This window comes from Bradyrhizobium sp. RT6a (assembly GCF_040547675.1).
Classification (GTDB): domain Bacteria; phylum Pseudomonadota; class Alphaproteobacteria; order Rhizobiales; family Xanthobacteraceae; genus Bradyrhizobium.
Genome location: NZ_JBEPQC010000013.1, coordinates 1 through 57,671, shown reverse-complemented (window position 1 = coordinate 57,671; position 57,671 = coordinate 1). Strand labels below are relative to the sequence as shown.

The window sequence follows — 57,671 nt, the reverse complement described above, 5'->3', positions numbered from 1 at the left end:
GCTGAGGAACCTTGAGACACGCGTTCGCCGCCATCCACTCTCAGGCCATGCCGGGATTGGGCACACGCGCTGGGCTACCCATGGCAAGCCGACCGAGCATAATGCTCATCCCCATGCAACGGACAATGTTGCAGTCGTCCACAACGGCATTATCGAGAATTTCCGCGAACTGCGCGCGGAGCTGAAACAGCATGGCGCCTATTTCGCCTCTGAAACAGACACCGAGGTGGTGGCGCATCTTATCGATTCATATCTGAAAAATGGCTGCTCGCCGCAGGACGCAGTAAAAGCGTCGCTGCCGCGGCTAGTGGGGGCGTTTGCGCTTGCAATCCTGTTCAAGGGACAACACGACCTCATGATCGGCGCGCGGAAGGGCTCACCGCTTGCGATCGGCCATGGCGAAGGCGAAATGTATCTCGGATCGGATGCTATCGCGCTCGCGCACCTTACCGACTTGATCACCTACCTTGAGGACGGCGATTGGGCTGTGCTCAACCGCAACTTCGCCGTGGTTTACGACGCACAAGGCACAGTCGCCCGCCGGGAGGTGGTGAAATCTGCCACGTCGTCGGTTCTCGTCGACAAAGCAGACTACCGCCACTTCATGGCGAAGGAAATCCACGAACAGCCAGAGGTGATCGGGCAGACGCTAGCGCACTACGTGGATATCGCGAACGAGAGCGTCGCACTGCCGCAGGAGCTTCCGTTCGATTTCAATGCGATCGGACATATCTCGATCACGGCTTGCGGTACGGCAGGATATGCTGGCCATATCGCCAAATACTGGTTCGAGCGGCTGGCTCGTATTCCGGTCGAGCTCGATGTCGCGTCCGAGTTTCGCTATCGCGAGGCACCGATGCGCCGGGGAGATCTTGCTATCTTCATCTCGCAGTCCGGCGAGACGGCCGATACGCTGGCTGCCCTCCGCTACGCCAAGTCTCAAGGCCTGCATACGCTCTCGATCGTGAACGTTCTGGGTTCTACCATTGCGCGCGAAAGCGGGACAGTGTTGCAGACACTCGCCGGACCTGAAATCGGCGTTGCCTCGACCAAGGCGTTCACATGCCAGCTTGTCGTCCTGGCGGCGCTTGCGGTCGCTGCGGGCAAGGCGCGGGGTGAATTGTCGGAGAGCGACGAGGTCGATCTCGTGCGAGCGCTGATCGCAATTCCCCGGCTGGTTACAGGGGCGCTTGCCAGCGAGCCGCAGATCGAGAAGCTCGCACGCGACATCGCCAAATCGCGTGACGTGCTATATCTTGGTCGCGGCACGTCGTTTCCACTGGCGCTGGAAGGGGCCCTGAAGCTGAAGGAAATCTCCTATATTCACGCCGCGGGCTATGCGGCCGGAGAGCTAAAGCACGGCCCCATCGCCTTGGTCGACGAGAGCGTTCCCGTAATCGTCATCGCTCCTTGCGACCGGCTCTTCGAAAAGACCATCTCGAACATGCAGGAGGTCGCCGCACGCGGCGGCAAGATTATCTTGATAACGGACGCTAGCGGAGCCGCGGAGGTGTCCATGGATACACTCGCGACGATCGTGCTGCCGGAGATGGGGACGACATTTACGCCCATTGTCTATGCGATTCCGGTGCAGCTCCTGGCCTATCACACGGCCAACTTGATGGGCACAGACGTCGACCAACCGCGAAATCTTGCGAAATCGGTTACCGTCGAATAAGCTAAGGTGACGCCAACTGGAATCGGCCTGGGTCAGATGCGATGCCGAAGGCGCGCAAAGCCCCGGCATATCTCATCATGATGTGCCGCCTAGCTCCAGGCCCGACGCCCTCGCCGCGTATTCGGTTGTGCCGGTCCATGGTCGGGAAGCCTGGGACTCATGCGCAAAAGGCTAATCAGGTTCGGGGCTGGCGCGTCTTCCCGCAAACAAGGCGTCGGATCCGTCAGGCGCTTACGGGTGGGCCGATAGTGCCTGATGGCAGATTCGCGGCCATGAAACTGCACTCGGCTGGCGTGAGATTTTCTGATTTTCTCGGAACCGGCCAATTCAAACCGAGAGGAACCTGGTCCTGTCTCCAGCGTCCATTGCGCACCGGTCAAATGCCAAATCGCACATTGGCGCGATCTTACGTGCGAGGAGCGGCAACTTTTTCGGGCACTTCGACTTCTTCTTGTTCGGGTTCTACGCGAGTGCCATCGAAAACGCGTTCTTTTCCATCAGGAAGCGAAACGGCTTCACTGCTTAACACCTTCGGTGTGTTCTGGCTCGGTGCCTTGATGCGATCTGTTGGCGCGATTGACCAGATTGGCCTTCGGCAAGGCCTGATCATTACGCCTTCGATCATGGCGATTGGCACCATCATCATCGCCTTTTCCCGCTATGCGACGCTCGGCATTGCCGCACCCGTGATGGCGCCGTTCGGACAGCTGTTGCAGCGCTTTTCTGCCGGCGTGGAGGCTGGCGGCGTTTCCGTCTACCTCTCCGAGATTGCCACAACGGGAAGCCGCGGTTTTGACACTCGTTTCAGTCCTCGAGCGAGCAGGTTGCTTCTTTGACCGCGGCTCTCATCGGATATTTTTTTGAGCGAAGCACTTCCGGCCGAAATGGTTTCTGCCTGGGGCTGGCGGATCCCGCTCTTCCTTTGGCTATTTAATCGTTCCACTATTTTCATCCTGCACAGGAAGCTGGAGGAAACACCGGAGTTTCTGGTCATGAAGCACCACCCAACGGCCCGCGAGGTCTTCGCCTCCACAGTTGCGAGCTGCCGCACAGTCATTCTCGGCATGATGATCGCGATGCTGACGAGCACGACCTTCTATTTCGTCAAAGTGCACACGCCTACGCTCGGCAAGCACGTATTGCAGCTGTCCTCGCAGAACACGCTCTTAGTGACGCTTTTGCTCGTCGCGACGAACTTTATCTGGAACTCAATTGGCGGCGCGATTTCAGACAAAATCGGCCGTAAACCGGCCCTGCTGACGATTGCCGGCCTCGTCTTGGTGACCGAATATCCCGCGTTGCCTCGGCTTGTGACCGAACCAAGCTTTGGCAAGATGCTGGCAGTGGAGATGATGTTCTCATTCTACTTCGGCACCTATAGCGGCGCCATGTTGGCGCTCTGGTCGAAATCGTGCCAAAGCACGTTCGCACAACCTGCTTTTCTTTAGCCTTCGCACTGCCGCAGCTCTCTTAGACACGTTTACGCCGCTCGCATCGACGTGGCTGATCGAGTGGACCGATGATGAGGCGTCCCCCGGTTTCTGGTTGATGTTTGCAGCTTTGCTCGGCATCATCGCCGCACTGACGATCTATCCAGGAAACACCAAGAGAGTTGCGAATCCGTCGCGACGCGAGCGGTCTAACACGGCCCTAACCGCGCAATTTTTCACGTTTTAACATGCGCGCCCACCGGGACGTTGACGGCCCAAAACCGAATTGAACTTGGTGGTGACGGTCCTTGATGATCTTACGGTGGTGCGCGGGCTACTCTGCCGGTCACGGTTCTTCCTATGCGATCTGGGGCCGTATCGGGACGAGCTGGCGATGATGTTGACCGGGAATGGCTGAGCATTATCAGCTAACCTCGATTCCGTCCTGTGGTCGAACCGCGACGATAATGCCCGCACGTTGCAGTCACGTGAAATGCGGCGGATCTCGCGCGAGGGGATAGATCCCTCGCGCGAGCTCCACGCGGTGAATTCAGCGGGCGCTCTATGCGGCTGCCACACAAACTGAACGGGCGCGTCTTCAGGCTCCATGAATTCTCCAGTGAATTTGTGTATCGCAGGTCGCCAAACGTGAGCGTAACCAGACGTCTGGCATGTTGATCCGATACCTGCCTCTCGGCGCTGAGATACGCAAGTTGAATGCTCACCCTTCTTATCGTATTTGGCGCGGAGCGGCCGACAAGATCGATGCGGCCTCGTGCAACCGAGCGACGGGCCCATGCATGACCACGATCCGGCCATCGCCGGCTCCGCTCAATCAGCCGCCACTTCACGCACCGCTAGCTTGCGCAGGTGAGGTACCGCGCGCGAGCTGTGCGAGCTCCGTTTCGAGCATGGGGTTACGATTGAACATGGCGTCGATCAATGCTTGGGCCGGCTGCTCGGCCGCCTCCACCCACGTCGCCTTCTCCGCTCGCGGGGAGGGCGCGAAAACACGTTTGACGACGGTCGGCGACCCCCTCAGACCGCATTTGGCCATGTCATCCACGCCGGCATTTTGGGCGCTCCATTTTACGATTGTGGCACGGGCGGCACGCAACGCATCTATCATTGCACCGCGGCGAATTTGATTGGTTGCCTCTAACATGCTGACGAGACACGGCAGCTTGGAACGCAGCACCTGGACGCCGCCTTCGCAGCGCCGCTCCGCCTCGATCGTGCGTACTTTGAAGTTCAATGCTTTGATTGTGGAAACATAAGTAAGCTGCTGGACTCCGAGCCTCTTTGCAATGCCAGGCCCCACCTGCGCCGTATCGCCGTCGATCGTCTGCTTGCCAGTGAATATGACGTCCGGCGGGGCATATTCCCTTCCGATATTGCGAATCGCGCACGCCAGCGCGTAACTCGTCGCCAGCGTATCGGAGCCCGCGAAGCTACGATCGGTGAGCAGGACCGCGCGATCGGCACCAAATGTCAGTGCCTTTCGGAGAGATTCTTCGGCCGACGGCGGTCCCATTGTGAGGACGGTAATTTCGCCGCCGAACCTATCTCGTAGCTCGAGTGCAGCTTCCAATGCGAAGAGATCATATGGGTTGATGATTGTCGGCACGCCCTGGCGCATGATCGTATTCGTAACAGGGTGCACGCGGATCTGCGCGGAGTCGGGGACCTGTTTGATGCAGACGATGCTGTGCATGTACTTCTCCTAAGATGCTGAGCCGGCTCCCGACGAGCAGCAAATGTCATACCATCCCAGGCATTTCGCCGATGAGGAAGGCATGCAAAGACTGACGGCTGACGGCGAGCCGGTTGTCGCGACTGCGACTGCCTGAGCATGGGCGTGATCTTTAGCTGATCTGAGTTACGGGCAGCAACGGAGCCGCAGCGATCACGCGCCGGTTCCACGCCAAGCCAGTTTTCAGGGCGAATACGTTGCAAACAGACGATGACAAGACCAGCCGACGCGAAGACGCCCTACTCTTCACCGGCGAGCGTATCCCAACCAAGGCATAAGCCTAGCATCCGCATCATGCATCATGCATCAGAGCTGGCAACCGCCTCTTGCCACGCTCTCCTATCCCTGTCGGACGAGCGCGAGAGAGGAGCGAGCCCGACGCTTTGTTCAGAAGCGCTTGATCTCGATACCGTGTCTTCGCAAGGCATAGCCAATCTGGCGCGGGGTTAGTCCAAGCAGGCGCGCCGCCTTCGCCTGTACCCACCCGGATCTTTCCATGGCTTCGATGACGCGCTCGCGATCGGTGAGTTTCGCAGCACCCACTGCGGGTCGCCCGGGTGGCCCTAGCGGTGTCAGCTCGCTACCGACCGGCTGAACGGCTGTTATAGCCTCTGGCGACGGCATGCTCAGCCTCGCGGGCAGTGAGAAATTCGGGCTCGGCTGTCGCGCCATTTCCCCCGGTCCACACTTCCATAACTTGGCCGACAGGCATTGGCCGTGGCAGCATGCAAAATCATGTCTTACGATCGACGATCCTTGCGCGAGGGTCGCGGTCCGCTGCACGCAGTTCTCGAGCTCGCGGACATTACCGGGAAATTCGCAACTCATGAGGAACTCAATCGCACTTGAATCGAACACCAGAGCACGGCCGTTTTCATTGTTGAAGTTCTTCAAGAAGCGAGCGGCGAGAAGCGGAATATCAGTGCGTCTTTCGCGCAGGGGCGGCAGTAGGAGAGGAACCACGTTGATTCGGTAATAGAGATCGGCACGAAACTCCTTCCTTGCCACCGCCTCTTCAAGATCCTTGTTCGTGGCTGCAATCACGCGGACGTCGACTTTGATCGTTTGATTGCCGCCCACCCGCTCGAATTCCTGCTCCTGAAGCACGCGCAGGAGCTTCGCCTGGAACGACGCCGAGATCTCGCCGATCTCATCTAGGAACAACGTTCCCTTGTCGGCGAGCTCAAAGCGACCCTTGCGCGCGTTGAATGCGCCCGTAAACGCCCCCTTCTCGTGACCGAACAATTCGGATTCCAGCACCGTCTCAGTCAGGGCTGCGCAATTCAGCTTGATATAGGGGCGTTTGGTGCGCGCTGAATGCTCGTGAATAGCCTTCGCAACCATCTCTTTGCCGGTACCCGTTTCGCCACGCAACAGGACCGTGCTGTTCGTCTTTGCGATCACCTCGATCTTCTCAAGCAGCGCGCGCAGCGCAGGGCTGTCGCCGATGATTCCGTCCACTTGAACCTTCTTATGCTCCCGCCCATGGGGCTTGATTTCGGAGAGCTGCTTCTGCAGCCGGAATTCCTCGTCCATAAGGCGCCCGCGATCGCCCGCAAAGAAGCAATGCAGCTTCGTCGTCCGGCCCAGAAGGCTAGCGACCATCGTTAGCAGACGGAGGTCGTCCTCGAACTGCGCACGCGTCCCGTTGTGTGCGATGCGGTCGATGCTCAGCGTGCCCACAACTTTCTCGTCGATATCTATGGGAACGCCGATGAACGCAACACGCGTATCACCGGCGGCATCTAGCATCTCGACGTCCGAAGGACTGAAGGCCGAATGCAGCGCTACATTCTCGACCATGAGGGGCTGCCCCGACGCCACGATTTGATCAATTGCTTTTTGCGGCAAGCTCACCTCGCAGCGCGCATCGTGCCCTTGGCTCCGGGCCTCGTCTACGACGATCTTCGGCCCCCCGTCATGACCGAACAAACACACGATGCCGCGCCGCATCTGCACGAGCGATGGCAGACGCTCGATGACGCTCGCCAGCTTGGATTCGAGCTGGCCTAGGCCGGTGAGCATCTGCGCTATTTCAAAAATCGTGCTTAGCGATTTCTCTTGCGACGGCACAATATAGCCGGAAGGGTCCGCGTCAGAGGTTGAGGTTGAGTTTGATTTTTCGCGCAGGGAAACGCTGTCCAGCACAACGACTTCTCCGTTCCTTTCTTGGTCCTCCCCATCACCTTGACCGGACTTGTTGGACTCGTGTTGCATGCCCCCCTCGATCTGACATCCAGCTTTCGTGGCGGGGCGAGAGATCACGCCTCTTCATGGCACGTCGGCAGCACTCACAGTGACTAGATTTGTCGCTTTGTTCTGTCCAACTCGCTACGCGGACTCGCCCCGGCCAACATGACTTCCTCGATCAAGCTCAGATTAGCCGAGATTCGTCAGGGGCGGATTCACTTATAAGTGTTGCCCGCCATTGATCGGGACTTCGGCGCCAGTGACATAACTTGCCGCATCTGAACATAGGAAGAAAATGACCTTGGCGACCTCTTCGGGTGTGCCCAATCGGCGAAGTGGGATCTTTGGCACAAGATGCGCTTCCGTTGCAGGCGACAAAATGTCCGTCTTGATTTCTCCGGGCGCGATCGCATTAACGCGAATGCCATGTGAGGCGTAATCATGCGCCATTTCGCGCGTGAGACAAGCAAGCGCAGCTTTCGAAGTCGCATATGCCGTGCCTGCAAACGGATGCACCCGCGAGCCGGCGATCGAAGTCACATTGACGATCGAGCCTGAGGCCGCTTTCAGCTCATCGAACAGACCCTGGGCGAGCAGGATCGGCGCCACCAGATTAAGGTGGAATACACTCATCCAGGTATCGACTGAGGTCGCCAGCGACGTCAGTCGGGCACCGTTCGGCGTCTTTGGCGAGTTGCCGGCATTGTTTACCAGCCCATGCAACGGTGCGCCGGCAAGGCGCTCCTTGATCTCGGCAATCACGCGCGGCAGCTTCCGATGGTCGCTCAGGTCGACTTTGATATAGTTGCCGTCCTCTGAGTCCCATGGGCAGCGGACCGCGTCGAATGGTTGGCGCGCGCAAGAAATGACGCGCCAACCGGCTTCCGAAAACAATTTTCCGGTGGCGCGACCAATACCGCGCGATGCTCCGGTCAATACCAGCGTCTTCCGCTCACGCAGCAGGCGGCGCGCTCGATCGGCGTGACTTGGACCGCCAGGGTCCGTTTCCGACGATTGAGCTGCGACCACTTTGTCATTTGGTAGACCTAGATTCACAAGCCGCTCCCTTCCGCTCCCCTCGGCTGTGCACCCGGTGCATGATCCGGGCCAGATCGATGCAGAGCACAACTGGCGCGGTTTGACGCCCCAAATGGCAGGTTCCGAACATCTCGCCTGTTCGCTTTTCGACAATAGCAACGCCCCGACAATGGTAGGACGATCGTCGTGTTTCCGTGCGCGTGCCAATGCGTGCGGGCTCGGTCTTCGAGTCGAGGCCGGCGTTAACACCGCGAGACCACTACATCGCTCTCCCCAGGTGGCCTGAGGCTCATTCGCCAAGGAAGATAGATCAGCTCCCTTTGGCGGAGATCATGACCGATGCTAGTTCGTGCAATTCCTTCTCGGCCGTTGTGTGCGCGCGCGCACATGCGGCTTGCGGCTACATCCAACAACGGTGCTAGTCACATGAAATCATCCTCGTACGAGTATCTGGGGGAACCTGGTGCGCTCTCGGTATCACTGCTCCCGTTCTCCTCGGCTTTGGAGAGATAGAGTTGAGGTTTGTCCGCACGCTGCCATTCACCGGCACTGTTCTTCGTCCACTTGTCGGGATGCTGCGCAGGGTCGAGTACCATCCTCCGTCAGACCGAAGTTGATGCTCAAGCAGAATATCGCCGGCGTTTTCGACAAGTGGATGAGCGACTTGAAAATCCACGATCGATGTAATGTCAGCCCGGCCAGGAAACTGGTGTCGCCAATCGTCCGATTCGAATTCAGTCATGCTGAACCCGCCTTCCGTTCTCATCAGTCCGGCGCTCTGGTTTCCTAATTGGTAGCTGAAATACCGCGCTTCGTCCGAAGCTCGCCTCACCGCGTATTGCTTAGCAACTTCCGCGGTGCGTCTCGCCCTCGAGGATACGAATTCCGAATACTCTCGTGGATTCTCGGCAATGTGCATGATATTATCGCCATGAAACTGCCTCGCTTGCCTCCTGAAAGACGTGATGTCCATCTCCATCACCGGAGGTCTGTCATTCAGGAAGTACGCTGGTGCTCCCGCTGAAGAAGAGCTTCCGCCAGAAGTCGATCCGTCTAAGCGCATCTGTGCAAACGTGTCAGCGAAGCTTTCGGTTCCTGCATCGGTTTGCCAGCTGGCGTCATGCGTGTAGGCGCTATCGGAGGATCCACCAATTCGACCATACATAACTGTTCGCTCTCCCATTTTTGCATTGGGTTCAGGCCGGCGAGGCGCGGCAGATACCCGTAAATTGCTTAGCTGACGACTAGCTGACGAAGGCGTTCTCCCGGACGCACAAACCAATCAGAATTGCATCAAGTCAAAGAAATTGGGTTGCGGCCCTGCTTGACGAACCCCGCATCTGTTCTGCGAGGTCCGCCGGACGAAAAGAAGGAAGGGGCCCTTTTCTGGCTCGAAGAGGCGGGGCCAGCTACTGCAGCTTCGGCTCCAAGTCGACGCGCTTCGCCGGGCTTGCCGCAATGATTGCTTCATGCCCCCGCGTACCAAACCTAAACGCCGCGACCAACCGCAAGATCGGCTGCGGCTCCGTGGCCGACCTGCCGTAAACAGCCCGACGTCGGCAAAGTCGGTGTGAGAAGCGATGACCAGAATAGCGCGCGCCGAGAGCAAGAGCCAATGCGCCCGCTGTTGAGATTTGGACTTGATCTGCACTCCACGGACAGCGGCTTCTGGAAATGCCAATATGAAGGTCTGACAGAAGACCGCACTCGATCACGTGCCGCAAAGATGTGTTTCGGGATGGAATAAGGGCTCTGACGCAATTTTGGTGCAGCTCTGATTATTCTGCGCCGATTAGTCTGGCTTGAAGCAAATCGATTTTCCCGCGACCGTACATTTGACGTTTAACGAGCTTGAGGCGCGTGATCTGACCCTCTGTCTGCCCGTTGGACCAGGGCGAGGTCATCGCCGCCCGCACAGCCCGCTCATCCCTGGCGACGCCGTTGGCGAAGGAAGCTACGAGACTGGCGCGGGCTCGCTCGATCCATGGGGTAAGTCCCGCCTCAACCTTGCGCCGGATCATCAGGTGGAATTCGGCGATGATCTCGCGTGCCTCGACCAGGGTTGGCACGCCAGCTTCAATTGCCGCGACCGTGACGGTCTCCGCTTTCGTGAGCAAGTCCCGGCCGACCGTCATCAGGCGCGCGATTTTCTGGCCGACGGAATCCTTCGAAGGTTTTGTGTGTCGGCCCTTTCCCCTCGTCGTCTGCGGGTCGCCCACTCGCTGATGACGCGGAGCGAGCCCCGGAAGCCACGCGCTTTCAAACGGCGCCAAAGTTCAGCCCCGTTGCGACAGCCAGACGCCCACTGATCGTCGAGCCACGGCAAATGTTGATCCAACGAACTTTGCCGGATCCGGAAGACGTCGGTGCGCTCGCCGCGGATCAACTGCCTTACCAGCTTCCTGCTGTGGCCAGTCTGGCGCACAATCTGCTTGATCGGTATGCCATTCGTCGACAGAGCCAGGATGGCCGCATTGGTCTCCTCGCGGCGGAGATAACCCTCATACTGGATCCGCTCTGCGGCCGTTAGCAGCTTAAGATCAATCGTGGTTGCGCCTATCACTGTGCGTACCTGGCGCATCGATTTGCGGACGGCGTCGAGGAAAGCCCGACTTGCATTCTCCATCAGATGCCACCGGTCGGCGACTTGTGCTGCGTGCGGCAAGGCCTTCGCCGCGGCTTCGCCATATCCGCCGCCACGGTCGCGGGCGACTATTGCGATCGTGGGATGAGCAGCGAGCCAGGCTTGGGCGGTCGTGGGTTCACGATCCGGTAGCAAGGTGACTATCCGGCGCGTTTCCAAGTTGCAGATGATGCTGGCGTACCGGTGATTACGCCGCCAAGCCCAATCGTCAATGCCAATGACCTTGAGAGGGTCAGCCGGCGGACGGCTGCGGCGCCGGACGACACGCAGGAGCGTGTCGTTGCTGACCGGCAGCATCAATCGTTTTGCAAAGCCTGCCGCCGGTCGACCACCAAGCGCCAAGCCAAGATGATGAACGATGGCGTCCAGCCTCGCCGTGCGGCGCGCCGATGGTGCCAGTACGCCTTCGGCGAACCGCTCAGTGAAGATCTGGCGCCCGCACAGAACCGCATCGCAGCGGAAGCGACGAGCGATCACCAGGAGCTGGACGATCCGACCTGAGAGAGGCAGATCGGTCACGCGGCGTCGATAGCGGCTATGGATCCGTCGGGATGCCGTTCCGCACGACGGACACAGGCCGACGCTCCCGGAAGCCCGAACCAGAACAGTCGCCTTATCACCTTCTTAGTAAGCACTCTCTACAACAAACCCACGCGGCACCAAACTGGAGCGGTGGAGTGGCTGCTGCATGGCGCTGATTCTCCTCCAATCAAAACGCCAGAGATCCCTCAGACTGCATCAAAAGTGATGGTGTGGAACGGCCCTTCGAACCGGCATCAAAAGTGCCTAACGTGGTCGCATAGAGAGGCGCCACAAAGGAAGGACCGTTCCATGGAGAAAATTATCACAGTGGGTTTGGATTTGGCTAAGTCGATCTTTCAAGTTCACGGCACCGCCGAAAACGGGAAAGTCTTGGTTCGTCGCACATTGCGGCGATCGCAGGTTCTACCCTTCTTTCGGAGCCTTCCAGCTTGCTTGGTAGGTATGGAGGCCTGTGCGAGTGCCCATCACTGGGCGCGCGAGATAGCGGCGCTGGGCCACTCTGTCCGCATGATGCCGCCAGCCTACGTGAAGCCTTACGTCAAACGTAACAAGACCGACGTGGCGGATGCTGACGCCATTTGTGAGGCGGTCACCCGCCCGACAATGCGGTTCGTACCGGTGAAGACTGCCGAACAACAAGCAGCCAGCATGATTTTGCGAACGCGAGAGATGCTAATGAGGCAGCGCAGCCAGACTGCAAATGCTCTGCGTGCTCATTTGGCCGAATTGGGCATTATCGCTGGCACAGGCATGGCAAGCATCGCAAAACGCTTGGTGCTTCTCCGGGACGAAAAAGACAACAGGATCCCCGGCGCCGCCCGCTTTGCCCTGATCCTATTCGCTGAACAGATTGAGCTGCTTACAACCCGCATAGAGAAGCTCGACAGAGAAATTTTGGTTGCCGTCAGAAAGGACACTGATGCAAGGCGCCTGATGAGCATTCCGGGTGTCGGTCCTCTCATCGCCGCTACCGTTCGGACATCGGTCTTGGATGCTCGCGATTTTGCGACTGCACGAGATTTTGCGGCTTGGACGGGGCTCACACCGAGGGCACGGTCGAGCTGCGGGAAAGAAAGGCTTGGCGCGATATCAAAGCGTGGAAATCGGCAACTACGGACGCTCTTGATCGTTGGTGCGACCTCTATCATCAAGCTTGCTAAACGAGGCTTGAAAGTCCCGCTCTGGATTCGGACCATGCTGCAAAGACGGCCGGTCAAGGTCGTATCGGTCGCGCTCGCTAATAAGATTGCGCGCACGATCTGGGCCTTGCTGGTCAGAGGAGGCATCTATCAGGCGCGGGCCGCAATGCTGAAATCCTAATCTCAAGAGCTCTCCGGCGGAAGAAGAAAGCTGCCGAGGAGGCAAGGTGCAAATCTGGATGAACCTCGAATGACTCATTCCCGACTGCGCTTCGAGCGCGAGAAATTGATTGGGCGATTGCTTCCGCGGATATCATCGTGGCCAGCGGCCAGGCGCCGCATTCACAGGCCGAACATATGACCGCACCGTCATCCCCTGTTCTACCAGAAAAAGATCTTGCAGCCCGGGCCGTTCCACATATGAGTCAGAGCCCCAGTCCAACGCCGATTGACGGCAAAGGGGCAGGCCTCTTGTTGAGAGGCAGCCACAGAGGGCACCAATGTCAATCGGCGTTGCAGTTGGTCTCAAAGGTGGATGCTGCTAACCCCAAAATGGCGTCCCCTTTTGGATGCCGATTGAGACTAACTGCAAGCAGACGCGGCAGTTCATGAAGCCGCAAAATGTTCGTATGGATTATCGATCATGGTCAAATGCTCCAGATTGCTCAGATCAAATTCGATAATGCGTGGCACGAGCAGACGAGCATAGCGCGTGAAGGCGCTGGTGGGAGGAAAGCGGATTACGGTAGCGCATCGCGCAAGAAGATACATGTCGACGAGAGCGGAAGCTCCACCTTCAATTCCCATTTCCGCACTATGCAAAGGCCCTGCCCGTTCGGCCTGGAAGCGTTTTGGTGCGGCGAAGACATCGGGAAACATACCGGATACGTGATCGAGCACCTGTGCACTGTCCGTGCACAGGAAGACCTTTACAGGCTTTGGATATGGCAAAGCCTTGGCTTTACGGATTGCCATGCAGACCTGACGAAGGGCGAGCTCCGAATCGGCCCAGTAGGGCGCATGCTCCATGATATCTTCGCCATTCCCGTGCCGAACATGAACGCCGATGATGCTATGGCCGCTAAAGTGTTCCTCACAGAACGCGTCGATCCGCGCTCGAATCTCAGGCCTGAGTTTGATGTTCCGAAAGATCTGTCGTTCGGCTTCCTCGCCACAACGCCACATCAGGCAAGCGTCACAGACAATGGTGTTGGCTTCGTTATCTTCTCTTGCCTGGAACAGCTCGGTCAGTTCGTCACGTTCTCGGAAGATCTGCTCATCCGGGCGATTGATGCAGTCGATCGATGGCCTATTCCACCACCGCGGGAAGAACGGTCCGGGAAACGAGAGCTGGTTGACCCGGTCATCGCAAATCACCGGCACTCCAGCGATGTCCTCAACCGGCTCGAAGAACACCGGAAAGGCGTTGCTGAACGGTTGTTCGACGTAACAGGAACCGCGCCAGTCGATGACGAGCGTCCGCCCGGTCCGCTGCGCGTACGACCAGGCTGACGCCAGCGACCAGAGGCAATCACCAAAGCCGGTACGCCTCCGAGAGATAACAAAGCGTTCCTTCGTCAAATTATCAAACCCTTCTCGTTGCGCAAGATCAGTTTGTGTGGCGTACCTACTCTTCTGCGATTCCGATACAGCTGGCCACCTGGACGCAAGGCGATCAACCCGCAAGCCTATCCTCCACGGCACCGCGATTGGCAGGTCATGCAGGAGGCTTCGGCTTCCACAGAGCCCTCTTCCGCGTTGCCACCTTTTACGACCGCGCAGGATGCAGCCGAATACGGCGCTGATCCCAGAGCCCGCGCAGTTCGTTCACGAGACCTTCGCGCCTAGTCCTGTCAGAGGTGACCCTTGCGAGAAGATCGGCAAGAACAGCTTCCTTCTCAATTTGCATCAGCATGTCGAACAGGTCATGCGAGACGCGCACGCTGTCATGGCTGGAGTGACCCATGCGGATCTCGCAAACTGTCTCCTGACGTTCTCGGCCCGCATGAGCGCGAACCCGGTAAAGAGATACATGGGGCGGAAGTGATACAGCGAGTGCGGTCCAGCTTTCGAGCGTTGTTGCCCGCTTCTTGACGAGGAATGACCCGACCACAAGACCATCCAGCTCGGTGGACAAAAACGCCGTAATCGCATCGGCAACGGAATCTATGATCGGTTCGGCATTGTTGTTGAATGACGTATTAAGTAAAATCGGGACGCCTGTCCGGCTCTTGAACGCGTTGATGAGTTCCCAATAGGCGGCATTGTTCGTGCGGGAAACGGTTTGCAGCCGAGCCGTACCATCGATATGCGTGATCGCCCCCAGCAAGGCACGCTTGGATTCGCGCACGCGAACGACGAAATTCATGAAAGGATATTCTGCGCGACCATCCGGCAACTCAAAGAACGCGCCCGCATCCTCCTCCAGAACCGATGGCGCGAATGGTCGATAACTCTCGCGCTTCTTGACCATCGCGTTAATCCGCTCCTTGTTTGCGACGGGCCTCGGGTCCGCAAGAATACTGCGGTTGCCGAGCGCACGAGGGCCGAACTCGGACCGGCCCTGGACCCACCCGATCACGGCGCCATCAGCGATCCACTCGGCTGCTCTAGTTGCGACGTCAGCGGTCCGCTCCATCTCCAGGTGTCCGGCCCATCGCTTCAGTTCCTGTTCGATGCTGTCGTCGCTACCGACATCTGGCCCCCAATAGACCGCCTGGAGTCGCTCGCGGGGCGCAGGCTGCCCGGCCTCGTTCGACACCATGAGTGCCGCGCCCAATGCGCAGCCGGCATCATGCGCAGCCGGCTGCACGAAGATGTCTTCGAAGAGGCCTGAATACAGGAGTTTTCCGTTGAGAGTGCAGTTGTGGGCCACCCCGCCAGCCAGGCACAACCGTTTCATTCCGGTCGACTCACGGTAATGCCGAAGAATGTGAAACACGATCCGCTCCAGCGCCTCCTGCAACGATGCGCTCACATCTTGATGCTGTTGCGTGAACGGCATTCCCTTTCGCCGGACCTCGATATTGCGCAGCAATGCCGGGCCGACCCGGTCGAGGTGAACGCGGTAGCCACCGTTTGCGGAGAGCTCATAGAATTGGGCAAAGAGCTCGCGATAGCGAGCGGGATCTCCGTAAGGAGCCAGTCCCATCACCTTATACTCGTCGAACAAGCCGTAGCCGAGATATCGGATCGTCTCCAGATAGAACAGTCCGAGAGAGTTATTCTCTGGAAACGTCATAAGCTCGGTCATTTCGGTACCCGACCCGACCGCCAAGAGACCCGAGAGGAAGTCGCCACAACCGTCGATCGCGAGAACCAGGCTTTCTTCAAAACCCGACATCGCCAGAGCGCTCACGGCATGGGCCTGATGGTGGCCTACGAATGACACCCGCGCGGGATCAATTTCGGTTCCGAACTCCGCCGCCAGAAGGTGCCGTAATAGCAAATTGGCATTTAGCGGAATTGAGATCTCAGGTTGTGAGATGAACAGCCGTTCGAGCATCGCGTTGCAATAGGGTTCGGTGGCGTAGAACGCAATGCGATCGACGTCGCGAAGCTCCACACCCGCAGCTGCAAGACAGTATTCAATCGCACTGCTCGGGAGCTTGTTTGAGTGTTTGATCCTGTTGAGGCGCTCCTCTTCAACGGCAGCGATGACGCGCCCGTCCTTGACAAGTACTGCGGCGCCGTCGTGCAGAAACGTGTTCGGTAGTTCAAGCGGATTTTCATAGACCCTATCGAGCCCGCCACTCAGTCCTAGACACAGCATCTTGTTCTCCGTTCATCCTGAGAGGCCTGTTGGCCTATTTCGTATCGCTCGCTCTGCGAGTAGACCGCACATCGCGGCGGGCAGATCCGGCATCGCTAGCGTAACGAGGCTCACATAAGCGTCCCCGATATCTAATCTCGCCCACGCGATGCTTCGCTTGAGGTCTTGTTCCTCTCACCGCATCAGCCGTTGCCGAAGCAGCGCGGCCGAGACGAGGAAGGGAAACGCTGCGTAGATGCAAAGTGCGGCCACATGCAAGCCGACGCTGTCGACCGGCCGACCGAGCATTGCTGGACGAATGAGATCGACCGAATGAGTCAGCGGCAAGAAGGCGGCTATGCGTTGAAATGACCCTGGCAACTGGCTCATTGGGAAGATCGTCCCGCTCAAATACATCATGGGCGTGAGAATGAGTGACTGGTAGAAGATGAAATAGTCGTGGCTCGGTGCAAGTGCTGAAACGACCATTGCGAGGCTCGCGAACGCAACGCCAGTGAGGGCGATGGCTGGTAACGCATAGGGGATGGATGACCACTCCGCATAGCCCAGTGCGACGGCAACAATCGTAATCGCCGTCCCAGCGAGCAAGGCCTTGCTCGCTGCCCATGCCACTTCACCGAGAACAATGTCGCCGAGCGAAAGGGGTGTACAGAGCACTGCCTCCCACGTGCAATTTGTCTGCATGCGAGCGTAGGCCGCATAGATCGTTTCGAAGGTTGCGGAGACCATCGCGCTTGTGGCGACCATGCCAGCCGCGAGAAACGAGATGTATGAGGTCCCCTCGACACCACCTATGATCATTCCAAGGCCAAAACCGAGACCGAACAGAGAGCTCATCGGCTCGGCCAGATTCCCAAGAATCGATGCCAGAGCGACTTTCCGCCAGACCAGAAAATTCCGGCGCCATACCGCGATCCAGTTCCATGGATTAGCAGGGAGCGCAGGCGAAAAACCTTGCCACATCGTTCAGTCCTTCATCTCTCGCCCGGTTAGCCTCAAGAAGACATCCTCCAGATTTGGAGGACGCTGCAGAAGGCGGAGATCCGTGCGGTTGGCAAGTCGGACGCGCACCTGCTCTGGATCCGTGACGTAGCAGAACAGCGTCTCTCCACTCACCTCAGCGCGCTGCACTTGGGGTCTGACCAGCGGCAACAGTTCATGCGGATTACCACCGTAAATCTCGATCACTTGGCAGCCGATCTGCTGCTCGATCAGCGCGTGAGGCCGTCCTTCGGCGATCTTACGGCCGTGCTCAAGCACGCACAGGCGGTCGCACAATCGCTCCGCCTCCTCCATGAAATGGGTGGTGAGAAGAATTGTTTTGCCCCGCCCTAATAGCGAGCGCAAGCGTTCCCAGATCAGGTGACGGCCGTGCGGATCGAGGCCGGTCGTCGGCTCGTCAAGCACCAAGAGCTGCGGGTCATTAATGAGGGCACGAGCCAGCGTCAGGCGCCGCTTCATGCCACCGGACAGTTGGCCCACCCGGGCATCCGCCTTGTTCTCCAGGCGGGCGAATTCGAGCAGTGACGGCGTGACCGCTTTGACCTCGGTCGCGCTCATGGCGAAGTAGCGACCGAAAACAAGCAAGTTCTCGCGCACCGTGAGCTGAAGATCCAGGTTGTCAAATTGTGGGACAACCCCGATGCCCCGGCGCGCCAAGCGCGCACGTGTCGGCACCGGCTCGCCAAGCACGCATATCTTACCTGCGTCGGGCGATGCAACACCCAGGATCAAACGCGCAAGCGTGCTTTTACCCGCGCCGTTTGGTCCCAGCAGACCGAAACACTCTCCCGGCGAGACCGTAAACGAAAGAGCGTCCACGACGACCCTGTCGTTGTAGGACTTGCTCACCTCGCAAAGGTCGACTGCCGCGGTTGACATTTGCTTACGCCATCGCGACGGACGTTGTTCGCGCCGCTTCCTGGGTCGCGCGCTTTTTTGTCCAAAGCAGGCCGTCACACCATACGTGATCGACGCGTCCCCACTGGCACGCGGCGGCAGCATCCGGGAAGAAGCCGCGTCCATGCAGATTGGCGCTGGTATTGCAAAGCAGCGGAATGGCTGTGAGCTTCTCGTACTCGATGAGAAGCTCGGCCACTTTATGTGGAGAGGTTCTGGAAACCGTCTGTAGGCGGGCAGATCCATCGAGATGCACGATGGCCGGAATTTTGTCCCGCCATTCCGGCCGCGTCTGGTGATCGAACAGCATGTACGGGTCGGGTACTCCAGGGCTAAAGATCTCCGCCGCGCGATCCTCCAGACATATCGGCGCTACCGGCCTGAAATGCTCGCGAAGTTTGATGTCGTTGAGATGATCTTTCATTCCTTCCCAGGTCGCAGCTGCGAGAATGCTTCTGCCACCCAAAGCCCGTGGTCCGAGCTCGGCGCGCCCAGCAAGGAAGACGACGGGCTTGTCGCCCGCGAGAATTGCCGCAAGTTCGCCCATAGTGCAGGGCGCGCTTTCCCATTCGGGGGGAACTTCGCTGAGACGAACGGCCGGTCCACTGTAGACCGACCATTCCAGAGCTTTAAAGCCTTGCTGTGCCGCCATTGCAGAGCAAGCAGCACCGATGGCTGAGCCGCTGTCGTTCGGAAAGGGCGGCACCCACACGACATCGAACAGGCCGGTCATACGAAATGCACTATTCCACTTAATATTCAGGCCACAGCCGCCGGCTATGCAGAGGTTACGCGCCCCCGCAAGGTCCGAATGCCGCTGCACAACATCAGAAATTGTGCGAACCAGCAGACGCTCTAGAAAGACGTGAAATGACGCAAGGACGTCTTCGGCTTGGTTGGCCTTCAATCGCAGTGCGCACGCATCGAAGAAGTCGTGCAGAGCTTCAAGTGGCGATCGTGAGCTGTTGGTTTCTGCAAGCTCACGGCAAGCGCCATCAGCATGCGTGGCAAAGTGTGCCTCATAGAGTTCCTGAAACGTCTCGATAATATCCCCGTCAGGGGATCCCAGCGCGATATAAGCCATCAGCTTGCCGGCTATACCGAGATCCCAGCTGGTCCGGTCTGCCCGCCTGTAAGGTCCAAAGTGATGTCCTGCCGTCGCATAGGCGTGACCTATCATCGGAAACAGGCATTCGATGAAACGGATGCCGTGGGGCTCGACATAGTAGAGGCGTGGAAACATGCAGCCGTCCCACACCAAGCAGAAAGCAGATTGTGCGGATTTGGCGAACGAGCTGGCGCAGTATGCGGATGCTACGTGCCCGGTGACATGGGGATAGCTTTGATAGGGATATAGCTTCCCGTCAAGCATGAGGCCGATGCGATCGCGGGACGTCAGGGGGCTATCGCCTTGCCGTTCGACATACGGCGCGCCCTTGAGCTTGACGGTCGTCGTTCCACTAAGGACTTCAAACTGCGATTCGAACTCTCCATCCCAGCCATCAATGACGAACTGATCAACATCGCTCGGATCCAGCCCGTGCTCCGCCAAGGCGCCAACAACGGCATCCAGGTTGTCAATGGTTTGATAACGCGGATTGTTGTTCAGCTTCTCCTGTTCGACACAAAACACCAGCCGGCCGTCCTCGATCAGAGCAACTGCCCCGTCATGCGTCAACTTGATACCGCAGATACGCATAGTGGCTCCTTTCAAGCTCGGCCGTTGGGACGGACCGACGATTGCTCCGGATTGCGAAAGCGGACCAACAAGCAGTCTTCGTCAGCTGACTGCCCCTGGCACTGCGCGCGTTCGACCTCAATGAGCGCTTCAGTCAACATCGCGATGACCGTCTCGGCGCCAGCGACATGCCCCCATCGCCTGCAAGTGGCATCACGTGCAGATCCGAAGATCAGATGCCCACCTGGAGCAAGCATCTTCACCATATTGTCGATCGCGGTACGCATCTGTGTCATGTCTTGGAGATAGTAGAGAACTTCGGCGACTACGATCAGATCGAACAATTCTGCGGTCGAGAACTGCAGAATATCGGTCGCCGCCCAACTGATATGCGACCACCTCTTGGTCCGCTGGACCGCTCGACCGATCGCTCGCGGCATAACATCGATGACCGTGAGTCGTTTGCAGTGAGGAGCAAGCTTCTCTGTGAATGCACCGGCCGCGCACCCGATCTCGAGGCCGTTTGAGACGGCGCCCTTCGACAGCGATAAACGTAGCAATTGGGTGTGACGCTTACGTTCGAACGGATTGTCGTCAAGCCGCCACGGGTCGTCGTTAGCCAGCTCCCGTTCTAACGATTGATATGTGTTGTCTACACTCACGAGTTAATTCCCCTACAAAACTGCTTATTCAGTCTCGGCCGCAACGTCATCCGACGCGATCAGCCGCTGGGACGCGCGCCAACGACCTGCGCTGCGCATTGAGCCAGGCGTTCCCGATCCTGGGTTAAAGCTTGGTCCAGTTGTCGTCTCTTCGATCGAGGCCTTCGATTCATCAACGTCTGATTTCGCTACTTTGCGCGAGAGCCAGTCGCTGTTGCTCAAGGTGCAGAGCGCGTAGGCCTTCATTGGGAGCAGGAGGAAGATGTTGATCGGGGTGTGCAGCGCGAATCCGAGAAATCGAAGCTCGCCGGCGCGAAGGGCCGCCACACTGCATCGAACCATGGTCATCGCGACGATGGTCAGAGCGGTCCACCAGGGCACGCTGTCCGTGAGCGCGAGCTGAGCGATCGCGGCAATCGACGAGATGGCGAGCAGCAGCGGCCCGAGGTTCTGTCCGAGCACATCGAGCGTGAGGTACCGATCGAGGCCGGGCAGCAGGTGCAAGCCGAGTAGCGTGTCGCGGTAAGTGCTCCGCGCCCAGCGGAGCTGTTGCCGCAGATACGGCAAGAGCTTGTCCGGGACCACCGTGGCGGCGATAGCGTCCGGAACGTACTCGGTTCGAAATCCAGCCTTGAGCATGAGGATCGTCAGATGGCGGTCCTCACCAAAGTCGCTCGGCTTTCCTCGGAAAAACTGCGTCTCGTACTGATCGAGCAGCAACATGAGCGCGGAACGGCGGTACATGGCACACGGCCCACAGCAGCACATGACCGCACCAAAGCGCGTCTGCGCCGCGCGCTCCTCGTTGCAAGCCAACCAGTACTCCATGTCGATCAATCCAGTCAGCCAGCTGTCGTGGCGGTTGCTGGCCGTCAATTGACCCATCGCCGCGCCGACGGCTGGATCCTGCATCTTGCGTACGAGCTTGCTGACAACATCGCTGGCGATTTCCGTGTCGGAATCGACGTTGAGCACGAGATCGCCGAATGACCGGCGTATCGCGGCGATCTGCGCCTTGCGCTTTCCAACGTTGCTTGGCAGTAGAATGACGCTGACCCTCGGGTCATGTGCGTAGCTTGCGTGCACGGGTGCCGCTGCACCGAGATTTGCGGAGCCGTCATCGACCACATAGACCTGCAATCGCCCTGGGTAGTCCTGGCTTGCAATAGACTTCAGGCAGGCCGCCAGCGTGCGCGGGTCCTCGTTGAAGCAGGGCACGATGACATCCACGCTGGGCAGAGCATCGGTGTCGACCGGGTCGTACGGCGGCAGTGAGGCGTCGGTTCGCAGCGCATAAAGCGCCTGCGCGCTCTTGTGGACGCTGGAGAGCAACGCGTAGGAGGCAACAGCAACGGTGCTGATGGTGGCAAGCAAGGTCATGGGCATTGATTCATTCGGTGAGGTTGAGGAAGCGACCGGATTGCAAATCCACGGTCATGCAGTGCTGGAATGAGCTGGGCGAGCGCCATTACGGTCTGGTCGCGCCGACCAGCATGAGGGCGGCGTCCCAACTCGTCGGGAGGGCATCCGTCGTGCAGGAGCACGATTGCCCCCGGTTGGAGCGAGGCCAGCACTGCGGCAACAATCGCCTCGACGCCGGGACGAGCCCAGTCTTGCGGATCGACTGACCAGTGCAGGGCTGCCAGTTCGGCCTTCGCCGATGCGGCGAGGGCCTCCTTGGTCCATATTCCGTACGGCGCACGCATGTGCCGCACAGAGGCTCGCGGGGAGGCCATTCCGATGACCTTGTTCGTCGTGAGGATCTCGTATTCCACCTCATCCGACATGCATTTGGACAATTCCGGGTGCGTCATTGTGTGGTTTGCGATTTCGTGCCCTTCAGCAATGATGCGCTGGATCAGCTCCGGCTGGCCCGCTGCATATGCACCGATCACGCAGAAGGTGGCGGGGGCCCGATGCTGCGCCAGCACGTCCAGGATCGCCGGCGTGCAATGCGGGTTTGGACCATCATCAAAGGTCAGATAGACGCAGTGCTCTCCGCCGGCCTCGGCGTAGTGGCTCCGCGCTTCAGTCACGTCGTTTGTTGACGTCACAGCTCTGGCCCGTTCCGTTCAATCATCTCACCGGCCGGCCATTCGCTCATTGGCCTGGCAATCGGCAGAACGAGGCCGACCACGTCCTCCACGCGCGTCGGAGGCACAGTGAGATAGATATCCGGACGAGCAGACCGAACGCGGAGCCCTGGTAGAACAGTCGCCAAGCCCTGTCGTCCGAGCAGTCTGGTAATATGTTTCTGCAGGGCAGATCGGACCGTGCCAAAGCCAAACGGCACGCCAAGATCTCGCAATACGGGATACATCACGCGGATGGAGTGGCTGATTCCGAGCCCCTCGAGATCCGGGCGCACCCCGTACAATCCGAGCTCAGCCACGAGCAGATCGACCTCACCAACTTTTATGAAGCGGCGCAGTGCGCCGATGTGAATCGCGACGCCACGATCATCGTAGCCAATCGCCCGAATCTCAGGCCTTGCGCCGGCCCAGCTTCGATGACCTTCAAAGGGCTTTGCATTGAATTCCCCGGTCGGACCATAGGTCTTGCGGAAGAAGTCGGACAATTCAATATGGTCAGCAATTTGAAGCTCATTCTCCCAGCACAGCCTCCAACGAACTGGAGGGCGCGCCGAAACACCTCGTGTGGACCCGGGCGCGATCATGTTCATGGAGTGTAATTCCTATTCGTTATCTGGCTCCTGACGCAGGCCAGCAGTTCGCCACGTTCGAAAGGCTTGCTCAGAAACTGGAGTCCATCTTGCAGGACTGGACTCACGTGGCCTCCGGAGTGGTCTGTGAGCAGAACGGTGGGAATCGCGCCTCCGGATGCAACCAGATGATGGAAAAGCTCAAGACCACTCATCACGCTCGACTGCATGTCCGCGATCACGCACGACGTGATCGAACGGCGGCCCGATTTCAAGAACCCGTCGGCGCTCTCAAAGGCTTCGGCCACGTAGCCCGCGGAAAACACCACATCCGTGAGAGCTTCACGCACTGACCGATCTGTATTCACAATGCAGACGACGTCGAGCGTGTGCGCAACTCGCATCAGATTTGCAAAGGACGGCTTCGCTTGCATGTTCCGCACGATTTCACTCCAGCAGGGACGCGATCCAGTCGACTGCGACCACAACACATTCGGCACTCGCAACCGGGAGGGTCCGACTGGATGGAAATCTACGGCCAAGTTGAGCCTTCGCTCAATTCTACGGCGGTACACGGCGGATATAGAATGGGTTGGCAAAGCCAAACGATGGTTTGCGCGTCGTATACGCCCACGCAAGTTTGCGGATCCGCACCGTCCCAACTCGGCGAGATATGGCTTGCGCAACATGCGCGAACCTGCGACCGCACGGTCCAGACGTCTTGATCGATCCCTTGCGCTGGGCTGAGACGCGCGACAATTTGTAACCATCATGATCGATCTGACTGCTCGCTATACGATCGTTTGCTATCCTCATTCGGTACAAATGGTAAAATCGATTGTGTCGATAGAACACATTCACACCGTGGATCACTCACGATTATGCGTTTCAAGGGCCTCGATCTGAATCTCCTCGTCGCGTTCGACGCCCTGGTGACACAAGGCAACCTCACCACGGCGGCAAGAAGCATCAACCTCAGTCAACCCGCCATGAGTGCCGCCGTCGCGCGGCTACGCACCTACTTTCGAGATGAGCTATTCACGATGAGGGGCCGAAAACTGGTTCCAACGCCGCGGGCTGAAGCGCTGGCAGCCCCGATTCGCGAGGCTCTCGCTCACATTCAGCTCTCCATCATTTCTCCGGACGACTTCAATCCGTCCCAATCAAATCGGCGATTCAGGATCATCCTGTCCGACTTCATGACTGTCGTATTTTTTCGAAGAATCGTGGACCGCGTCGCGCGGGAGGCTCCTAGAATCCGCTTCGAATTGCTGCCACCTTCAGAGGAACCCGATGAGCTTCTCCGGCGCGGTGAAGTTGATTTTCTGATGTATCCGGAGATGTTCATGTCGAGTGCGCATCCAAAGGCGGCACTGTTCGAGGACACTTTCGTTTGCGTGGGCTGCCCCTCCAACAAGCAGCTAGCATCGCGACTCACGTTCGAGAACTACATGTCAATCGGGCACGTGGAAGCTCAATTTGGACGTTTCTTGAGGCCCTCTTTCCGCGAATGGCTCTTGCTCGAGCATGGTTTCAAAATACGTACCGAGGTCGCGGTGCAGGGTTTTGGTATGATTCCGCCTATGTTATTGGGCACCAACCGTATCGCGAGCATGCCCTCAAGACTCGTCAGCCATTTCGCAAATACGATGCCCCTGCGGGTTGTCGAACCTCCGTTGCGACTTCTGACATTCACCGAGGCCGTCCAATGGCCCGCCATTCATAATACTGATCCCGCAAGCATTTGGATGCGCAACATATTCTTCCAAGAGGCATCCACGATGGTCTCTCCGCCCGAGACCAGCCAATTTCAAAGCCCGTTGTAGGATTTTTCGGTCCGGTTGCGACCTGCTCTGGTTAAATTAGCCAGATCTACGCCAGGCTCGAAGCTTCGGTCCTCTGACTGACGTTGGGCAAGGGTCGAAATCGGCGCGCTTGAGCGCGGTTTGATCGGGTCGTTGGCGCTATTGATCTCGCGCTGCCATGACGATCTTGCGCCTCATACAGGCCGTCGGCGGCGCTCCGTAATAAATTTGCGCTGATCCGGGCCGGCTGCATCGCGCCGGTCCATTTGAGCCGAGCACAGAGCTCGCGAAATGATCCGGCGAGTCGGGTGAACAATATCCCGCCTTAGCACTAATCTTCCTTAAATCGCACGCCGCGTCAGGTTGTAGACCAGCACCTGCGATCGAGGCTGCAAGGTGGACGCTGGTAGCGCACCCGCACCGCTCTTCGCCTGACGGTGGCATTCTCCTTGCCGTAAACCGCCCCTGCGATCGAAGTCATGCCGAAGCACGCCAGTAGCTAACGTCTATGTGGCGGGCGACCTACAGGGGCGATTCCCGCTTGTTTGCGTCGGAACAGCTTGTTCTGCCGAACGTCAACGCCCGCCACGGTCGCGCCCGCGAAGCCCAACGCGAGCTGACCTAAACAGGGGAGAGCCGACCGGCAAGTGAGACCGGGATGATCGGGCGCAACCGCAAAGTCGCTGGCCGCGGGCTCAACCTCGATCCAGGCCATGAGCTCGCGGCATTGTCGCGCTGCGCGCGTGCTTCGGTGATGAGTGTTTATAATGACAGGACGGCAACTGTACCAATGTCCGCGCACGGAACAGAAGGGCCCACCGTTCCAATTCGCCAAGCCCTGCGCCACCTGCAGCTCTTGATCCTTTCGGCAGACATGTTCACCCAAGCCCAAATCGGATCATGCGTGGGGGGCCTCCTTTCGGACCTCGCGACAGTCGTGTTCTTTCGAAGGTGCCGCGGCGTGACGCGCGACGCCACCGCGTCAGTCTCGAGTTGCTGCCGCTCACTGCTAGACCTTCGGCGCGGTAACATGATTTGCCTATCTTACCCGAAGCATCTATGTCCAGCGCGCGCACGCCAAAGCGACACTGCCCGAGGATGGAATTGAGTGAGTATACTGCCGGACGAGCAAGCCAATACCACGACAGGAGAACTTCGAGCCTATGTTCGAAGGATACTTGCGGCTAATTGGCTAGACCCCCCCGATTCGAGGGGTAGTTTGGGTTGAGCACTGGTCTTAAGATGCGCATTAAGATCCTCCTCCAAGCTATAGCATCATCCTCCTTTGCTATTGCGGACCCCGTATGGCGCGGCTGTCAGCAAGGCTCGCCAAGCTTTGCGCAAGGACTATGCCGCTACGGATCCTTGCACTTCTAGTGCATTGCATCTGGCGAGGCCGTCCGATGTACTGCGCTGCGCGACACTGATCCCGCACAGGTCTGGATATGCGAGTTATTGCTGTGCACGTCGGCGTTTGCCCGCGCGTGACCGCGTGGTGGCGAGGCCCCGTCGACCTGTTCTGAGCGCCTCCACGTTCAGCGGATGCCGGAGCGCTCCTTCGAAAGTCGGTCCTCAATCGCGAGCAGCGATTCGCCAGTCGCGCCAAATGCGCTTGCGTTGAGATGCATGCCGGGAATGCTTTTTGAAGCCCGCCTTCTCATTCTCCCGACGCTTTGCGGCCGCGGACTTGCGCCATTAGAAAGCAGCCATCATCTTGTGGCATTCCAAAAACAGATGTAGCCATGCGCGAGCAACGCCTTCGCGCCCACAATGCCATCTCAACTGGACTACCATAGGCGCCGAGCCGGCGGCGCGCCACGACGTGGCGGTAGAACTGATTTGCGATGATTTACCAATCAGCGCCAGGCTCAACGAGGGACATCACAGGAAGGATTGCGATCGAAAGAGGCCCATCTGATCAGGACTGTGTCTGGGTCCGCCGTTTCCTGAAGCAGCATATAAAGATCAAGCGGAGCTGCATGCACACAGCGGTCGCTTCTCGCGCCGATCAGACAGCAGATGGCCACCGCTGCGGCAGCATCCAGGTGAAATTACATAGTTTCAGCTAGCGACGCCTCGGACAAAAGGAAGCGTACGCCATGTTGCACAACGGCATCACGCGGACACATTCTTTCGCGCACGTCGCCGCTCGGTCGTTTTCGCCCCACCACGGCCAAACGGCTTCGCCACGTGCGGCGCGAGTGCGACAATGAAAGGAGCCTACTCTTGGACAAGTCGAGTGGAGTCTACGATCCGGAGGATCTCGCGATGTTGGGACACCTTTTTGATCAAGCAATCACATGTTTACCGACATGCATGCGAACCAGCGAGAACCGCTCGGCGATCGCAAAACTTGTTCTGCAGCGCGCAGCGAGGGATGAATTGGGGTCGCTGGCGAACTTGATGCTTGCACTTGTCTCGGCGGCTTGATCAACAGCGTGCTCTCAGTCCTTCTGCGGTTCGCAGCAAGAGACGCATCATCTAGATCATTGAATTAACTTGATTCTTACGTGGCGTCAGGTTGTAGGCATTGAAAATGGAGGACCATGACAAACGCCACACCACGACGGCGCCGATGGCGCATTGGAGAACTTGCAGAGGCGACCGGTGTAACGGTACGCACTCTGCATCACTACGAACATATCGGGTTGTTGACGGTCTCGGAACGTACCGTTGGCGGTCACCGCATGTACGACCGTGAAAGTCTCCAACGCGTCTATCAGATTCTTGCGCTGCGTGGTCTCGGCTTCTCACTTCCTGAGATCCGCAAAGCAATCGAGGGACGAACGTCTCTCACGGACCTGTTGCGCACCCATCTGGAACGGATCGAACTTAAAGTAGCGGAGGCGACATTATTAAGGGACCGAATACGCAGTATGACGACGCAAGGTGAGACACAAGTCAGTGTCGACCAACTGCCGGCCACGTTAGACGCAATGTCGCGGATTGAGGAGCCTACCCCCTCGGCGATCTGCGCCGCTAACGCAGATCGGTGGCGGAAGATTCGCGACGAGCTACGAAGCTGCCTGGATCAGGGCGAGCCTCCATGCAGTGAACGAGCAAAAGCGGTCGCGCGTCAGGCCCGTTCGCTGCTGACTGAGATCGGAGGAGCTGATTCGGCTGTCTCAATGGTACTCAAGGTGCTGACGCGATTGACCGAACCACACAATCTCGCCGGCTGGGATGCGAGCCTCATGCGATACCTCGATCTCGCCCTCGCCGCGCTAGAGGACCAGCTCGGAAAGAGTTGACGCCCGGTTGCGCACGCTATCGGTTACCGGAATGTCTTTAAGTGCCCTTTCGAGTCTGAGGACGATCGTTAGCCCCTAGCATTTCGCCTTAATCTGCGTTGTCCGGGACCCTTGGGGTCTTTGGCTCCGTGGCTCTTGGCAATCAACCTCGACGAGCACGCTTCGAAGTACTTCATTCGTACGTAACGTCAAATTGTACCATCTAACGCATCGTCTCAGCGGCGGGGCGGACAGAGCGTCGGCTAGACCGATGGAGACTCCAATGATCGGCATCGCTTTCGGAATTTCCTTGTGAGAGGCCTCGGCGAGAAACAAGTCGTTGGATGATCGTCCGGGCCTTTCAAGCGCCTCGTTATGGGTCCTGTTGACGCCTAGAGAACGCCCTCCTGGCCAGTCCCGTAAGGTCCGTTCGTCCGTGCCCGCCGGATACTTATGGATGAACCTAGCAACGACTTGAGCCGTTCGTACCAACCTGAGTTCGATTCAAACATCATTGCGCCGTGCTGCTAGTCGCCGCGTCATACCAACGGCGAAGCAGATCAAAAAGTCGCGCGATATCGGGAGCTCCACATGTCGATTCTTGCCGTTCATAGGCTTGCAACTGCCGCGCTCCTTTCCTCGATCCTAAGTTCGAGCGCCTGGGCAAAAGATGTTTACATTGCGGTAGCGGGCCCAATGATGGGAAGTACTGCGGCGCTGGTCGCGCAGATACGCGACGGAGCGTCCGCGGCAGTGGATTCGATAAATGCATCGCGTCTGCTGGCTGACACAAAGCTCGTGTTGAGGATTTCCGACGACGCATGGGATCCCAAGCAGGCCGTCGCTGTTGCCAATCGCTTGGCAACTGACGGGATCAAGCTTGTCTTTGGGCAATTTTGTTCATCTTCGTCGATTCCGGCTTCAGATATATATACCGAAGGCAAGGTGCTTCAGATTTCACCTGGCTCGACGAATCCCCCTCTGACAGAGCGTGACGCAACCACGCTGTTTCGGATTTGCCGCCGCGATGACCAACTAGGCGGGGTTGCGGCCGATTATATCGTGCGGCACCACCAAGGTGCAAAGCTCGCGGTCCTCGACGACAAGAGTACAGCAGGCAAGGTCATCTCCAATATCGTTGAATCACGGCTTCGGGCAGCTGGCGAACACACTGTTCGACAAAGCTATGCTGCCGGCAAGAAGGATTACGCCGCTCAGGTTTCGAGACTGAAGAGAGAGGGAATTCAGATCGTCTATCTCGCGGGCTATTTACAACGAGATCGGCCTAATCGTGCGTCAAAGTGGGGAGGCGGGCCCACGTCTGGCCGTGATCGCCAACGATCAGCTGATGCCAAGCGAGTTTTTGGCCATTGCCGGCGGCGCCGCAAACGGCACGCTCTTCATCTTTATGCCGGACCCGACGAAGAATGCTGCAGAGCCAGCCCCATCGCCAGGCTCAAGACTTCGAGCCTATCTGCCGCGGGTTACGTGCTCTACGCTTATGCCGCGGTGCAAGCATGGGCAGAGTCCATCAAACAGGCCGGCACCTTCGATCCCACCCCGGTCGCTGCGGCCCTACGCTCGGGCTCAATCAAAACGACCATTGGCACGGTTCGATTGGACTCCAAGGAAGACAATGCCGCCCCCGGCTCCATCGTTTACCGCTGGCGCGACAATAGCGTCGACGCGGTCGAGCAGAACGGATCGCCAGTCCCAGCACCGCACGGAGCGTTCGAACGATGAACCATCCTCGACATAGCGATTACGCGCTGCTCACGTGCCTGGCAGTCGCTGCAGTCGCTGCATTTCTCGCCCTCGCGGCAGTGCTATCACAGCTCTCGTGCGCGCCCGAACGGCCGCCCGAAGAGTACGTTCCCATTCGCTTGGTGCCACTACAGTGAGCACCTCGTCCAGACTCGTAAGGCAGACGAACATCGGCACCTTCTTCCAGCTAGGCAAACTGATGCGCGTCTCGCTCTCGGGAGTGAGCTGGCCGGGCCTCTTCAGAAGGAACGCACCATGTAGCAAGATGTCAGTCGCGCGAAGTCTGTCTGCCGATTGCGCGAGTTCAAGGCAACCGTTAGCAGCGTTGTTCGACCGAGTGGACGTGGCGCCCATCCCCTCGTGGAAACAAGTATTCGCTGGGATAATGCCGTGCGCCGCCTGATCCGTGCTGATCGCCACCGGATTTTGAAACGGGCTCTAATCCGTTGCGGCGCTTAGATCTAAGCCGACCTATCGCCCCCAACAATCGCATTCAGTTGTGCCTTGCGCTTCCCGGCCCCGAACATAGCGCGCGTATTGCCTAAGCTCGATGAGCGCCCTCAACCGCTCTCGTCGACACACCAGGGGAGACCATCAAGTTGGATGCGAAACTGCGAACTCTGCTTTCCTCCCTCTCGCCAGTCGCCCGCGAGCTGGGACTCTGCCGTCCGGCCGGCCTACCCCGGACGACGGTTGCGGGACACTGAACACAAATGAGAACCCATTTCCTTTGCCAGGCATCGTGATGCGAAGCGCAATTGCGGCTCTTGAGCTACAATACCTTTATCCAGAAGACGACAATATCAGCTTGAGAGAAGCGGCCGCAGCTGCCTATGGCATCGCCACCGATCGCTACGGCGATTCACTCCGAGCTCTTAGCGGCACAGCACTGACGGTGAAGCCAACAGCAATTCCAGTAACTGCGCTCTTGACTAGGCAACAAATGGCAACGCCGAAGCCGATGAGTACCGGAGCCCAATGCATCTTTAATGCCGCTTTCGCGGTCCGAACGGCTTCGACGCGGATTCGACCCTCGGCTCACGCTCGTTCCGCTTTTGCGCGCCGGTTCGTCGATCGCATTCTACACGAATCCGAGGTGCGGCTTATTGCTCGAGCGGGCCTGTCGTGACGCGATCCCGGCAGCGCTTCGCTCAGACCGAAGAGATCGCGCGTAAGCTCGATGTCGTGCTGGCAGAGTTGGCCTCGCTGCGCATTCTGTTGGCCGAGCACGGCATTAGCACCCTGCGACCTCTCGATGAGGACTACCTCACTGTTCAGCGGTTCGCGGCGATGAACCACATCAGCCCCGAAGCCGTGCTCTCTCGGATCCGCCGCGGCAAGTTGCGCGCAGAGAAACGCGGTGGCCGGTGGTGGGTGAAATGCACGGTTTGCACAGCATAGCCGTGCAGGGACGAGGAGAGTAAGACAGACGAAGTGAAACCAATCCGAGACACGGACTCCGGCATAAGAAATGATATGTGCGTTTAAGTTAGCATCTCTTCTGAGCTCGACCAGTTGGTCGATGGAGAGTCAAGAGATCGATCAAGGTCAACGTGGCGCACGGCGAACACCCTCCCGCCAGATCGGGAGGCTCAGTCTCGATGCTCCGATGCAACCACAACATGCGTGGGCGGGTATCGGATGGCTACCGTTGCGTAGCGGGATCACTTAGTCAATTTCGCCTGGTTCGCAGAGCGATCCCAGTGAACAAGCGGAAACGGATGGACGCCTGCTGGAGAAGTCCAACTCCGATGCCGCTGGCGGATTGTGGCAAACGGGACCCTCTCCATGTCGGTCTTGGACGTGAACCACCGCACGCGACCTGGCTATGGCCTGGAGCACAGGAAAGATAAATGCCTCGCTCGCAAATCGCACGCTTTGCGAGCTCCCCTAGCAACCTGCGTCTCATGCCCCTGGGCCTAGCAGAGAAATTGTATCCCAGTCACTCGCCTGTTTCAGGATCGCCTCGCGCGCCGGTGTCAAAAAGGAACAGATCTGATTTCGCTGGGATGGTCGCCAGAATCTGGCTGGAGAAGGAGATGGCAATGATGTCACCAAGACTGATGTCAGTCCTCGGTTCTATGGTAGCAGTCGAGCGTATGTTTTGGAAACTTCGAGAATTGATCGATGGAGACGGCTCAATCTCACCTGACGTTCGAGAGACCCTTCATGTAATGTTAGATGCAAAGCTTCTTTCCGCAAAAGATAAGATTATGAGCGACGCGCGCGCTGCGATCGACGCGACTCCTGATTTGCCGCAGGCGGTCCGCGACCGAGCATTCAGATCGCTCGATTTTGCAACGAAAATGTTCATGACCAGCGAACCGCGCAGCACTCAGGATTCACTTAGCCGAGGCGGCATCTGCAGCGCTAATCCCAAGATGCATTGATGTCCGCTTCACCCATCGCTCGCCGCCCGCCGCAACACTTGGCTGTGTATTGTTGATGTTAGCCAAGGCGCTTCGATTGAGCTCCTGAGGAGCTTTCAAGCTGGTGGAATCGAGCGACAGCGACCTCGCTAGTTGATGATAATGTCTGCTTTGGCCGGCACGCTTGGTTGGAGCCTGCCGAATTGCTGCAGGCTCGGGTTTGTCTCAAGCATCCGGACGCAGGGCTTCTCTGGCCATCTTTAACGTCCTCTGCGTCGAGCCAATATACAAGTCCCCTCAGGTCTGTGGCTTAATCATCAACAGGGCTGGCCACTCGTCGTCATCGGGGAATGGCGATGGCTCGACTCTGTTCGTGGGAAGCAGTGCTCGAGTTGATTTAGTTCAAGCACCATAGTTCGCGTTTTCGCGAGATGGCCTCGATGCTTGGCGATGAGCTTCACCGAAACGAAGATCGCGTGTTGAGCCATTCTTCGGTATGCGCCTGATCGACTTCGCCAACCCGACGTTGATGAATCCCTCTTGGCCCATCCGCAGCATGGATACCTCCCATCAAAACAATAGATTTTACCAATATTCTCCGAATCCACATAGCTAACCGCCGGCTATAGCAGGGATGTTCGGGGTCAGGCGCGTGACGACGTATTCGCGATTTTCGACGCAATGGGCGGATGACGAGCAAGCGCCAGCACATGATCGCCCCTTGCGAGGCAAGTCTTGGTCTCGCTATCGTGGCACGCGTGAGCTTCTTGCATGTATTAATCTGGCTCGAACACCAGCCACGCGACAGCATGGACAGCTCGCCTTCAGATCTCTAGCAAGCCTTAGCAGGAGCGGCGCAGCGCAAGCCGACAGCGACAAGGGCGATCTAGCGCCGTTGGGTGCAGCGCTCTGGCAGCCCGATGCCGGATGGCCGCACTTGACGCGGACCGGTCCGGCGTCGCCGTCGATCGTGAGTGCTTTGCGAGTCAACGAGGAACTGGAGTGTCTTTGATGCGAGCTCGTGGCCACAGCACATGCGTGCGCCGTATGGAAATTGGACCATGGAGGCCCTCGCCGCATCGGCGAAGGCCGAACTGGCAGCCCTGCACTGGTCAGTCGATCCGCAAGACTGGGCTCGTCCCGGCGTCGAGGCGATTGTTGCCGCAGTGCTGGCCTCGCTCCAACCGGGGGCAATCGTGCTCCTGCACGACGGATGCCCTCCCGACGAGTTGGGACGCCGCCCTCATGCTGGTCGGCGCGACCAGACCGTAATGGCGCTCGCCCAGCTCATTCCAGCACTGCATGACCGTGGATTTGCAATCCGGTCGCTTCCTCAACCTCACCGAATGAATCAATGCCCATGACCTTGCTTGCCACCATCAGCACCGTTGCTGTTGCCTCCTACGCGTTGCTCTCCAGCGTCCATAAGAGCGCGCAGGCGCTTTATGCGCTGCGAACCGACGCCTCACTGCCGCCGTACGACCCGGTCAACACCGGTGGTCTGCCCACCGTGGATGTCATCGTGCCCTGCTTCAACGAGGACCCGCGCACGCTGGCGGCCTGCCTGAAGTCCATCGCAAGCCAGGACTACCCAGGGCGATTGCAGGTCTATGTGGTCGATGACGGCTCCGCAAATGTCGGTGCAGTGGCACCCGTGCACGCAAGCTACGCACATGACCCGAGGGTCAGCGTCATTCTGCTGCCAAGCGACGTTGGAAAGCGCAAGGCGCAGATTGCCGCGATACGCCGGTCAGCCGGCGATCTCGTACTCAACGTCGATTCCGACACGGAAATCGCCAGCGATGTTGTCAGCAAGCTCGTACGCAAGATGCAGGATCCAGCCGTCGGCGCGGCGATGGGTCAATTGACGGCCAGCAACCGCAACGACAGCTGGTTGACCGGATTGATCGACATGGAATACTGGTTGGCTTGCAACGAGGAGCGCGCGGCTCAGACGCGCTTTGGTGCGGTCATGTGCTGCTGTGGGCCGTGTGCCATGTACCGCCGTTCCGCGCTGATGTTGCTGCTCGACCAGTACGAGACGCAGTTTTTCAGGGGAAAGCCGAGCGACTTCGGTGAGGACCGCCATCTAACGATCCTCATGCTCAAGGCAGGATTTCGGACCGAGTACGTTCCGGACGCCGTCGCCGCCACGGTGGTCCCGGACAAGCTCTTGCCGTATCTGCGGCAACAGCTCCGCTGGGCGCGGAGCACTTACCGCGACACGCTGCTCGGTTTGCACCTGCTGCCCGGCCTCGATCGGTACCTCACGCTCGATGTGCTCGGACAGAACCTCGGGCCGCTGCTGCTCGCCATCTCGTCGATTGCCGCGATCGCTCAGCTTGCGCTCACCGACAGCGTGCCCTTGTGGACCGGTCTGACCATCGTCGCGATGACCATGGTTCGATGCAGCGTGGCGGCCCTTCGCGCCGGCGAGCTTAGATTTCTCGGATTCGCGCTGCACACCCCGATCAACATCTTCCTCCTGCTTCCAATGAAGGCCTACGCGCTCTGTACCTTGAGCAACAGCGACTGGCTCTCGCGCAGACTGCCAGATTTGCCCGACGAAAATGGAAGGCGTGGCAACTTTTTGTACGCGGCCCCCAGAACCGATAAACCGAAGGAGATTGTTTGCACGTCGCGCATTCAGCACCTTGAGAACCGGATCGCTTTCCAATTGGAGGTCGTGGCTCAACTGATCTGCCAGGACATATTCGCGCTCGGAGCGGTCAAGCTGCTCGACGAACTCACAAGCGAACTGGTCGCGGCAAAACTGGAACTTGGCGCAATAGGCGAGGCGAGCGGCAGCAGGCGAACAGTCCCAGCGCAAAAACACGGTCACCTCTTCTATCCAGAAGACCTCCGCATCCTAGCTAAACTTTTCGACGAGGCAGTCGCAGCTTTACCGCCAGATCGCCGTACTATCGCCAATCGTACGCAAATCGCCAAACTTGTTCTAGCTAGTGGAACGACACGTGAGGTCAAGTCCGACCCAAATCATGGCGCCTGCGTTCTTGGCGATTTGATTGATCACACGTTCAACTCTTCCTCTTCTAATCAAATCGAGGTTTCGCCTAGCACCTGGCGGAATTCTGCGTAACGCGTCGGTTAAATTACTCTAATGGGTAATAAGAAGACATCACCCCAGTTTGTGATAACCGGCGGTCCTTTCGAGATCGCCGAGCGATGTGTATACAGGCAGCCCACTTTTCCTAATAGATTCGTCTCGTCAGAAGGCGGGCCACGGGACAGGTGGCAGGACCACTTCTTCGGCATCCTCAAAGGCAAGACCCCCGTAGTTCAGGCCCTCGGGTCTTAGAGGATGAATGCGGTACGCCTTGCACTGCAATGCGACCGCCTACCGAGCCGCCCCCACGCAAATAGTCCCCGCGTCCTAACAGCACGCTTACTGCGCAGCGAGATGGATAGCCTCGTCCACGTTTCAGCTGCCGCCGAACGTCTCCTCCGTTCCCCCAGGCCGGGTGGAACGATGTTGCCGAGACCAGCGAACCACTTTGATCAAACCACGGTATCAGCACATCACGAATGTCGTTTCCTACAACGATCCCGGCGTGGGCTCTTCCGCGCATCTGCAGACTATGCCTGGCTCGCGCACACTGCTGCTGCAGGCCACCTCACGTTAGAATACATTTTGGCTGGGAGTAGCCGAAGGGACTTGAATCGTACGTAGCGTCACGTTGTAGGAACGAGGCAACCGCCGCCTCGCGCCGACCAACTAGTCAACCACTGATGGCGGGAGTGTGACGTAACACATCAAAGCAATCCTTCGGGTTCAGACATCGAGATGACAACAGCACTCCTTTTTCTCACTATGATCTTCTTCGGCGGCTTTGGATTAGGCTACGCTGTGCGCAGCTGGCGTTCCCGCAAACGACGTGAGCGCGCCAGGCTTTATGGTGCTTTCTTTCATTCCGGCACTTCAGCTCCGCCGCCGCTTCGAGTTCCCGCACGTCGTGGTTCCTAACGCTGCATTCGGCCTCGCTCAAACAAGGAAATTGCCGATCCGCCACGTAGGGCGAACCCCTCCGCTGCCAGTTCGTCGAGCACAGATACGCAAGGCAGCGTGGAGGCGACGCGCGTGTTCGCGTGGAGTCCGTCCCAACAGCACGGTGTAACGTATGTCTGATCGCCGATTTGACCCGAGACACTGAGCCTTGAAGACTGCGAGTCGGCCCTTCACGGATCATAGGGTCGGCGGCGGTAGATTCGCAACCGGCTCCGGCCCGACAACGTACATCTGTGTGATCTTAAAATGTGCGGAATCCGTTGTCGGACCGAATTCCAATCAGAGCTGGTGCGAACCGCGGAGAAGATATGTCTGGCACGCGAGTTAGCGCTTGAGCTGAATGCGACGGCGAGCACGATTGCGCAGCGTCGACAAGGACATTTCACTCACCTCCGGCATCTACAGCGCTTCGATGTCCGTCGCGATCTGCACCGGGCGAGAAGAGAGATCCAGAGCCCCCGCACGAGAATTTCATCTCGCGTCATGATCAACGCTGCGTTGACTATGACCAATGCTTCCTGGCCGAGTTCGAGTCGCTCAACCGGCCTACCTAAACTGAGAGGTTTCGAAGGTGAGGCTTCCTTCGTAGAACTCGATCCGCGACAGTCGGTACAACGGATGCATCATGAAGCCTGACGAGCGTCTCGCCGAACTCCTTGAGGATCGCAGGTATTTTGAAGATGAGGCATGGGAGGTATGGGCAGGGTGCCTCTCACCCGCTGAGCGGCTGGCGTATATTCGCAAGCATCGCTCGCACTTCCGGTTCGCAGATTATGATGAAGTGATAGCTGTTGTACGGGGCCGGCGCTTCACCGGTTGCTCATCGCAGCTCCTTCGATGGCGCCACAATATAAGAGCAAGGACGTTACAAAGCGCTTTGCTGTTCTCGGTTGCGGTGTGGCTCGGTATCATCTGGCTTGCAGTGCGCCTGATCCGCTGAGATCAGCAGCCCGCTTTTCGTCAACACACCTAAGCTACCCGTGTTCGCAGGCGACCGAGCATTGCGACGCGGTTAGAGATGATCTGCAATGCCGCAACCTGACGCAGCGTTCGGTTCGAACATTCCTTTCGGCGCGAATGTTGCGATGCAGTTACAGCAATTCGCGCAGACGTTGTTAAGACGCACGAGGCTCGGGGGCACTCAAGACATGAGAGTAGAAATGAAGAACTTGTTGCTCGCGACTGTGAGCATTGTGGCGCTTGACGCGGTGGCGCCCGCATTTGGCGCGGATCTGGCTGCGCAGCCCGTCCGGCCTCTCTACACCATAGCTCCGCAGCCTGTCGCGGCTGCAATCTACGACTGGAGCGGCTACTATCTCGGTATGAACGGTGGATTGGGCTCAAGCTCGAATTGCTGGGATTTCAATGGCGGCACGCCCGAGGGCTGTCATGATGCGACCGGCATGACCGTTGGTGGCCAGATCGGCTATCGATGGCAGATGGGCCAGATCGTGCTTGGCGTTGAAGGCCAGGGGAACTGGGCTGATTTGACCGGCTCGAATGTCAGCGTCGCGTTTTCGGATGTCAACCTGACCAAGATTGATTCGTTCGGCCTGGTAACGGGGCAGATCGGCTATTCGTTCGACAACGTACTGCTTTATGCCAAAGGCGGCGCCGCAGTGACGAGCAACACCTATCGCATCAGCTCGACCCTCACGGGCGCGCAGCTTGGAAACAGCGAGCACGTTCTTTGGGGCGGCGCGTTGGGAGCCGGAATCGAGTACGGCTTCGCACCGAACTGGTCGGTTGGCCTCGAGTACGATCACTTATTCATGCTGCCCGGCACGGTGAACTTCGCCGCATCCGCTGGTGGGACCGATCGCATCCGCCAGGAGTTCGATCTTATAACGGCACGGCTCAACTATAAGTTCGGCGGTCCGGTTCTTCTCAAATATTGATCTGTCGTTCGGCGGATCGAAAGCCTCGGCCGATGGCCGGGGCTTTTTTGGACGTGTCGGCCTAGAGTACAGCAAACATGCATTGACTTATGTCGGAGGGCGGGCCTGACGCGCTTTGCCCCAACTGATTCAGTTTGACCGCACGCAATCAGCAGTCCGGCGAAACGGTCCGCCCCATGTCCACGGTGCGCCTCGAACTGACGGAATTCGTGTGAACTCCTCCTTGTTACACGACAAACTTGCTCGGCAGAGTACGGCTAGTGTCCCGAGTCACAAATTCGCAATCATAGATTCGCAGTAGATTCGCGTCGCTGTGCCAAGGATGGAGGCTGCAGCAGCGACGGAGGATCTGATGGCGGTCCAGCAACTTGCGCCCCTGACATTGAGTGATGAAGAGCGTGCCGAACTGAAGTCGCTGACGATGCGGCGGAAGACGGCGCAGGCGCCGGCTCTGAGAGCCCGGATCGTGCTGACCTGCGCGGAAGGCGGTCAGAACAAGGAAGTGGCCGCCAAGCTGGGCATGCACCGATCGACGGTAGGCACGTGGCGGCGGCGTTTTGTGGAGCGGCGCGTGGACGGGCTGCACGACGAGCCGCGCTCCGGGGCGCCACGTACGGTTGACGATGCCCGCATTGAAGCCGTGATCGTGAGGACGTTGGAGAGTTGCCCCGAGAGCGCCACCCATTGGAGTTCCCGCGACATGGCGAAGGCCAGCGGCCTGTCGGTGTCGACGGTACAACGCATCTGGCGGGCCTTCGGGCTCCAGCCGCACCGGATGGAGACATTCAAGCTCTCGACCGATCCAAACTTCGTGGCCAAGGTGCGCGACGTTGTGGGCCTCTACGTCTCGCCACCGGAGCACGCTATCGTTCTATGTGTCGATGAGAAGTCCCAAATCCAGGCGCTGGATCGCAGTCAACCGATGCCGCCGATGCGTCCCGGCCAGCCGGCCCGAAGAAGCCATGACTACACGAGGCACGGCACCACATCGCTGTTCGCCGCCCTCCACATTGCGAGCGGCCGGGTCATCGGCAAGTGCTATGGACGCCACCGTGCTGCTGAGTTCCGCAAGTTTCTCGACGAGATCGAGGCTGCCGTGCCGCGTGAACTCGACGACCATCTCGTCATGGACAATTACGCCACGCACAAGACCCCCTTGATCCGAAAATGGCTGGCTAAACGGCCGCGTTGGTACGTGCACCTGACCCCGACCAGTTCGTCATGGCTCAACCAGGTCGAGCGCTTCTTCGCGCTCCTCACCGGCGCGGCATCTATCGCAGCGTCGCCGCTCTCAGGGCTGACATCACTTCGTTCATCGACCGACACAACGCCGATCCAAAACCGTTCCGATGGACTAAGTCCGCCGATGACATCCTTGCTTCCATCGAACGCTTCAGCCGATACAATGCCACGGCAAAACACGACCCAATGTCGCGAATTTCTGGTTCAGGACACTAGCTGCCGCGCTCCGAGGGGACCGTCGGGACGAACAGGCCACCTAATTCATCGCAATACCCGCTGCACGTACGCCAATCCCGTGTGAACGCGCGGCACCTCAATACGTCGGCGCAGTGAAAAAGCAGCAGCGGCGCCGACAATTCAAATGATGCCTAGGCGAATCGGCTTGACGACGCACTGGGTGCGGCTGCTCGTCCCTAGCTTTCGCATTGCGTTCTTGAGATGAAAGTTGACTGTATTCTCGCTAACTTTCAGTATGACTCCGATTTCCCAAGATGATTTTCCGTCTTCGACCCACCGGAGTCAGTCCTCTTCTCGCTTGGAAAGGGCGTCTTGCATACAACATCCGGCGTTCGCTAGTATCCGGAATCAGAGCTGAGTGATACGGCGGCCTTTGAAGCGGCGTTGGCGGACCTTTTTCTTGGTCCAGACGAAGGGCTCGGCTTGTCGTTGTACGCGTTGACGTAGGCATCGATGTGTTCCTGAAGCTGCTTGAGGCTTGTGAAGGAGGTGCCGCTGAGCGACTGCCCCTGCAGGATTGAGAACCATACCTCGACCTGGTTGAGCCAGGACGCACTTGTCGGCGTGAAATGGAATTGCACATTGGGATGGGCCTTGAGCCAGTCCTCATTCTTCTTGTGGGTGTTGAGGTTGTCGAGGATGACGTGAAGCTTTCGGCCCGGAAAGGCCGCGGTGAGGCTGTTCATGAAATCGAGAAACTCGACACGGCGACGGCGCTTTGAATGCGTAGCGATGATTTTTCCGGTGGCGACTTCGAGCGCCGCAAACAATGTTGTGGTGCCGTGCCGCTTGTAATCGTGGCTCTGGCCGGTTAAGGCGCGGCCATTGGCAACTTCAGATAGCCCTGCGCTCGCTCCAAAGCCTGGATCGAGGGCTTCTCGTCCACGCATAGCACAATAGCCTTCGCCGGCGGGGCGACGTACAGGCCAACGACATCTGCGGCTTTGGCCGTAAAGTTCGGGTCGTTGCTCTCACACCAGGACTTGCGAGCCGCGAGGTCAATCTTGTGGCTGCACAGGAACCGCCAGACATATTGGACGTCAACATCGCCTAGCGCCTCGGCCAGCAGAGGGCCGGTCCAGCGCGCAAACCCTTGCGGGGGCGGTCTATCCAGCAGCTTCAGAATCCGCTTGTCGGTCGTCTTCGTATAGATCGGCTGCTTGCCGGGCCGCGGCTTGTCTTGCAGCCCTTCAATGCCTTGGTCGGCATAGCGATGCCGCCAAAGGCTGACAATCCGCGGCTGGACCCAAACTTCCTTGGCGATCGACCGGGTGCTGCGCCCGTCCGCCGCCAACAGCACTATCCGCGCCCGCTTCAAATCGCGCTGCAACGTCACCGACGAGCGGCAACACGCTTCAAGCACCTTGCGATCTTTCCTCGAAAGGCGGACTTCTCTTGCTTCGGGTATCATCCCGGCCTTGAATCACGACTCACGTTCCAAGAAAAGTGGGTACTAGGGGCGCGATCTCTGCAAACGCGTGATGAAACTGCCAGGCCAGTGCCTTGAGATGACTGGAGACGATACTGGAGGTCAGCATCGTCGAAGCTAGACGCAAATGATACGACAGACTGGCTTGAGGAACTCATCCCAGATGAGGACGCGAGAGGACGGATCCTCTACGAGACCCCAACAGCCCTCTACGGCTTCCGCAACTAAGACCTGGATACGAAGCATTCCGCGCGCTGCAATCCGGTGTTCCAGACTGGCGCGCTTCGGATCATTCCACATAGATGGTATTGGCGCCACTCTGGCGGAGAGCGCGGCGTGCACTGCGGATGTCAATGTTTGTGAATTTCTTTGCAAGTACTTGTTTCGATCCGGACTGCGCCAGCGAACCTGATCCTGCATGGTGGATCGAGCGTTCGCACGCTTACTTATGCCTTCAAAGGATGCAACGAGCGGAGAAAACGAAGATTTCCGAAGTCGAGATGACCACACGACCACACTCGCAGCTCGGATAAAAAATGCCCTCCGAGTTCGCCTTCACCTGCCGCCCGCGACGGAATCTGGCGCTGCGTAATGCCAATGGCTCCGCTCCTGCTCCCATCGCTATCACAGCCCAATGGGCAAATCCAACTGTCGGAACGAACCCAGAACTGCATAACATGTGGGGGCAAGGTCAGCCCGGAACACATAAATCGACTCTCGAACGGATCTGAGCCCGCATCGCGCGCAACCGCGACAAGGCCATCGACGCCCTTGCGGAAGTCGACTGGATGGCTGACCAGGGACACCGTAAGCCCCGGTGACACTTTCAATTACCCACATTTCCGGCCATGCCGAGTTCAAGACCGATTTCGATATCTGTCAGCCTTGAAAGTCCTCGCCAAATGACTGTGTTTCCGGGCGGGGGATCGCTTGATCGCGCCAGGTAGCCTCCGAGCCTGGCGAGCTTTATGAGATAGAATGAGAGCGTTCCTGATCTGCATCGTCGATTTCCAGCGTCAGCGACAAGTTGATCCAACAGTCCTATCTCGGTCGAGGCCAGCGCCATGGCGGGTGCTACATTCGGCGCGGTGCGGTTCAGCATGGTCAACCAGAATACACGCCAACCCAGGATACAGAAGACCGCCATGAGATTGGCCAGCCGATCAGCCGTGCGTAGTTTGGAATCTTCCGCGCGGCAGCCTGATTTGAGGATTTTGTGGAAGACCTCGATCTTCCAACGCATGGCATACCAGTCGATCTTTTCGATGGCCTCCGAGCGCGTACGGGCTGGCAGGTCGGTGATCAACTTCCACTCGATCGGCTTGCGTCCCTTCGGTGCGCCGCACTCGGTGGCATGGATCACGGTCAGGTCCAATGCCGGATAGCGCTTCTGCTTGCCGATTGGAGGCAGGACGTGGACTCGTTTGGTCCTTATTTCCAGAGTGACCGATATCGGGTCGCCGTTTTCGTTGCGAACCTCAACACGATGCAGACCTTTTATAGCGACCTTATCCATCTCATCCGAAATTGTGTGGTCGCCATCGCCAGCAAGCCTGTCCGTTTGCATACGCACGATAAAATGCATGCTCAAGTCGTGGGGCAGGCAGTAAAGTTCGAAAATGTCGCTCTCGCGATCGCCGACGTGGATGCAGCGATCCGATTTGCCGAGAAGACCAATCGATTGCCGCAGATTGTCCAACCACCGCACGCTTTCCTTCTTCTCGATGGGAACTCGCGTCGGATTGATCTTGCGCTTGAGCGCCGCCGTTCCCTTGAAAATCTTGCGGGTCCAGAATTTCACAGCGGTCAACCCGAGCGGCAGTCCGTCTGTCGTGACCGCTAGGCTTGAATGCATCAGGATCCCGCAAAGCGTGTGATGGCGGTAGCGGCCTTTCTTGTCCTTGCCGCTGTTGATGTTCTTCGTGATTCCGACAAGTTCGGGGCGAGCACGCTGATAGGTAAACTCCGTCGTGTCTCTTGCAACAGCAGTACCGTGCCACGGGCCGCTTCAAAGCGTGCACGCGTCGCGTCGAAGTGCCCGCTCAAAATATCGCCTTCGTGCACCCGTTTATTGGCAAAGAACCGATAGGCCGCTTTGGTGTTGGCCCAATCCTGGCACGCGAGCGGAATGCTTTCTCCGATCCCGCCTCCCATCCGGATCAAAAGCTCGCGAAACCGTTTGCCAAGACGCGCATCCCTGAAGACATTCTCGCCAATTTCCCCGTCGATCCAATGGGCGGTACCGCCCGGTCGGTCATATATTTTTGTCGTTCCAGACGAAGCCGACAAGCGCAATGTCGTCCGCGGCAATCCCATGGTGCACCTCGTTCCCTCGATTCAGGTGCTCAGCAATGAATCACAAGGGATTCAAACGACTCAAGAAATTTCAATCGGCGCGACCCAAATAGAGTCAATGACTTATGGGTAATTGAAAGCCGGTGACAGCCGCCTTCCCGGACTGTGCTCGATGAAGAAATGATTTGCTCATTGATTTGCAAACAAATGAGCAACGTGACCACGGTTACGGTCTTGTCCGGTCCAGAGCAGTGATGGCGGTGGACCACTGCCGAGTATCTTCAGCCAAATAAACTGCCAAAGGCATTTACAGACGCGCGAAACGCAAACGAAGCCCCTCTATGAACTTTGAGACGCGCGATAGCGCGGCTGCGCGGTGTTCCAAGACTCTTTTCTCGACAAAAGTCCAGGAGAGGTACGCGGCTGCACCTGAAGAGAGGACGCCATAGGCGATGTTCAAAAACCAGAAAGTCCCGCCTGGAAGCAATTCAAAGGCTGCCTGTTGAAAAGGAAAGGCGTAAATATAGATGCCATATGAGTAATCGGCGCCGCGCACCAGAAGCACTCGCCTTGGATTCAGTAGCCCGACGTACGTTGCTGAGTAGGCGACGAACGGTGCCTCGAGGTAAGATATCACTCTGAAGTAGAAGAGCCCTAAGGACAGTGTCAAGCTCAGAACGAATAGAGGAAACGAGAACGGCAGCATGTTCCGGAGTAGATAGATTGCAACTCCGAACATGAAAGGGAGGATCATCTCTCCGTGGCTAACGCCGTAACTGGGGGAAGTCATTCCCTTTGCAGAAAAAGCGAGCATCGCAAGGATGGCTACGCTCGTGAAAAGGATCGGTCTCTTGGCGACCCCAGCTATTCCCAAAGCTGCTATTGCAGCATAGCATTCCAATTCAAAAGGAATAGTCCAAATTGACCCGTTCACATAGTTCGGAGGAGATCGGTTCTCAAAAACGCCAGGAAGGTAGATGTGCACCCAGCCTATTATACTGGCCATGTAGCGCCAGAATTCTGCATGGGAAAAATAGTCGGTTAGAGACAGCGACGTTAACAGCGCGCCTAGTAGCAGTGCGGAAATTAACGTCTCAACGGAAAGGCCCGGAACAATTCGTAGAAATCTGAGGGTCAGAAATGCAGGGACTGTGTTACGTTCCAGACTTCCCGCGACGAGGAATCCACTCATGGCAAAGAAGCATGGAACAATAAATTTCAACATTGGGTGCAGCGGACCACCCCACATCTCCAAATGAATCTGCATCCCGTAGCATATTGATACGCTATGGACGGCTATGACGCTGATCGCCAGAAAGAGCCGAAGATAATCAAAACCGGATGGCCGATTTTCTGCTCGCATCAATTGATCCGAGATCGTCTTGTTGCCCAAGGAAAACGGTAACCATCTGTTCATAACTCGCCGACCCCCGTGATACTTTTGACCCTGCCGTCTTTGTACATCGGTGGAATGCATCGAGAATTGACGTGGGAAAGCCGGTACGATGCGCGAATTCCGGATCGCGGCGAAGCATTTCGAGCATCCGGTAGGCAATAGACCACTGCCCTGGCCGGGCCGGATCGACATATCGATTAACCTATCCGGCGCTCGTGGTGGGTACTTCGCGCGGCTCGGGCACTCCCTCCGATGGTCCGCCAAGGACGCCCTCGCCTTGCGCAAAGGTCGACCAACCGATCCTGACAACCTTATCAACTTCCGCATTCTCCGACGACGAGTTCGTTATTGAATGATCGCGCCTTTGTCGTACACACCGCCGCACGCGTGCATCGTAGTAACGCTGGTCGCGATCGGCATCGGCTTCGCGTTCGACGACTGCGGGTACACCAGACGCAGACCGACGCAAAAGTAGGAGCCACCTTCAGCGGCTTAGGTATTGAAAATGCTTAACCACCTGCAACTCCTTACCGTTTTCGAGCCCATACAGATACCAAGCGCATGAAGCATCTCCACACGGGCGCCCCATGCAAAGAGCCGGTTCAGTCTTGGGACGGGATGGTCGATTGCGGCCGAGATCTCCCTTGTTGCCGGTTGGCTTCCTCGCAAAGCGCGCGCGGAGCTCCTCCCCCACAGTGAATGCACCTGACCTCAGTCAAGTGTTGATGCCTCTCTCAAAAGCAACAGCCATGCCAATGCCGTTTAAGCGAATTTGATACGTGTTTCGACAGTCGCAAACGGCGCTGGTGTTTTGAATGCGACAGTCGTCGTACCGCTGTGAGAAACCGGACAGAGGATCATGAACCTCCTCCGATTGAGCGTGGCGGGCATATCCCACCAAACAGTTGCAAGGAATTCAAGCTGGTCGGCATCTCGTTGACCTTCGCTTCGATCGCGAAAGCTGTTTCACGAAAGCCGGATACGGGAAAGCTGTACGTCCGGCTTGTGTGACGGACGGAGGCAGGGTCTTCAAACGGCGTCTCCTCCGGTCTGACAGCGATGAAACAGGGTAATTCAGGTGGAAGAACGGACATTATTGTGCGAACGAGAGATGCTGATGAAGCAGCATAGCCAGCGCTCACATGGCCGAATAGGTACTTGTGGCGAGCACCTGCAAGGCAATGGGACGAGAAAGAGAATTGAATTCTGGGTGCCGCCCGCTTCATACAATCCATCAAGCAGAGTGGGCTGCTTGCACGCCGCGTCGACCCAGTCCATTGTAAGAGGCGGACCGTGTTTCGGACGCACCGTATGTCGTTGGAAAGCAGACGCTGCCGGCGTCTGGAAACACGCCGCTCTGTTTGAACCGCGACATTGCTCTCATAGAGAGCTGTCCGCCTGCCGCGCCTGTCGGTGGCGCAAATCCTGCTTTTGTCTTCAATGCAAACCAGGAGGACGCTATGCCACGCTCTGTGAGGCGCCGGACGCCTATCTACGGCTCTCATCAATTGGGATCGGCCCCTTCAGCATCAAGTCGATGTTTGCCACCAGGCGTCGGACCCAACAACCCGGATGCGCTTTTACCGCACTGCCATCATTGCAGGCAGCTATGCCGCGCCGCTGATCTTCCGACAATAGCCGCCTGCCAGACCGGCGTCCGTTTGCAGCGCAACTTACAAGCTGCGAATCAACACGGCCATCGGCAAGAACCTCCCGTCAACATCACACCTAATGCAGAGCAGCCTCGCGTTTCCTTGGCAGATGCGGCCTGAGCCGTTTGGGGGCGATCGAATGCCTATGCAGAACGAGCCTCTCACAGTGCGGCGACGCGATCTGCTCTCGCTGATTGGTACCGTGGCCGGCAGCGCCGCGATGTACCACACAATGACGGCGCTCGGCTTTGCCTCTGAATCTCGTTACACAGGGCCGATCCGGCTGGACGGTGATGCCAAAGGCGCTTCTGTGCTCATTCTTGGTGCGGGCCTTGCCGGCATGACGGCGGCGCTGGAGCTACGCGAGGCCGGCTACAAGGTCCTGATGCTGGAGTTCAACGACCGTCCCGGCGGGCGAAACTGGACCCTGCGCGGTGGCGATATTTTTGTTGAACTCGGCGGCTTCAAGCAGATCTGTGCCTTCGAGAAGGGCCTTCATCTCGATCCGGGGCCATGGCGGATTCCCTATCATCACCGCGCGCTGTTGGATTATTGCAAGAGGCTTGGCGTTGCGCTCGAGCCCTTCGTCCAGGTCAATCACAACGCGTATCTACACGCCTCGGGCGCTTTCGGCGGGGCGCCGCAGCGAATCCGCGCAGTAAAGGCCGATTTCCAGGGCCAGATTTCGGAACTGCTTGCGAAAGTTGCAAACCAGGGCGAGTTGGATCAGGCTGTTTCCGTGAAGGACAAGGAAATCCTGCTGCTTGCATTGAAATCCTGGGGCGCGCTTGATCACAACTACAAATACAGAGAGGGCCTGATTGCCTCCGCATATCGGGGTTATGCCAAACCGCCCGGCGGAGGGCTGTCCGCGACTCCCCTTCCGAGCGAACCGGTAGCGCTCTCGGATATCCTGAAGTCGCAACTGTGGCGCTATTTTTGGAATTTCGCCAGGTACGAATTGCAGACCACAATGTTCCAGCCCGTCGGCGGCATGGATATGATCGGCAAGGCCTTCGCGCGCGAAGTCGGCGAACTCATCCGCTATAATGCAAAGGTCACGGAAATTTGGCAGAACGATTGCGGCGTCACCGTGACCTACGTGGACGCCAAAAATCCCGCGCAGTTGCAAAAGGTCACTGCCGAATGGTGCCTGTGCACGATCCCGTTGTCGATCCTGAGCCAATTGCCTATCAATGTCGGCGCCGCGATGAAGGCGGCTATAGATGCCGTGCCTTATGGGGCATCGGTAAAAGTCGGGCTGCAGTTTAAACGCCGATTCTGGGAGGAGGACGACGCGATCTATGGCGGCATCAGCTACACGGATTTGCCAATCCGTGAGATCGGATATCCCAACACCGACTACAACAAGTGCGGCCGCGGCATCTTGCTCGGTGCTTATCTTTTCGAGGGCGCCAACGCCTTCGAGTTCACCGCCATGCCGCCGGATGAGCGCGTGGCGCGCGCGGTCGAGTTCGGCGCCGTCATCCATCCTCAATACCGGACGGAGTTCGAGAACGGCATCGCGGTTGCGTGGCATCGGGTGCCATTCACGCTTGGGTGTAGCGGCCACTGGTCAGAGGAGGCGCGCAAGCAGCATTATCGCAATCTATGTAGGATCGACGGGCGCATTTTGCTCGCTGGCGAGCATGTCTCGGCGTTACCGGCCTGGCAGGAAGGCGCCATCCTCTCCTCACTAGACGCCATCGCGCGGCTGCATGAGCGGGTGATCAAGCCATGAGGCGAAGATGCGTCCGCGGCATTAAGCATGTCACCTTCGCAGCCATAGCGGCGCTGTTGTTGCGGTCGTCGTATCCCGTGCTCGGGCAAAACGATCCGAAGGCGCTAAAGAGCCATTATTCTTCCTCCAGCGATCGCTTTGTTGAGACGACTGGCGAGCAGCTATATATCAATGTGTGCCGCGGCTGCCACATGGACGATGCGATGGGCGCAAGCGCCGCAGCCAGCTATCCGCCGCTAGTCGCCAACCGCAATCTCGAAGCGAGCTTTTATGTTATCGATGTCGTCCTCAACGGCCGCCGCGGCATGCCCTCCTTCGGCGACATGATGAGCGACGACCAGATCGTCGGAGTCGTGAACTACCTGCGCACGCATTTCGGAAACAGCTACTCAGATGCAATCAAGGCGAGTGACGTGCAAGCGGCGCGAAGGTGAAGGGCGCAAGATAATGAAGAACGACGTTCTGCTTGCCCCACTTGCGGGCAGACCGCCGGGAGTCGGGTAAGCGTCTTCGGGCAGTGGTTGATACCAATTATTCGAGGGATTGTGGATGGCAGCGCTTTTTGCATGCTGTCATTCGGCTCATACACGCCTCCGTCGGAAAATTCAACAAAATCCAGCGTGCCACTTTCGCGTCGGACCTAATTCGAGCAAGCCGTTCAGGATCGTCGGCTAGCTCGGCGGTCACTATGCGAGCTTGGGCTTCGAACATCTTTACCGCGGGTGGTGAGCCAACTTCGCCGCGGTTGGTGACCTGGCCTGCTCCCGGAATCTTGAGCCGGTCTGAGTGAAAGCTTTCCGGCTATGATCGCCGTGGAAGGGGCTGTAGGCGATAAAACGTCGAAACTCACGCCCCGCAGACAGCCCTCACCCTGCTGAGTCAGATGCCCCGACCACGAGAATAGCAAGGTGAAGAAGCTGAAGAGGTGTCGCTCGACAAGGATTGCCGCAGGGACGTCATCCGCCGAATGCATGGTCGCACTGCTAGGCCTCCATCCCCACCGGGGTTCGGGACACTTTTTCAACGCCCGACATCGGCATCACGCCGAAGGTTCGCAGTTGAACAATGTCAGCAGAGCCATAAAGCCGACGCTGTGGAAACGGTTCTCTCTCTATTTATTTCCAAAGACCGCGCTCGTGGTTCGTTCCGATCCATGAACGGGTCCTCCTTTCCAGCCTCAGGGGGAGGTGGACTATCCACACTGCCGGAACGATGATCGCGGCGAATACGGCAAACAGCTAACAATCATTGCAGCGAGGGAACTCTTTGCAAGGAGCACAACGCGGTGAGCCTACTGCAGAACTATGATTTCAGGTGGCCCCAGACCGACTACCGCATCTAATCATCAACTCCGCCGCAAATTTCCAACCCTAACCCGTGCAGCGTAGCCGCGGTGTCGCCCTGCAGCAGCAGCAGGCCCTGCTGTTTTCAACGAATTCCTTTCCGTGCCACCAGAAACGAGCGTCGTTCACGGTTCTCCGAACTTCCGGCAACGTCTTGTTCCTTCCGTGCTGACGAACTTGCGTTGCAACGAAGGGAACTAGCAGATCCTCGACGCTCAAAACCTCACCGTTCTTGACCACACGGCTGACCTTTGCGGCATCCTCGATATGCAGCAGCGGGTTTCCTTCGACGAGGACGATGTCGGCAAGCGCCCCCTCGGCAATCGTCCCCAAGGGTTCGCCAAGAAATTCGCCAGGATAGCGGGTTGCCGTCAACAGCGCTTCATATGGACTCACGCCATAGCGAACCATCGCCCGCAGATTGAGATGTAAGCTGATGGCCGGGAAGTCGATCGGCGCGTCGGTCCCAGTGATGATTCGGCCACCATCGCGCAACACCCCCTTGACTTGCGCGACATTGCGTTCGAGTTCGGCCATCATGGTCAGCCCATTTGGACCTGCCATCAGTCTGGCGCGTTCTTCGAGTCGTGCATACTCCCACGCGGGATAAAACGTTTTAATCCGGATGTCGTCGATCCACGAACGATCCTCGCCCAGCAATGCGTTGGCGGTGAAGATGGTCGGCGTACACGAGATGCCGCTCTGCACGAATACCTCGAGGACGTCCTGATAGGCGACTCCCAATCGACTCATGGTTCGCGAGTAACCGAGCCGGCTGGTGGCGCCAAGATGCTCCATCGCGTCGGCGCCGAAAGCCGCGGCGGGATACTGGTAGTGTGACGTGACATGCAGACCGCGGGCATGCGCCCAGGCAATGACATCGCGTTGCGTCTCGGGCGCCAATCGGACATAGGTCTTGACGAGATCGTACGACAAGGCTTCCGCGCGTTGCAACTCCAGGGCGATCTGTCCCTGCTCGGTGACCGGGCGCATGAAATTATAGAATATCCTGGACCCGTCGATCGCCTCCCCCGTCGCAAAATGACGTGGACCCACCCGGGCCCCGGAGTCGATGGATTCCCTATCCTCCACCATGTGATAAGCGGGCGAGCCGACGGAGCGGGTCGTCGTGATCCCCAGAGAAAGCCACAACCGGCCTTGCCGGTCGCCATATGAATAGCCCTGCATTTGGCGATGGGTGTGCATGTCCATCAACCCAGGCATGGCTGTCGACCGAGGAGCATCGACGATTTTGGCGTCGCCATAAGCATCGCCGCCCTGGGACACAATACCGGTGATCTTATTGGAGGCGATGAGGATATCGACATTCTCCCGAAGGTCCGGACCGCGGCCATCCCACAAGCGTGCGACGCGGAGCACTGTCCGGCCCGCCGGTTTGGCCATTGCCCAATGCAACGAAAGCGGTACGCTTTGCGGCTCTCCCCCGTCGGCCGCAAGCAACCGCAAATTTCCATTACATAGATAAAGCAACGTTTTGGAGTCACCGCTCCACGTCGGCGCGTCCGTAACCTCCGCATTGATCACACGTGGCGGGCCGGTCAGCCTGCATCGGGCATCAACCGGAGCGATCCACAGCAGACTGGCCAGCACGAAAGCTACCTTCGTCCCGTCAGGTGACCACACAGGTCCGTCGTCGCCGCGCGTACTGAGCGATCGGTGCGGAAGAGCGGACTGGTATTCGACCTCACCTGTTATCCGATCGACGGTCAGGATTTCACTCAGCCCCTCGCGATAGCTAGCGGAGTAAGGTTTGAATGCTGCAAGGGCGATTGTCCGCCCATCAGGCCCCCAACTCGGCCTGCCCGGTTCCCATAAAGGACCATAGACTTTCTGAACAGTGCCGCTCTCGATCTCAATCGTATAGAGACTGCCGGCCTGATCCAAAAACGCGATCAATCTGCCGTCCTGCGACCATGAACCGGATAACGCAGCATCGGACCGGTGTGTGAGTTGGCGATCTTCGCCGGTGCGCAGGTCGCGCAACCAGACATCTAGCTTGCCGCCGCGGTCACTTGAATAAGACAGCCAGTGCCCGTCAGGCGACCATGCCGGGTCGGATTTATGGAATCCGTCGCCGCAAACGCGGCGCGGCCGGTCTCCTATCGTCATCGTCCAGATATCGTTGAGAGCGCGGAACGCGATATTGCGGCCATCGGGCGACAAGGCCGGGCTACCAATACCGAGAACCGGACGTGATGCGACCGAATCGAAGTCCCGCCGCACTTTCTTGTGCTTCGGCTTGACGATTGGAAGCTGCGCAGAGAACTCAATAACGGAACACTGCGTGGTTTCCAGGGCGCGCCGCCGGATCTTGCCCCCCGACGTGTATACGAACTCGCCAGTGGGCAACCATGACGCCCGAAAAGGAAAAATGTCTTCGCCTTGCACGATAATACCGCGGGGCCCATGCAACTGCGCCGCCCCGTTGCTCAGAACAAGGTAGGTGAGATCCCCGTCGGGAGACCAGGATGGAGCGTGGATCTCCTTTTGATTAAGGATGTCTCTTGAGCTGTGAACGGAGGCAAGAGTGGTCCGGTTACCCAACTCGTCCATCACGTCCAGTGATGACCTGTTGGTGACGAACGCAATCGTTCGTCCGTCTGGGGACCAGGCCGGCTCGGTCTCCTCGGTCGCGGAATCGACCAACGATTCCACCGCGCCAGTATCCCGGTCAAAAGCGTAGATGCCGTAGCCCATGCCGCGATCCGACGAGAATGCGATGCGTCGACCATCTGGAGAGTAGCTTGGTTCGCGATGATCGTGCGGACCACGCGTAAGCTGCCTCAACCCGCTCCCATCGGCAGAGATTGTCCAGAGATGCCAATTTCCGTCGCGATAGGATTGAAAAACGATCTCCTTCCCGTCTGGACACCAGTGCGGTTGCGCGACGTCGCCGAATTCATCAGTCAACCGCCGCGCGAACCCGCCCTCGATGCCAACAAGCCAGAGGCTTCCGGCCAGGTCGAATGCGACCTTACGCCCGTCCGGCGAAACGGCAGCAGAGATGTTCGTTCCCTCGGCAACGGTCGCGTAATGTTCGGCCCTGGAAGGGGAGATGTGGGATAGAGAAGCGCCATAAGGGGCCAGTATCGCACCGCCCCCCATCGACAATAATTTACGACGACTGATCGCGCTTCGTGAGGTTGTCGTCATTATACAACAACTTTCTTCGACCTGTGCCGTTCTATCGCGGCCTTGAATGGACTATGGCGCCCCAAGAGCCTAGGCGTTCGACATTCGGAACGAATATGAGCGGCAGCCACATATCTCGGGGCTTTCGCCCCCTATGACATTCGGTGGCTGGGGCAATTACGACGGGTCCAAGAAGCACCTGTATTGCTCACTCTACTCTTCGGCAAGATACCGCTGCTTACGATCAGGTGAGCGCGAAACAAGAACAGAGCTCTTGCTTGGTCAAGCGTTGTGGAACGCGGGTACTGGAGTGGCATAGATCTCCTCCTCCGTTTGTTGCGGCGAAAGCCAAGCAGATATCGGGCCAGTCCACTTCCCAATGACGCTGCCGCACATTTTCTATAGAATGTCAGCCCTATAAATAACAGAGTCCCCCGAAGTTATGACGCAACAGGTCGCCAGGCCTTGTGACCGCTCGCAGTGCGCACTCCGTCCAACGCACCTCAGGTCAGCGTCGTAGCGTGCCACCAAAGCTTGTGTTCGCTCTCCCGTTTGCACCACGTACTTGCTTAACATTATGTGACCGTCATCCATTGCCTGGCTGTTGCAGATCCGTGGCGCCACGCACAATTCGCCCTCAGTCAACTACCGACTGAAACAGTTGATACAAGACACAGCAATATGCGAGCGCTTGTTGCGACTATCGGTTGCCAGGCCGACCTGACCGTAAGGAGGCCACTTCTCGATAGCCATAGAGCGGCGACTTCGACCGATTAGGCGAAACTGGTCGCACTCACGAAAGAGAATAGGACGCTTGGAATTGGGTCACGCCGTATGATGATCATCGCTGCAAGTGAATCACTGCAGGCAGGCCACTCTAACCGCGGCAGGGGCCACCGCTCCTCAGTTTCGTCATCGCCGAAGCGCACTGATTACGCCACCGATCTGGAGATACTGGTCCAGTGTCTAGCAAGCTCACCCGCGATTAAACAACACGCAAAGATTTGCACTCGGGTGAAGAGCAGAGCAACCCTTTCACATTCCTGGACAGAAAATGAAGTTGGGTGAACTTCCTTCGCGCATCCCTGTGGCGGGCAGGTTACTTGTTGGCAGGAATCGCCGAGGCACCTGGGTTGCTCGCGACCAGAATCGCCGTTTTGGCGGACTGTTCGTGAATCGCGCCCAAGCATTAAAATACGCGCGCAGCCTTGGCCAAGATTCAGAAGGTATTGTCGAGGTGGCGGAAGAGATCGAGCTCGACATTTTCTAATCTCTCAGCCCGTTTGCGCTCATAACGATTTGAGTCCGGCCCGACGAGAAACAAAGAGTCAAAGAGTGAAGGCATACCGAATAAGCACCATCGCGGGAGATTGTGCCTAGGGTTTGGTCATGTTGAACGCTTTGGCCGATGAAGAGAACCACAGCATGAGAAGCAGTCGCTTTTGCCAAGAGCACTCCTATCGGGATCAAAGGTAACCGGTATGAGCTCCCACGTCTGCGGCGATCAGGGGGCGCGTGCGTAGCGGATCGGCATCCAGTATTGGCGCGTGGCCTCGACAGCTGCTGGAATATCGGCGTTACGGAGAAAGTGCCCGGTCTCGGGGTCCCTTGCTGGCAGTCCGAGCAGTGGGTGCCCCTGATCGTCGCGACAGTGCAGCAGGATGGGCAGAACCAGGCAGTGATTGAGGTTGCCGGCGTCCAGCAACGGCGCCCACGCCGGCAACCTGAGCCGCATCGCGGCGTAGAATCCCTGACACCAGGGTCGCGGATCGACGTCGCCATTGGGTTGGCGCCGGTGCATCGGCTCGAACTGGTCGGGCGCGGTCGTAAGGACGTTGCTGATGTCGTTATGGCGCAGCGCGGCGGCGGAGAGCGCCGCGAACTCCGGGGTGCCGCCGTGGTTGAAAGCGTCGGCGTCGATGGCGAGCAGCGGGCAGATCCAGTCGAGCGGGCTCATCGACACTGGTCCGGCCACGATCGCGGCGACATAACCGTCGAGCATGGGGATGCTGGTGGCGGCAGGATGCCGATCGACGCGAGCCTGCAGCCACCGCTCGAGTTCCTCAAGCGGCATCGCGGCGGTCGCCATCGACGGCGCGGCCTTATGGCGGCGCGAGCTCATGCCACGGCCTGTGCGGTACGCTGGCGGGCCGCCTTCCAGTTCCAGGCCAGCAGCTCGTGCAGTTGATGGCTCTTGGTTCGCCCGGACGCGATGCGCTCCAGCACGTCGGCGAGGTAGGCCTGCGGATTGAGCTCATGGAGCTTTGCCGTGTTCACGATCGATGCCAGGATTGCCCAGCTCTCGGCGCCGCCCTCGCTGCCGCTGAACAATGAGTTGCGTCTTCCCATGGCAATCGGGCGCATTGAACGCTCGACCGTATTGCTGTCGACCTCGACGCGGCCGTCACGGAGGAACAGCGTCAGCCCGTTCCAGTGATTGAGCGCGTAGTTGATCGCCTCCGCCAGCTTCGACTGCGAGAAGAGCTGGTCGACAATCGCGGTCAGTCGCGCCTTGAGTGCCGCCATCAACGATGCGCTCCTGGTGCAGCGGACGGCCAGCCGCTGCTCGGCAGTGCTGCCGCGGATGTCCGCCTCGATGGCATAGACCGCCTGCAGGCGTTCGATCACCTCGCGCGCGAACGGCGACTGCGTCGTTTTGAATACCTCGACGAATTTGCGTCGGGCATGGGCGAGACAAAAGGCGAGCTGGATCGCGCCGCCGTGACCGCGGGCGAGCGCCTTGTAGGCGGCATAACCGTCCACCTGCAGAATACCGGAAAAGCCCTTCAATTGTCCGGCGATTTGCTCGGTGCCGCGGCCGTTGGCGAACACGTAGGCAACCGCCGGCGGCGAGGGGCCGCCCCATGGCCGATCATCCATGGCATGTGCCCAGAACTGGCAGATGCGGGTGCGATGTCGTCCGGGATCGAGCACCGGCATTGGTGTCTCATCGCAGAACAGGCGCGGCGAGGCCTGGATCGTGCGCAGCTGAAGCTCATAGAGGATCCTGAGCCACCAGGCCGCACGCTTCACCCAGCCGGCCAGCGTCGCGCGGTCGAGATGGACACCCTGGCCGGCCAGAATTTGCACCTGTCGGTACAGCGGCAGATACCAGGCGAACTTCGAGACCACCACGTGGCTCACGAGTGCGGTCGAAGCCATGCCGCTCTCGATCAGGCGCGGCGGCACCTTCGCTTGGACCACACCATCGGTGCAGCTGCGGCAGCCATATTTGAGACGGATCGTGCGCAGCACCCGCAGGATCGCCGGGATGATGTCCAGCACCTCGCTGACGTCCTCGCCGATCTTGTGGAGCTGACCCTGGCAGCACGGGCAGGCCGTCGCCTCCGGCTCCAGCACCTGCTCGCAGCGCGGCAGGTGCTTTGGGAGTGCGCCGATGTTGCGGCGCGCCTTCTTGCGTAACTTGCCGGGCGGCTGCGCCGCAGGCGCATCGTCGTTGGCCTGCACAGGCAACGTGGCGTCGGTCTCGAGATCGCCCAGCTCAAGCGCGAGTTGCTCGTCCACGAGCACCGCAAGTCGCTCCGAGCGCTTCCCGAAGATCATCTCCTTGAGCGTCTGCATCGCCACACGCAGCTTCTCGTTCTCGGCGTCAAGCGCGAGCACCATCTCGGTCAGAGCTGACGGATCGGTCGGGAGAGCGTCGGGGCGAATCGCCATAACCAGACGATACATCCGCGCGCCACAGGCTCCAGCGAAATCCCCACCTCTCAGCCGACAACGGCCGACTGCTTCACAGGCTTGGGTGAGACACGCGTCCACTCAAGCCCATCGATCAGCATCGCGAGCTGCGTCGCGCTCAGATACACCACGCCGTCGCGGATCGGCGGCCAGGTGAAGCGTCCCTCGTGCAACCACTTCGTCACCAGGATCATACCGCTGCCGTCCCACGCCAGAAGCTTCACTCTGTCCATGCGCTTGCTGCGGAACACGAAGACGTCGCCGCAATACGGGTTCGCATGCAACCCTTCGCTCACCAACGCCGACAGCGTGTGCACCGACTTGCGGAAATCGACCGGCTGTGTCGCTAACACCACCTTGAGGTCAGATCGTAACGCAATCACCGGTCGCCTCGGAGCGCCGCCAGCACCGTCGAAAGCGTCGCCAGCTCCACTCCCGGCTCGACCCGAATGCGCGCCCCGCTCATCTCGATCTCGATGACCCCGGAGAGCTTGGTGACCGGCGCAGCGATCTCCAACGACCTCGTCTGTACCGGCGAAACACGCGCGGGCTCGCCAGTCGTGTCGCCTCCGCTCTCCGCCTCGACGTGGATCGGCACGAAGCTCGGCGCCTTCCCGGCCACCGCCGCCGCAACCTGGCGTCGCCACACCGTGAGCAGCCCGCGGGCAACACCGTTGCGGCGCGCCACCTCGGAAATGTTGACATCAGCCTCAAAGCTCTCCGCCACGATCCGGACCTTCTCCTCGCCCGTCCATCGTCGGCGCCCCCGGTCCCCCGTGATCACCTCAATGCGACGATACGAGTCGCCTTCCTGCCTGGCATCAAGCATGGCATTTGCCATCGTTGCACCTCCACCGATCAGCTCATGCCAGGCTGTATCCCAGGCGAACCTCGCGACGGCGAGGTGGGCCCCTCATGCCGATTACGATCAAAGAGCTTGAGGCCGCGTTTCGGTTGGCGATTTGTGCCGCAACCACATTGCGAGCGCGCGAGTGGCGGCCGCCTCTTCCAAAAAGGCCAAGCGGCTGAAGAGGATGCAGATAAGGGCACTCGGCTGAGGAGGTTTTCGGCTGATACTGTGTGCTGGATGAACCCGATTCGGAAGAACTTGCAGCGAAACGAATCAAGACGCGCATCCAAGCGGAACCTATCGAGCAAGTAGTAGGTGCCAACCGCATCCGCGAACGCCGCCGTATGAAGGCATCAGGGTAAGCGATGTTTTGCGGCCACCTTCCGGATGATGTGCTGATCTGCGAGTCTGCGGCTTGGTTTTGACCGTAAGGCTTAGAATGGACACAGTGCG

Annotated in this window: 33 protein-coding genes and 9 pseudogenes (1 of these 42 running past the window's edge); 17 read left to right on the top strand and 25 right to left on the bottom strand. The window is 58.5% G+C overall.

Going from position 1 to position 57,671, the window contains the following annotated elements; genetic code table 11:
* Together glmS and tcuC are read left to right on the top strand one after the other, a co-directional pair.
* A protein-coding gene (glmS, locus tag ABIC03_RS37450) for a glutamine--fructose-6-phosphate transaminase (isomerizing) (RefSeq protein ID WP_354065714.1) crosses the window boundary here: on the top strand, nucleotides 1–1,678 show its 3' portion. It extends 149 nt beyond the left edge of the window; only the last 1,678 of its 1,827 coding nucleotides appear in the window; the start codon falls outside the window, past its left edge; it ends in the stop codon at nucleotides 1,676–1,678.
* Between the two features lie 349 nt (nucleotides 1,679–2,027).
* A pseudogene (tcuC, locus tag ABIC03_RS37445) lies at nucleotides 2,028–3,355 on the top strand (tricarballylate/proton symporter TcuC).
* Between the two features lie 600 nt (nucleotides 3,356–3,955).
* Here the strand turns inward: tcuC and ABIC03_RS37440 are convergent.
* From ABIC03_RS37440 to ABIC03_RS37425, 5 genes and pseudogenes are all read right to left on the bottom strand, one after another.
* The gene (locus ABIC03_RS37440) at nucleotides 3,956–4,822 is read right to left on the bottom strand and encodes an electron transfer flavoprotein subunit beta/FixA family protein (protein WP_354065712.1); all 867 of its coding nucleotides are present in this window, start codon (nucleotides 4,820–4,822) and stop codon (nucleotides 3,956–3,958) included.
* A 426-nt stretch (nucleotides 4,823–5,248) separates the two neighbouring features.
* Nucleotides 5,249–7,078 (bottom strand): nif-specific transcriptional activator NifA, encoded by a 1,830-nt coding sequence (nifA, locus tag ABIC03_RS37435; protein WP_354065710.1) that lies wholly within the window; start codon nucleotides 7,076–7,078, stop codon nucleotides 5,249–5,251.
* A 192-nt stretch (nucleotides 7,079–7,270) separates the two neighbouring features.
* Complete coding sequence (locus ABIC03_RS37430) at nucleotides 7,271–8,107, bottom strand: SDR family NAD(P)-dependent oxidoreductase (RefSeq protein WP_354065708.1); 837 nt, start codon at nucleotides 8,105–8,107, stop codon at nucleotides 7,271–7,273.
* Nucleotides 8,108–8,511: 404 nt separating this feature from the next.
* A pseudogene (locus ABIC03_RS39345) lies at nucleotides 8,512–9,152 on the bottom strand (effector protein NopP).
* 715 nt (nucleotides 9,153–9,867) lie between these two features.
* Nucleotides 9,868–11,423 (bottom strand): annotated as a pseudogene (locus ABIC03_RS37425) (ISL3 family transposase).
* A gap of 141 nt (nucleotides 11,424–11,564) precedes the next feature.
* On the opposite strand from ABIC03_RS37425, the gene ABIC03_RS37420 reads away from it, so the two are divergent.
* Nucleotides 11,565–12,596: an IS110 family RNA-guided transposase gene (locus ABIC03_RS37420; protein WP_354065706.1), complete on the top strand. Its 1,032-nt coding sequence runs from the start codon at nucleotides 11,565–11,567 to the stop codon at nucleotides 12,594–12,596.
* Between the two features lie 425 nt (nucleotides 12,597–13,021).
* Here ABIC03_RS37420 and ABIC03_RS37415 read toward each other — a convergent pair whose 3' ends face one another.
* The 10 genes from ABIC03_RS37415 to ABIC03_RS37370 all read right to left on the bottom strand — a co-directional run bounded on the left by ABIC03_RS37415 (nucleotide 13,022) and on the right by ABIC03_RS37370 (nucleotide 23,522).
* Nucleotides 13,022–13,996 carry a nodulation protein NodZ gene (locus ABIC03_RS37415; RefSeq protein WP_354065704.1) on the bottom strand — a complete coding sequence of 325 codons (975 nt, stop codon included), beginning with the start codon at nucleotides 13,994–13,996 and terminating at the stop codon, nucleotides 13,022–13,024.
* Nucleotides 13,997–14,183: 187 nt separating this feature from the next.
* Nucleotides 14,184–16,187 (bottom strand): carbamoyltransferase family protein, encoded by a 2,004-nt coding sequence (locus ABIC03_RS37410; protein ID WP_354065702.1) that lies wholly within the window; start codon nucleotides 16,185–16,187, stop codon nucleotides 14,184–14,186.
* A 174-nt stretch (nucleotides 16,188–16,361) separates the two neighbouring features.
* On the bottom strand, nucleotides 16,362–17,150 hold the full coding sequence (locus tag ABIC03_RS37405; RefSeq protein WP_354065700.1) for an ABC transporter permease: 789 nt from the start codon (nucleotides 17,148–17,150) through the stop codon (nucleotides 16,362–16,364).
* 3 nt (nucleotides 17,151–17,153) lie between these two features.
* On the bottom strand, nucleotides 17,154–18,068 hold the full coding sequence (gene nodI / locus ABIC03_RS37400) for a nodulation factor ABC transporter ATP-binding protein NodI (protein ID WP_354065698.1): 915 nt from the start codon (nucleotides 18,066–18,068) through the stop codon (nucleotides 17,154–17,156).
* 4 nt (nucleotides 18,069–18,072) lie between these two features.
* Entirely contained in the window at nucleotides 18,073–19,785 is a 1,713-nt protein-coding gene (gene nodU / locus ABIC03_RS37395; RefSeq protein WP_354065696.1) for a nodulation protein NodU, read from the bottom strand.
* Nucleotides 19,786–19,796: 11 nt separating this feature from the next.
* Nucleotides 19,797–20,426, bottom strand: coding sequence for a nodulation methyltransferase NodS (gene nodS, locus ABIC03_RS37390; protein ID WP_354065694.1), 630 nt, complete (start codon nucleotides 20,424–20,426; stop codon nucleotides 19,797–19,799).
* Between the two features lie 24 nt (nucleotides 20,427–20,450).
* Complete coding sequence (gene nodC, locus ABIC03_RS37385) at nucleotides 20,451–21,806, bottom strand: chitooligosaccharide synthase NodC (protein ID WP_354065692.1); 1,356 nt, start codon at nucleotides 21,804–21,806, stop codon at nucleotides 20,451–20,453.
* Nucleotides 21,803–22,480: a chitooligosaccharide deacetylase NodB gene (gene nodB, locus ABIC03_RS37380; protein WP_354065690.1), complete on the bottom strand. Its 678-nt coding sequence runs from the start codon at nucleotides 22,478–22,480 to the stop codon at nucleotides 21,803–21,805. Before nodB ends, nodC (ABIC03_RS37385) begins: the two co-directional genes overlap by 4 nt.
* On the bottom strand, nucleotides 22,477–23,109 hold the full coding sequence (locus ABIC03_RS37375; protein WP_085399767.1) for a NodA family N-acyltransferase: 633 nt from the start codon (nucleotides 23,107–23,109) through the stop codon (nucleotides 22,477–22,479). The genes nodB and ABIC03_RS37375 overlap by 4 nt, the downstream gene beginning before the upstream one ends.
* Nucleotides 23,106–23,522 carry a response regulator transcription factor gene (locus tag ABIC03_RS37370; protein ID WP_354065791.1) on the bottom strand — a complete coding sequence of 139 codons (417 nt, stop codon included), beginning with the start codon at nucleotides 23,520–23,522 and terminating at the stop codon, nucleotides 23,106–23,108. Before ABIC03_RS37370 ends, ABIC03_RS37375 begins: the two co-directional genes overlap by 4 nt.
* A 447-nt stretch (nucleotides 23,523–23,969) precedes the next feature.
* Between ABIC03_RS37370 and ABIC03_RS37365 the strand changes: the two genes are divergently transcribed.
* The 11 genes and pseudogenes from ABIC03_RS37365 to ABIC03_RS37315 all read left to right on the top strand — a co-directional run bounded on the left by ABIC03_RS37365 (nucleotide 23,970) and on the right by ABIC03_RS37315 (nucleotide 39,639).
* Entirely contained in the window at nucleotides 23,970–24,914 is a 945-nt protein-coding gene (locus tag ABIC03_RS37365) for a LysR family transcriptional regulator (protein WP_354065687.1), read from the top strand.
* A 2,525-nt stretch (nucleotides 24,915–27,439) separates the two neighbouring features.
* Entirely contained in the window at nucleotides 27,440–28,144 is a 705-nt protein-coding gene (locus tag ABIC03_RS37360) for a MerR family transcriptional regulator (protein WP_354065685.1), read from the top strand.
* Between the two features lie 570 nt (nucleotides 28,145–28,714).
* Nucleotides 28,715–29,866, top strand: a complete 1,152-nt coding sequence (locus tag ABIC03_RS37355; protein WP_354065683.1) for a branched-chain amino acid ABC transporter substrate-binding protein — start codon at nucleotides 28,715–28,717, stop codon at nucleotides 29,864–29,866.
* A gap of 620 nt (nucleotides 29,867–30,486) precedes the next feature.
* Nucleotides 30,487–30,740: pseudogene (locus tag ABIC03_RS37350) on the top strand (histidinol-phosphate aminotransferase); the annotation flags it as partial.
* Nucleotides 30,741–31,012: 272 nt separating this feature from the next.
* Nucleotides 31,013–31,288: a hypothetical protein gene (locus ABIC03_RS37345; protein WP_354065681.1), complete on the top strand. Its 276-nt coding sequence runs from the start codon at nucleotides 31,013–31,015 to the stop codon at nucleotides 31,286–31,288.
* Nucleotides 31,289–31,926: 638 nt separating this feature from the next.
* Nucleotides 31,927–32,277, top strand: a complete 351-nt coding sequence (locus ABIC03_RS37340) for a hypothetical protein (RefSeq protein WP_283018397.1) — start codon at nucleotides 31,927–31,929, stop codon at nucleotides 32,275–32,277.
* 1,007 nt (nucleotides 32,278–33,284) lie between these two features.
* A pseudogene (locus tag ABIC03_RS37335) lies at nucleotides 33,285–33,620 on the top strand (chitooligosaccharide deacetylase NodB); the annotation flags it as partial.
* Nucleotides 33,617–34,837 (top strand): annotated as a pseudogene (gene nodC, locus ABIC03_RS37330) (chitooligosaccharide synthase NodC); the annotation flags it as partial. The pseudogenes ABIC03_RS37335 and nodC (ABIC03_RS37330), both read left to right, overlap by 4 nt.
* 2,071 nt (nucleotides 34,838–36,908) lie before the next feature.
* Nucleotides 36,909–37,223 (top strand): hypothetical protein, encoded by a 315-nt coding sequence (locus tag ABIC03_RS37325; protein ID WP_283018394.1) that lies wholly within the window; start codon nucleotides 36,909–36,911, stop codon nucleotides 37,221–37,223.
* Between the two features lie 220 nt (nucleotides 37,224–37,443).
* Nucleotides 37,444–38,181 (top strand): outer membrane protein, encoded by a 738-nt coding sequence (locus tag ABIC03_RS37320; RefSeq protein WP_354065678.1) that lies wholly within the window; start codon nucleotides 37,444–37,446, stop codon nucleotides 38,179–38,181.
* A gap of 352 nt (nucleotides 38,182–38,533) precedes the next feature.
* A pseudogene (locus ABIC03_RS37315) lies at nucleotides 38,534–39,639 on the top strand (IS630 family transposase).
* Between the two features lie 141 nt (nucleotides 39,640–39,780).
* Here the strand turns inward: ABIC03_RS37315 and ABIC03_RS37310 are convergent.
* From ABIC03_RS37310 to ABIC03_RS37285, 5 genes and pseudogenes are all read right to left on the bottom strand, one after another.
* Nucleotides 39,781–39,942, bottom strand: a pseudogene (locus ABIC03_RS37310) (helix-turn-helix transcriptional regulator); the annotation flags it as partial.
* A gap of 66 nt (nucleotides 39,943–40,008) precedes the next feature.
* Nucleotides 40,009–41,071, bottom strand: a pseudogene (locus ABIC03_RS37305) (IS630 family transposase).
* 844 nt (nucleotides 41,072–41,915) lie between these two features.
* Nucleotides 41,916–43,016 (bottom strand): IS4 family transposase, encoded by a 1,101-nt coding sequence (locus ABIC03_RS37295; protein ID WP_354065789.1) that lies wholly within the window; start codon nucleotides 43,014–43,016, stop codon nucleotides 41,916–41,918.
* On the bottom strand, nucleotides 42,944–43,405 hold the full coding sequence (locus tag ABIC03_RS37290) for an IS4/Tn5 family transposase DNA-binding protein (protein ID WP_354065676.1): 462 nt from the start codon (nucleotides 43,403–43,405) through the stop codon (nucleotides 42,944–42,946). Before ABIC03_RS37290 ends, ABIC03_RS37295 begins: the two co-directional genes overlap by 73 nt.
* Before the next feature lie 286 nt (nucleotides 43,406–43,691).
* On the bottom strand, nucleotides 43,692–44,747 hold the full coding sequence (locus ABIC03_RS37285; protein WP_354065674.1) for an acyltransferase family protein: 1,056 nt from the start codon (nucleotides 44,745–44,747) through the stop codon (nucleotides 43,692–43,694).
* A 1,830-nt stretch (nucleotides 44,748–46,577) separates the two neighbouring features.
* Here ABIC03_RS37285 and ABIC03_RS37280 point away from each other — a divergent pair.
* Nucleotides 46,578–48,173, top strand: a complete 1,596-nt coding sequence (locus ABIC03_RS37280) for an NAD(P)/FAD-dependent oxidoreductase (protein WP_354065787.1) — start codon at nucleotides 46,578–46,580, stop codon at nucleotides 48,171–48,173.
* Nucleotides 48,174–48,232: 59 nt separating this feature from the next.
* Entirely contained in the window at nucleotides 48,233–48,607 is a 375-nt protein-coding gene (locus tag ABIC03_RS37275) for a c-type cytochrome (protein ID WP_354065672.1), read from the top strand.
* Nucleotides 48,608–49,543: 936 nt separating this feature from the next.
* Here the strand turns inward: ABIC03_RS37275 and ABIC03_RS37270 are convergent.
* Nucleotides 49,544–52,690: an amidohydrolase family protein gene (locus ABIC03_RS37270; RefSeq protein ID WP_354065670.1), complete on the bottom strand. Its 3,147-nt coding sequence runs from the start codon at nucleotides 52,688–52,690 to the stop codon at nucleotides 49,544–49,546.
* Nucleotides 52,691–53,723: 1,033 nt separating this feature from the next.
* Between ABIC03_RS37270 and ABIC03_RS37265 the strand changes: the two genes are divergently transcribed.
* Nucleotides 53,724–53,939: a hypothetical protein gene (locus ABIC03_RS37265; RefSeq protein ID WP_354065668.1), complete on the top strand. Its 216-nt coding sequence runs from the start codon at nucleotides 53,724–53,726 to the stop codon at nucleotides 53,937–53,939.
* Nucleotides 53,940–54,173: 234 nt separating this feature from the next.
* Here ABIC03_RS37265 and ABIC03_RS37260 read toward each other — a convergent pair whose 3' ends face one another.
* Genes ABIC03_RS37260 through tnpA form a run of 4 tightly spaced genes read right to left on the bottom strand, consistent with a single transcriptional unit; the run spans nucleotide 54,174 to nucleotide 57,197 of the window.
* Nucleotides 54,174–54,791 (bottom strand): UPF0149 family protein, encoded by a 618-nt coding sequence (locus ABIC03_RS37260; RefSeq protein ID WP_354065666.1) that lies wholly within the window; start codon nucleotides 54,789–54,791, stop codon nucleotides 54,174–54,176.
* Complete coding sequence (gene tnpC / locus ABIC03_RS37255; protein ID WP_354065785.1) at nucleotides 54,788–56,347, bottom strand: IS66 family transposase; 1,560 nt, start codon at nucleotides 56,345–56,347, stop codon at nucleotides 54,788–54,790. The genes ABIC03_RS37260 and tnpC overlap by 4 nt, the downstream gene beginning before the upstream one ends.
* A 50-nt stretch (nucleotides 56,348–56,397) precedes the next feature.
* A complete protein-coding gene (gene tnpB, locus ABIC03_RS37250) occupies nucleotides 56,398–56,751 on the bottom strand; it encodes an IS66 family insertion sequence element accessory protein TnpB (protein ID WP_354065664.1) in 354 nt (117 codons plus the stop codon).
* The gene (gene tnpA / locus ABIC03_RS37245; RefSeq protein ID WP_354065783.1) at nucleotides 56,748–57,197 is read right to left on the bottom strand and encodes an IS66-like element accessory protein TnpA; all 450 of its coding nucleotides are present in this window, start codon (nucleotides 57,195–57,197) and stop codon (nucleotides 56,748–56,750) included. Before tnpA ends, tnpB begins: the two co-directional genes overlap by 4 nt.
* Nucleotides 57,198–57,671: the final 474 nt, after the last annotated feature.

Bases quoted from the DNA above. Each gene is read 5' to 3' on its own strand.
- tnpA (WP_354065783.1), bottom strand. From the start codon at position 57,197: ATGCTTGATGCCAGGCAGGAAGGCGACTCGTATCGTCGCATTGAGGTG.
- ABIC03_RS37365 (WP_354065687.1), top strand. From the start codon at position 23,970: ATGCGTTTCAAGGGCCTCGATCTGAATCTCCTCGTCGCGTTCGACGCC.
- ABIC03_RS37290 (WP_354065676.1), bottom strand. From the start codon at position 43,405: ATGGGATTGCCGCGGACGACATTGCGCTTGTCGGCTTCGTCTGGAACG.
- ABIC03_RS37320 (WP_354065678.1), top strand. From the start codon at position 37,444: ATGAAGAACTTGTTGCTCGCGACTGTGAGCATTGTGGCGCTTGACGCG.
- ABIC03_RS37420 (WP_354065706.1), top strand. From the start codon at position 11,565: ATGGAGAAAATTATCACAGTGGGTTTGGATTTGGCTAAGTCGATCTTT.
- nodC (WP_354065692.1), bottom strand. From the start codon at position 21,806: ATGACCTTGCTTGCCACCATCAGCACCGTTGCTGTTGCCTCCTACGCG.
- ABIC03_RS37440 (WP_354065712.1), bottom strand. From the start codon at position 4,822: ATGCACAGCATCGTCTGCATCAAACAGGTCCCCGACTCCGCGCAGATC.
- ABIC03_RS37280 (WP_354065787.1), top strand. From the start codon at position 46,578: ATGCAGAACGAGCCTCTCACAGTGCGGCGACGCGATCTGCTCTCGCTG.
- ABIC03_RS37325 (WP_283018394.1), top strand. From the start codon at position 36,909: ATGAAGCCTGACGAGCGTCTCGCCGAACTCCTTGAGGATCGCAGGTAT.
- nodI (WP_354065698.1), bottom strand. From the start codon at position 18,068: ATGTCAACCGCGGCAGTCGACCTTTGCGAGGTGAGCAAGTCCTACAAC.
- ABIC03_RS37355 (WP_354065683.1), top strand. From the start codon at position 28,715: ATGTCGATTCTTGCCGTTCATAGGCTTGCAACTGCCGCGCTCCTTTCC.
- ABIC03_RS37410 (WP_354065702.1), bottom strand. From the start codon at position 16,187: ATGCTGTGTCTAGGACTGAGTGGCGGGCTCGATAGGGTCTATGAAAAT.
- ABIC03_RS37270 (WP_354065670.1), bottom strand. From the start codon at position 52,690: ATGACGACAACCTCACGAAGCGCGATCAGTCGTCGTAAATTATTGTCG.
- ABIC03_RS37370 (WP_354065791.1), bottom strand. From the start codon at position 23,522: ATGCAAGCGAAGCCGTCCTTTGCAAATCTGATGCGAGTTGCGCACACG.
- ABIC03_RS37260 (WP_354065666.1), bottom strand. From the start codon at position 54,791: ATGAGCTCGCGCCGCCATAAGGCCGCGCCGTCGATGGCGACCGCCGCG.
- ABIC03_RS37265 (WP_354065668.1), top strand. From the start codon at position 53,724: ATGAAGTTGGGTGAACTTCCTTCGCGCATCCCTGTGGCGGGCAGGTTA.
- ABIC03_RS37360 (WP_354065685.1), top strand. From the start codon at position 27,440: ATGACAAACGCCACACCACGACGGCGCCGATGGCGCATTGGAGAACTT.
- ABIC03_RS37285 (WP_354065674.1), bottom strand. From the start codon at position 44,747: ATGCGAGCAGAAAATCGGCCATCCGGTTTTGATTATCTTCGGCTCTTT.
- ABIC03_RS37340 (WP_283018397.1), top strand. From the start codon at position 31,927: ATGGCAATGATGTCACCAAGACTGATGTCAGTCCTCGGTTCTATGGTA.
- nifA (WP_354065710.1), bottom strand. From the start codon at position 7,078: ATGCAACACGAGTCCAACAAGTCCGGTCAAGGTGATGGGGAGGACCAA.
- ABIC03_RS37375 (WP_085399767.1), bottom strand. From the start codon at position 23,109: ATGAACATGATCGCGCCCGGGTCCACACGAGGTGTTTCGGCGCGCCCT.
- tnpC (WP_354065785.1), bottom strand. From the start codon at position 56,347: ATGGCGATTCGCCCCGACGCTCTCCCGACCGATCCGTCAGCTCTGACC.
- ABIC03_RS37405 (WP_354065700.1), bottom strand. From the start codon at position 17,150: ATGTGGCAAGGTTTTTCGCCTGCGCTCCCTGCTAATCCATGGAACTGG.
- nodU (WP_354065696.1), bottom strand. From the start codon at position 19,785: ATGCGTATCTGCGGTATCAAGTTGACGCATGACGGGGCAGTTGCTCTG.